Origin of the sequence: Pseudomonas sp. BNK-30 (genome assembly GCF_047456185.1) — a bacterium.
Classification (GTDB): Bacteria; Pseudomonadota; Gammaproteobacteria; order Pseudomonadales; family Pseudomonadaceae; genus Aquipseudomonas; species Aquipseudomonas putida_E.
Genome location: NZ_CP179904.1, coordinates 846225 through 902683, shown reverse-complemented (window position 1 = coordinate 902683; position 56459 = coordinate 846225). Strand labels below are relative to the sequence as shown.

Annotated in this window: 53 protein-coding genes and 1 pseudogene (2 of these 54 cut by a window edge); 15 read left to right on the top strand and 39 right to left on the bottom strand. The window is 61.9% G+C overall.

The genetic code is table 11. From position 1 onward, the window contains the following. From ACMGGN_RS04265 to flgB, 28 genes and pseudogenes are all read right to left on the bottom strand, one after another. On the bottom strand, window positions 1-868 hold the 5' portion of the coding sequence (locus ACMGGN_RS04265; RefSeq protein ID WP_125924740.1) for a motility associated factor glycosyltransferase family protein. It extends 425 nt beyond the left edge of the window; only the first 868 of its 1293 coding nucleotides appear in the window; its start codon is at window positions 866-868; the stop codon falls past the left edge of the window. Window positions 869-921: 53 nt separating this feature from the next. After that, on the bottom strand, window positions 922-1866 hold the full coding sequence (locus ACMGGN_RS04260; RefSeq protein WP_119689077.1) for a ketoacyl-ACP synthase III: 945 nt from the start codon (window positions 1864-1866) through the stop codon (window positions 922-924). A gap of 280 nt (window positions 1867-2146) precedes the next feature. Next, window positions 2147-3199 (bottom strand): pseudaminic acid synthase, encoded by a 1053-nt coding sequence (gene pseI / locus ACMGGN_RS04255; protein WP_119687546.1) that lies wholly within the window; start codon window positions 3197-3199, stop codon window positions 2147-2149. Between the two features lie 3 nt (window positions 3200-3202). Further along, window positions 3203-4681 (bottom strand): UDP-2,4-diacetamido-2,4,6-trideoxy-beta-L-altropyranose hydrolase, encoded by a 1479-nt coding sequence (gene pseG, locus ACMGGN_RS04250; RefSeq protein WP_346640622.1) that lies wholly within the window; start codon window positions 4679-4681, stop codon window positions 3203-3205. Further along, window positions 4678-5391: a pseudaminic acid cytidylyltransferase gene (gene pseF, locus ACMGGN_RS04245; protein ID WP_414156480.1), complete on the bottom strand. Its 714-nt coding sequence runs from the start codon at window positions 5389-5391 to the stop codon at window positions 4678-4680. The genes pseG and pseF overlap by 4 nt, the downstream gene beginning before the upstream one ends. 4 nt (window positions 5392-5395) lie before the next feature. Further along, complete coding sequence (pseC, locus tag ACMGGN_RS04240) at window positions 5396-6577, bottom strand: UDP-4-amino-4,6-dideoxy-N-acetyl-beta-L-altrosamine transaminase (protein ID WP_119687549.1); 1182 nt, start codon at window positions 6575-6577, stop codon at window positions 5396-5398. Continuing rightward, window positions 6574-7574: pseudogene (pseB, locus tag ACMGGN_RS04235) on the bottom strand (UDP-N-acetylglucosamine 4,6-dehydratase (inverting)). Before pseB ends, pseC begins: the two are co-directional and overlap by 4 nt. Window positions 7575-7709: 135 nt before the next feature. Further along, on the bottom strand, window positions 7710-10607 hold the full coding sequence (locus tag ACMGGN_RS04230) for a TIGR00180 family glycosyltransferase (protein ID WP_414156479.1): 2898 nt from the start codon (window positions 10605-10607) through the stop codon (window positions 7710-7712). Between the two features lie 54 nt (window positions 10608-10661). Further along, a complete protein-coding gene (locus ACMGGN_RS04225; RefSeq protein ID WP_119687552.1) occupies window positions 10662-11396 on the bottom strand; it encodes a cephalosporin hydroxylase family protein in 735 nt (244 codons plus the stop codon). Between the two features lie 6 nt (window positions 11397-11402). Continuing rightward, window positions 11403-12488 (bottom strand): class I SAM-dependent methyltransferase, encoded by a 1086-nt coding sequence (locus ACMGGN_RS04220; protein ID WP_119687553.1) that lies wholly within the window; start codon window positions 12486-12488, stop codon window positions 11403-11405. Then, a complete protein-coding gene (locus tag ACMGGN_RS04215; RefSeq protein ID WP_119687554.1) occupies window positions 12478-13335 on the bottom strand; it encodes an NAD-dependent epimerase/dehydratase family protein in 858 nt (285 codons plus the stop codon). The genes ACMGGN_RS04220 and ACMGGN_RS04215 overlap by 11 nt, the downstream gene beginning before the upstream one ends. 5 nt (window positions 13336-13340) lie before the next feature. Then, the gene (locus tag ACMGGN_RS04210) at window positions 13341-14564 is read right to left on the bottom strand and encodes a methyltransferase domain-containing protein (protein WP_414156478.1); all 1224 of its coding nucleotides are present in this window, start codon (window positions 14562-14564) and stop codon (window positions 13341-13343) included. Then, complete coding sequence (locus ACMGGN_RS04205; RefSeq protein WP_119687556.1) at window positions 14561-15121, bottom strand: dTDP-4-dehydrorhamnose 3,5-epimerase family protein; 561 nt, start codon at window positions 15119-15121, stop codon at window positions 14561-14563. The genes ACMGGN_RS04210 and ACMGGN_RS04205 overlap by 4 nt, the downstream gene beginning before the upstream one ends. Further along, the gene (gene rfbG / locus ACMGGN_RS04200; protein ID WP_174142101.1) at window positions 15118-16200 is read right to left on the bottom strand and encodes a CDP-glucose 4,6-dehydratase; all 1083 of its coding nucleotides are present in this window, start codon (window positions 16198-16200) and stop codon (window positions 15118-15120) included. The genes ACMGGN_RS04205 and rfbG overlap by 4 nt, the downstream gene beginning before the upstream one ends. Then, complete coding sequence (gene rfbF / locus ACMGGN_RS04195) at window positions 16182-16955, bottom strand: glucose-1-phosphate cytidylyltransferase (RefSeq protein ID WP_119687558.1); 774 nt, start codon at window positions 16953-16955, stop codon at window positions 16182-16184. Before rfbF ends, rfbG begins: the two co-directional genes overlap by 19 nt. A gap of 125 nt (window positions 16956-17080) precedes the next feature. Next, window positions 17081-20662: a glycosyltransferase gene (locus ACMGGN_RS04190; RefSeq protein ID WP_414156477.1), complete on the bottom strand. Its 3582-nt coding sequence runs from the start codon at window positions 20660-20662 to the stop codon at window positions 17081-17083. Window positions 20663-20780: 118 nt separating this feature from the next. Further along, entirely contained in the window at window positions 20781-22355 is a 1575-nt protein-coding gene (locus tag ACMGGN_RS04185) for a flagellar hook-associated protein 3 (RefSeq protein ID WP_119687560.1), read from the bottom strand. A gap of 13 nt (window positions 22356-22368) precedes the next feature. Then, window positions 22369-24417, bottom strand: coding sequence for a flagellar hook-associated protein FlgK (gene flgK, locus ACMGGN_RS04180; RefSeq protein ID WP_119687561.1), 2049 nt, complete (start codon window positions 24415-24417; stop codon window positions 22369-22371). A gap of 12 nt (window positions 24418-24429) precedes the next feature. Continuing rightward, a complete protein-coding gene (flgJ, locus tag ACMGGN_RS04175) occupies window positions 24430-25596 on the bottom strand; it encodes a flagellar assembly peptidoglycan hydrolase FlgJ (protein ID WP_119687562.1) in 1167 nt (388 codons plus the stop codon). 11 nt (window positions 25597-25607) lie between these two features. Further along, a complete protein-coding gene (locus ACMGGN_RS04170; protein WP_414156476.1) occupies window positions 25608-26717 on the bottom strand; it encodes a flagellar basal body P-ring protein FlgI in 1110 nt (369 codons plus the stop codon). Window positions 26718-26729: 12 nt separating this feature from the next. Continuing rightward, entirely contained in the window at window positions 26730-27425 is a 696-nt protein-coding gene (gene flgH, locus ACMGGN_RS04165) for a flagellar basal body L-ring protein FlgH (protein WP_115274174.1), read from the bottom strand. Between the two features lie 34 nt (window positions 27426-27459). After that, complete coding sequence (gene flgG, locus ACMGGN_RS04160) at window positions 27460-28245, bottom strand: flagellar basal-body rod protein FlgG (protein WP_012315556.1); 786 nt, start codon at window positions 28243-28245, stop codon at window positions 27460-27462. A gap of 47 nt (window positions 28246-28292) precedes the next feature. Beyond that, window positions 28293-29033 (bottom strand): flagellar basal-body rod protein FlgF, encoded by a 741-nt coding sequence (flgF, locus tag ACMGGN_RS04155; protein ID WP_119687563.1) that lies wholly within the window; start codon window positions 29031-29033, stop codon window positions 28293-28295. A 333-nt stretch (window positions 29034-29366) separates the two neighbouring features. Further along, a complete protein-coding gene (locus ACMGGN_RS04150) occupies window positions 29367-29552 on the bottom strand; it encodes a hypothetical protein (protein ID WP_012315558.1) in 186 nt (61 codons plus the stop codon). Window positions 29553-29625: 73 nt separating this feature from the next. Beyond that, on the bottom strand, window positions 29626-30981 hold the full coding sequence (flgE, locus tag ACMGGN_RS04145) for a flagellar hook protein FlgE (RefSeq protein WP_115274172.1): 1356 nt from the start codon (window positions 30979-30981) through the stop codon (window positions 29626-29628). Between the two features lie 30 nt (window positions 30982-31011). After that, on the bottom strand, window positions 31012-31719 hold the full coding sequence (flgD, locus tag ACMGGN_RS04140) for a flagellar hook assembly protein FlgD (RefSeq protein WP_174142103.1): 708 nt from the start codon (window positions 31717-31719) through the stop codon (window positions 31012-31014). A 15-nt stretch (window positions 31720-31734) separates the two neighbouring features. Further along, window positions 31735-32178 carry a flagellar basal body rod protein FlgC gene (gene flgC, locus ACMGGN_RS04135; RefSeq protein ID WP_012315561.1) on the bottom strand — a complete coding sequence of 148 codons (444 nt, stop codon included), beginning with the start codon at window positions 32176-32178 and terminating at the stop codon, window positions 31735-31737. Window positions 32179-32180: 2 nt separating this feature from the next. Further along, window positions 32181-32591 carry a flagellar basal body rod protein FlgB gene (gene flgB, locus ACMGGN_RS04130; protein WP_012315562.1) on the bottom strand — a complete coding sequence of 137 codons (411 nt, stop codon included), beginning with the start codon at window positions 32589-32591 and terminating at the stop codon, window positions 32181-32183. Between the two features lie 102 nt (window positions 32592-32693). Between flgB and ACMGGN_RS04125 the strand changes: the two genes are divergently transcribed. Further along, window positions 32694-32933: a hypothetical protein gene (locus tag ACMGGN_RS04125; RefSeq protein WP_281869587.1), complete on the top strand. Its 240-nt coding sequence runs from the start codon at window positions 32694-32696 to the stop codon at window positions 32931-32933. On the opposite strand, the gene cheR is transcribed toward ACMGGN_RS04125, so the two are convergent. Both cheR and ACMGGN_RS04115 read right to left on the bottom strand, forming a co-directional pair. Then, the gene (cheR, locus tag ACMGGN_RS04120; protein ID WP_012315563.1) at window positions 32918-33745 is read right to left on the bottom strand and encodes a protein-glutamate O-methyltransferase CheR; all 828 of its coding nucleotides are present in this window, start codon (window positions 33743-33745) and stop codon (window positions 32918-32920) included. The two genes, ACMGGN_RS04125 and cheR, sit on opposite strands and share 16 nt — an antisense overlap. Window positions 33746-33796: 51 nt before the next feature. Further along, on the bottom strand, window positions 33797-34726 hold the full coding sequence (locus ACMGGN_RS04115; protein WP_012315564.1) for a chemotaxis protein CheV: 930 nt from the start codon (window positions 34724-34726) through the stop codon (window positions 33797-33799). A gap of 78 nt (window positions 34727-34804) precedes the next feature. On the opposite strand from ACMGGN_RS04115, the gene flgA reads away from it, so the two are divergent. From flgA to ACMGGN_RS04095, 4 genes are all read left to right on the top strand, one after another. After that, window positions 34805-35557: a flagellar basal body P-ring formation chaperone FlgA gene (gene flgA / locus ACMGGN_RS04110; RefSeq protein WP_237860213.1), complete on the top strand. Its 753-nt coding sequence runs from the start codon at window positions 34805-34807 to the stop codon at window positions 35555-35557. Window positions 35558-35707: 150 nt separating this feature from the next. Then, the gene (flgM, locus tag ACMGGN_RS04105) at window positions 35708-36019 is read left to right on the top strand and encodes a flagellar biosynthesis anti-sigma factor FlgM (RefSeq protein ID WP_046785380.1); all 312 of its coding nucleotides are present in this window, start codon (window positions 35708-35710) and stop codon (window positions 36017-36019) included. Between the two features lie 49 nt (window positions 36020-36068). Next, window positions 36069-36536 carry a flagella synthesis protein FlgN gene (locus tag ACMGGN_RS04100; RefSeq protein ID WP_119687565.1) on the top strand — a complete coding sequence of 156 codons (468 nt, stop codon included), beginning with the start codon at window positions 36069-36071 and terminating at the stop codon, window positions 36534-36536. 80 nt (window positions 36537-36616) lie between these two features. Then, window positions 36617-37360, top strand: a complete 744-nt coding sequence (locus ACMGGN_RS04095) for a flagellar brake protein (protein ID WP_115274168.1) — start codon at window positions 36617-36619, stop codon at window positions 37358-37360. A 214-nt stretch (window positions 37361-37574) separates the two neighbouring features. On the opposite strand, the gene ACMGGN_RS04090 is transcribed toward ACMGGN_RS04095, so the two are convergent. The 3 genes from ACMGGN_RS04090 to bkdR form a co-directional block, all read right to left on the bottom strand. Then, window positions 37575-38906 carry an MFS transporter gene (locus ACMGGN_RS04090; RefSeq protein WP_046785382.1) on the bottom strand — a complete coding sequence of 444 codons (1332 nt, stop codon included), beginning with the start codon at window positions 38904-38906 and terminating at the stop codon, window positions 37575-37577. 130 nt (window positions 38907-39036) lie between these two features. Continuing rightward, window positions 39037-40278 (bottom strand): glutamine synthetase family protein, encoded by a 1242-nt coding sequence (locus ACMGGN_RS04085; protein WP_414156822.1) that lies wholly within the window; start codon window positions 40276-40278, stop codon window positions 39037-39039. Window positions 40279-40477: 199 nt separating this feature from the next. After that, window positions 40478-40963 (bottom strand): Bkd operon transcriptional regulator BkdR, encoded by a 486-nt coding sequence (gene bkdR / locus ACMGGN_RS04080; RefSeq protein WP_012315571.1) that lies wholly within the window; start codon window positions 40961-40963, stop codon window positions 40478-40480. A 197-nt stretch (window positions 40964-41160) separates the two neighbouring features. Here bkdR and ACMGGN_RS04075 point away from each other — a divergent pair, with 197 nt between their 5' ends. From ACMGGN_RS04075 to lpdA, 4 genes are read left to right on the top strand one after another with little or no spacing between them, the layout of a single operon-like run. Next, window positions 41161-42393 (top strand): 3-methyl-2-oxobutanoate dehydrogenase (2-methylpropanoyl-transferring) subunit alpha, encoded by a 1233-nt coding sequence (locus ACMGGN_RS04075; protein ID WP_012315572.1) that lies wholly within the window; start codon window positions 41161-41163, stop codon window positions 42391-42393. 1 nt (window position 42394) lies between these two features. Further along, window positions 42395-43453, top strand: a complete 1059-nt coding sequence (locus tag ACMGGN_RS04070; protein ID WP_012315573.1) for an alpha-ketoacid dehydrogenase subunit beta — start codon at window positions 42395-42397, stop codon at window positions 43451-43453. Further along, on the top strand, window positions 43454-44725 hold the full coding sequence (locus ACMGGN_RS04065; protein WP_119687567.1) for a dihydrolipoamide acetyltransferase family protein: 1272 nt from the start codon (window positions 43454-43456) through the stop codon (window positions 44723-44725). A 2-nt stretch (window positions 44726-44727) separates the two neighbouring features. Next, a complete protein-coding gene (gene lpdA, locus ACMGGN_RS04060; RefSeq protein ID WP_251961727.1) occupies window positions 44728-46107 on the top strand; it encodes a dihydrolipoyl dehydrogenase in 1380 nt (459 codons plus the stop codon). 104 nt (window positions 46108-46211) lie between these two features. Here lpdA and ACMGGN_RS04055 read toward each other — a convergent pair whose 3' ends face one another. From ACMGGN_RS04055 to ACMGGN_RS04045, 3 genes are all read right to left on the bottom strand, one after another. Continuing rightward, window positions 46212-46934 (bottom strand): TylF/MycF/NovP-related O-methyltransferase, encoded by a 723-nt coding sequence (locus ACMGGN_RS04055; protein WP_414156475.1) that lies wholly within the window; start codon window positions 46932-46934, stop codon window positions 46212-46214. Then, the gene (locus ACMGGN_RS04050) at window positions 46931-47797 is read right to left on the bottom strand and encodes a hypothetical protein (RefSeq protein ID WP_039602838.1); all 867 of its coding nucleotides are present in this window, start codon (window positions 47795-47797) and stop codon (window positions 46931-46933) included. The genes ACMGGN_RS04055 and ACMGGN_RS04050 overlap by 4 nt, the downstream gene beginning before the upstream one ends. Before the next feature lie 224 nt (window positions 47798-48021). Continuing rightward, window positions 48022-48870 carry a phytanoyl-CoA dioxygenase family protein gene (locus ACMGGN_RS04045; protein ID WP_119687568.1) on the bottom strand — a complete coding sequence of 283 codons (849 nt, stop codon included), beginning with the start codon at window positions 48868-48870 and terminating at the stop codon, window positions 48022-48024. A gap of 116 nt (window positions 48871-48986) precedes the next feature. On the opposite strand from ACMGGN_RS04045, the gene ACMGGN_RS04040 reads away from it, so the two are divergent. The 5 genes from ACMGGN_RS04040 to ACMGGN_RS04020 are packed head-to-tail and all read left to right on the top strand — an operon-like array spanning window position 48987 to window position 52864. Next, the gene (locus ACMGGN_RS04040) at window positions 48987-49643 is read left to right on the top strand and encodes an acetyltransferase (RefSeq protein WP_251961728.1); all 657 of its coding nucleotides are present in this window, start codon (window positions 48987-48989) and stop codon (window positions 49641-49643) included. Between the two features lie 7 nt (window positions 49644-49650). Further along, on the top strand, window positions 49651-50574 hold the full coding sequence (locus tag ACMGGN_RS04035; protein WP_119687570.1) for a hypothetical protein: 924 nt from the start codon (window positions 49651-49653) through the stop codon (window positions 50572-50574). Then, window positions 50567-51346 carry a class I SAM-dependent methyltransferase gene (locus ACMGGN_RS04030; RefSeq protein ID WP_119687571.1) on the top strand — a complete coding sequence of 260 codons (780 nt, stop codon included), beginning with the start codon at window positions 50567-50569 and terminating at the stop codon, window positions 51344-51346. Before ACMGGN_RS04035 ends, ACMGGN_RS04030 begins: the two co-directional genes overlap by 8 nt. 7 nt (window positions 51347-51353) lie before the next feature. Beyond that, on the top strand, window positions 51354-52133 hold the full coding sequence (locus ACMGGN_RS04025; RefSeq protein WP_125924507.1) for a phytanoyl-CoA dioxygenase family protein: 780 nt from the start codon (window positions 51354-51356) through the stop codon (window positions 52131-52133). Between the two features lie 2 nt (window positions 52134-52135). Further along, window positions 52136-52864 (top strand): class I SAM-dependent methyltransferase, encoded by a 729-nt coding sequence (locus ACMGGN_RS04020; RefSeq protein WP_119687573.1) that lies wholly within the window; start codon window positions 52136-52138, stop codon window positions 52862-52864. A gap of 3 nt (window positions 52865-52867) precedes the next feature. Here ACMGGN_RS04020 and ACMGGN_RS04015 read toward each other — a convergent pair whose 3' ends face one another. The 3 genes from ACMGGN_RS04015 to ACMGGN_RS04005 all read right to left on the bottom strand — a co-directional run bounded on the left by ACMGGN_RS04015 (window position 52868) and on the right by ACMGGN_RS04005 (window position 56071). Beyond that, on the bottom strand, window positions 52868-53551 hold the full coding sequence (locus tag ACMGGN_RS04015; protein WP_239539320.1) for a WbqC family protein: 684 nt from the start codon (window positions 53549-53551) through the stop codon (window positions 52868-52870). 14 nt (window positions 53552-53565) lie between these two features. Then, on the bottom strand, window positions 53566-54687 hold the full coding sequence (locus tag ACMGGN_RS04010) for a DegT/DnrJ/EryC1/StrS family aminotransferase (protein ID WP_414156474.1): 1122 nt from the start codon (window positions 54685-54687) through the stop codon (window positions 53566-53568). 70 nt (window positions 54688-54757) lie between these two features. Then, window positions 54758-56071 (bottom strand): glycosyltransferase, encoded by a 1314-nt coding sequence (locus ACMGGN_RS04005; protein ID WP_239539322.1) that lies wholly within the window; start codon window positions 56069-56071, stop codon window positions 54758-54760. Between the two features lie 233 nt (window positions 56072-56304). Between ACMGGN_RS04005 and ACMGGN_RS04000 the strand changes: the two genes are divergently transcribed. After that, window positions 56305-56459, top strand: partial view of an endonuclease gene (locus tag ACMGGN_RS04000; RefSeq protein ID WP_174142108.1) — the 5' end (the start) only. It continues 817 nt past the right edge of the window; 155 of the gene's 972 nt are visible here — the first part of the coding sequence; its start codon is at window positions 56305-56307; its stop codon lies beyond the right edge, outside the window.

Sequence of the window (56459 nt, the reverse complement as noted above, 5' to 3'; positions counted from 1 at the left end):
GCTCGACGTCCAGCATCGGCATGTAGACCAGGGTGGTCGCAGCCGAGTCTTGCGGCGGCAAGTGATGGAGGCGGATTTTATGGTCGACACTGACCACGATGTCAGGCTGGATTCCGGCGCGCAGCAGGGGGATATAAGCGGTGTCGACGCAGATGAACAGTGGCCGCTCGGCCTGAGCGCGCACCCTTGCCAATGCAGACAGGTGCCCGGCCAAGGTTGGCCCGGTGGCAATCACATAGCAGTCACGCCCGGCCTGGCTACCGAACAGCGCGGCCACATCAGGGTCGTGGCGCAACAACGGCAAACTGTCTTCGAGCAGCTTCTGCAAGCGCGGGTCGGCCACATCGAAAGCGCGATTGCTGTCTGCCAGGTGGGCCTCGCTGATCAGACGGTCGCGCACCTTCGCATTGAAGTCATCGGCCAGCACGCGTTCGGAAGGCAAGGCGAAGAACGGCAAGGCGATTTCCGCGCTGTCGCCGGCATAGGCCAGTTCGACGCGCGGGTCGGCAAGCCAGTCGGACTGATCCAGCAGTTGCAGCACCAGCTGGAACAGTGCGCCATTGAGCAGGTACACCTGCAACCGCACGAGCCCAGGCCGCTCCAGCAGCACGCGCTGCAAGTCACCCAGCCCACTGCCATAGAGATGAAGAGTGGAACTGTCTTCAGGCAGGCTCGCGGCCTGCAGGCGCGCCTCGGCAAGACGATCGTGACGACTTGTGAGCTGGATGCCACACACGCTCAGGGTAGACCCCAGCCCCTCCACCAGCTCGACCTCGAGCGCACTACACGCCTCGCCTTGCAGGCGCTCGTACAGTGCCGGCCAGCGGGCCTGCAGCACTTCAGCGTTACGCTGGAAAAACTCGCTCATGGGTTGAGCTTCCCTTACCTGCGAAACACCGAAGAGTACCCGACTGGCAGCGCTTATTCAGCCTTGTAGAGAACCGCCGAGCCCCACGACAGGCCGACACCGAAGCCGCTAATGGCCACGCGCTTCCAGGCACTGTCGAACATGTGCTTCTGCAACAGCAGCGGAACGCTCGATGACACGGTATTACCGGTCTCCAGCATGTCCTTGATGAACTTGTCGGCCTGGGACTTTTCCGGGTCTTCCTCGAAGCGTCGTGCCACGGCATCGACGATCGCCGCACTGCCCTGATGGATGCAGAAGGCGTCGATATCCTTGTTCTCCAGCCCTGACTCGCGCAGCAGCTCATGCAGATGCGCCGGCACCTTGATCAGAGCGAAGTTGAAGACCTGACGACCGTTCATGAAGAACTCGCCATCAGTCACCTTCAGGTGCGGCGCACCAGCACCGTCGGTACCGAACTTCGCCTTGCCCAGTTGCCAGGTAGCGCCCTCACCCATCCAGGTGGCAGTGGCCGCGTCGCCGAACAACATGGTGGTATTGCGGTCTTCTGTGTTGACGATCTTGGAGTACGGATCAGCCGTCACCAGCAGGCCATTCTTCAGGCCTGCGGCTTCCATGAAGCCTTTGAGCGCGTAAATGCCATAGACGTAGCCGGAGCAACCCAGGGAAATGTCGAAGGCCGCGACATGGGTCGGCAGACCGAGTTTGTGCTGGACGATGGCAGCGGTGTGAGGCAAGCCTTCCTCGTCACCGTTCTGGGTGACGACGATCAGCGCATCGATCGCCTCGCGCTTGAGTTGCGGGTTAGCGGCGAACAGGTTGTTGACCGCTTCGACACACAGATCGGAAGTCTCCTGCTCATCGTCCTTGCGCGGCAGGAAGCTTGCGCCGATCTTGCCGAACATGAACTCTTCGTCCTTGCCGAATTTCGCGCCTTGTACATAGTTGTCCAGGCCGGAAGCGGGCACATAGCTCGCGATGCTTTTAATGCCGATCATCATGGCTTCCCAATAAATAACAGCTCAATACCACCGCCCGGATGACTCGAGCGGCGCCTGAAGAACGGGATCTGCCGCCCAGGTGGCGTGGCGACAGGCAGGGTGGCAGGCGGCAATTGCACACCTGCCCCATTAACGGTTACAGAAGGAGATGCCCGCTCTGACCGATAGGTCACGAATATTTCAAGACAATCGCATATTTTGCCTGGCCGCGTCACGTCGTCATAGCGCTTGCGAGTTTGCCATGCAGGGCAAACCTGGCCCCGGCTGGAGCCAACTTTCAGTCGAGCAGCTGCCAGTCCAGGGGCGTACCGCGCTTGAGTGGTTGCCTGGCCTTGCGGCCAAGCACCGCATCGAGATGGCCTGGCGCCAGCCCCAAACCTGGGCGGATGGCGCGCACGTTGCTACGGTCGAAGACCTCGCCAGCAGCCATGTCACGCACTACATACAGCGAGCGGCGGAAACGCCGCGAGGCCTCCTCGGCCTGGGTCGCGCCATAGTGCACCCGCCCCAGCGACTGCCAGGCACGCTCGGTTTCCAGCACCAGCGCTGCCATTTCCTGGGGTTCCAGGGAAAATGCCGCATCCACGCCGCCATCGGCACGGTCAAGCGTGAAGTGCTTTTCCACCACCGTCGCCCCCAGGGCCACTGCCGCCACGGCAACCCCAACCCCCATGGAGTGATCCGACAGCCCGACCTGACAACCGAAGAGCTCGCGCATGTGCGGGATGGTCAGTACGTTGCTGTTCTGCGGGCTGGCCGGGTAGGTACTGGTGCACTTGAGCAGCACCAGGTCGCGACACCCTCCTTCGCGCGCCACCCGCACGGTACGTTCGAGTTCCGCGAGGCTGGCCATGCCGGTGGAAATGATCATAGGTTTACCAGTGGCCGCCACTTTGCGTATCAGCGGCAGATCGGTGTTCTCGAAGCTGGCGATCTTGTAGGCCGGCACATCCAGGCTTTCGAGGAAATCCACCGACGTTTCGTCGAACGGCGTGGAGAACACCAGCATGCCCAGCTCACGAGCGCGCTCGAAGATCGCTGGGTGCCACTCCCAGGGGGTATGGGCCTTTTCATACAGCGCATACAGCGATGAGCCAGACCAGAGGCTGTTCGGGTCGGCGATGAAAAACTCACCATGCGCCAGGTCCAGGGTCATGGTGTCGGCAGTGTAGGTCTGCAGCTTCAGCGCATGGGCGCCGGCGGCGGCGGCCGCTTCGACGATCTCCAGTGCGCGGGCCAGCGACTGGTTGTGATTGCCACTCATCTCCGCGATCACCAGCGGTGGCTGGTCCGGGCCGACACAGCGGTGCCCGATGTTGAATCTGTTCATGGGCTACTCCTGGAATACCCGCTCGAACGAGCACGGCGACTGAGCGAAGCCGGCACCCGCGAATAATTGCAATGACGCCTGATTGTCGGGCAGCACCTGGGCCTCGATCGCACGCAGGTCCGGCCAGAACTCACGCACGCAGGCCTCGCCACGGGCGAGCAACGCTCTGCCCCAACCCAGCCCGCAACGCCCCGCGAAGAGATACAACGACACCTTCGCCCGCTGCCCGGGCAAGCGGTCGTAGCGAACACAGCCCACCGGCCCGTCGCCTGTCTCGGCGATCAGCAGCAAACGCTGCCGATCAGCCAGCGTAGCAGCCAGCCAGGCCAGATGCCCCGCCCAGTCCAGCTCCCGCGACTGCTGCGAACGGCGCCGTACCTCGGGCGCGTTGCGCCCGTCGAACAACAGCCGCGCGTCTTCACTGCGAGCCGGACGTAGCGCAAGCCCTTCCCCCAGCAAGGCCACCGCCACCCGCTGCGCCCCCAGGCCATCGACCAGTGCCCGACTGCGCTCGGCGAAGCTCTGGCGCAGTGCCTGATTGCTCAGCAACAGGGCAATCGCCTGGCGCAGCGCAGGCACCTGGACCTGCCCAGCCTCCCCCAGGTAAAGGTGCATGCCCGCCCGAGCCATGGCCTGGGCATTGGCCCGCTGGTTGTCTGCCACGCTCACGCACAGGCTCGGCAAGCCCAGCGCGGCGCGCTCCCAGGTAGTACCGCCGCCGGCGCCGATGAACAAGTCTGCCGCAACCATCCGCATTGGCAGATCGTCGACATAGTCATGCAGCTCCCAACCCGCCCGCGCGTCGCACAACTGGGCCAGCAGCTCACTCTGGCGATGCCCGAGCCCAGCGATGCAGGTGACCTGCAACCCTTCCAGCCCGGACAGCGCCTGCAAGGTCTTGGGCAGCATGCCAGCCACATCGAAGCCACCGAAACTCACCAGCACCCTTCGTGCCTGCAGGGGCGGCGATATCGCCGCCCCCTGAAACGCCGGCCCCACCAGCGCATAGCGTGGCCCCAGCAAGCGCCGGCACTCCGTTGCCAGCCGCGGCGCGTAGAGCGCCTCGCTGGCACTGAAATTCTGATCCAGCAGCAGGTCGGCGGCATGATCACGATCAGCCAGGTCATCGATGACCGCGATGCGCCGGGCGAACGCCCGGGCTGCCTGCTCCCAGCGGGCGTCCAAGGCGTAATGATCGACGATTAGCCAGTCGAATCGGGCCTGTGCCGGCAGCACATCACGCAGCGCCGCGATATCCGCGGCCCAGGGTTCGATGCCCGGTTTTTTTTCCTCGCGCTGCGGCCATGCAAAGACCTCGAAACCCTCCTGCTCGATGGCGGCCCGGCGATGACCGTCAAGCAGGCAACAGGCAAAGCTCACCTGCGCACCGAGCTCTCGGAGGGCTTTGCCCAGCGTCAGGCAGCGCGCCGTGTGGCCGACGCCAATCGATGAAGAGGCATCAGCACGTACCAGCACCTTCATGGCGCCAGCTCCCCGCCAGCTTTGAGCGCTGCGTACAGGTACTGCGCGCGCAACCAGTCTTCCTCGCTGTCGATGTCCTGAACCAGATGCCGGGGGATGATCACTGGCAAACTCCGCTCGGAATGAAGGGCCTCGTTCTGCAACCAGGCCTGCACCCGCCCCCAGTAAAACTGGCCAGCATCCTGATAGGCCGGTGCAAGGTCCTGAGACCGGGTCTCACGATACTGTGGGTACAGAGGCACAAGCGCACCCTGATCGTCGAGCGACAGCGCCCGCTGTACCGGGAAACCGAAGCTGCTCACCGAAAAGGCGAAAGAGCGCTCAGGGTGTTGCCGCAACAACGCCAACCCCTGCTGCAAGTAACGCTGCTGCACGAAAGGCGCAGTGGCGTAGATGCAACAGGCATGGGTCAGGACATGGCCCTGGCTGGCCAGTGCCTGCAGGGCGTGGCTGACCACAGCCTGGGTGGTGGCATGATCGTCAGCCAGGTGCGCCGGCCGACGGAACGGCACCTGCGCACCGTATTCCCGTGCCACCGCCTCTATTTCAGGGTCGTCGGTGCTGACCACCACCTGTTCGAACAAGCCACTGGCCAGTGCCACTTGGATCGAGTGGGCAATGATCGGCAGCCCGGCGAACATCTTGAGGTTCTTGCCAGGGATCCGTTTGCTGCCTCCACGGGCCGGGATGATCGCGACGTTGGTTTCCATTCGCTCAGGCATTCACGCAGCCCACCGGCAACTTCAGCAACCCGCACAGGCTGGCGATCACTTGATCCTGCTGAGCGTCAGTCAGCTGCGGGTACATTGGCAGGCTCAGGGCTTGTGCGTAGTAACTTTCGGCCTGCGGAAAATCACCCTGTTTGAAGCCCAGGTCGCGGTAATAGGGTTGCAGGTGAATGGGAATGTAATGAAGGTTGACCCCAACTCCTGCAGCCCGCATCCCATCGAAAATCTCCCGGTGTGAACGCGGGATACGATCACACTCAAGGCGCACCACGAACAGATGCCAGGCGGACTCGGCATCCTGCTGAGGTGCCTGGACGCTCACGGGCAGGTGCGCCAGCAAGCGCTGATAGCGAGCCGCCAACTCGCGGCGACGGGCAAGGAACGCATCCAGCCGGGTCAGTTGAGACAGCCCCAGGGCAGCTTGCAGGTCGGTGATGCGATAGTTGAAGCCCAGTTCAAGTTGCTGGTAGTACCAGGCACCATGGCTTTCTTCGGTCATTTGGCCCGGGTCACGGCTGATCCCGTGACTGCGCAGCCTGCGCAAACGCGCGGCCAGATCCGCACGCGCGGTAAGCACCATGCCGCCCTCGGCCGTGGTGATGATCTTTACCGGGTGAAAGCTGAACACCGTCATGTCGGCATATTCGCCACAGCCGACCGGCTTGCCCGCGTAACGTGCGCCGACCGCGTGGGCAGCGTCCTCGATAAGGGTAAAGCCATACTGCCGGGCCAGCACCGCGATCGAACGCATGTCGGCGCTTTGCCCGGCAAAGGCCACGGCGACTACTACCTTGGGCAGGCGCCCCTCCCGGGCGGCCTGCTCGAGTTTCAGCGCAAGTGCCTGGGCGTCGATAGTCCAGGTGTGCGGGTCGATATCGACGAAATCGACACCGGCGCCGCAGTAGCGCCCACAGTTGGCTGATGCGACAAAACTGATGGGGCTGGTCCATAGCCAGTCCCCGCTCCCCAGGCCAGCGGCGAGGCAGGCAAGGTGCAGCCCCGCAGTGGCGTTGCACACAGCTACCGCGTGCGTTGCGCCACAACGCTGGGCCATAGCCTGCTCGAAGTGCTCGATCAGTGGCCCCTGAGTCAGCCAGTCGGACTGCAGCACCTCTACGACCGCGGCGATATCCGCCTGATCGATGCTCTGCCGAGCATAGGGGATCATGCTGGCAAGCCTGCGTGCAGGTCTGCCAGCTGGTCCACGGTGAGGAAGGCGGGATTGGTATCGGAACGGTACTCGAAGTCCTCGGCAACCCAGCGCCCGGTTTCACCCACGCAATCGATCGCAAAATCCACATCCGTATGGTTGAAGCGGATCGACGGAACGATGGTGAAATGATCACCAAACTCAAGGGTCATCCGCGCATCGTCCAGCGGGATCATCAGTTCGTGCAGCTTTTCCCCCGGGCGGATGCCGACCACGTTCTGCGGCAAGTGCCCGGCCATGCCGCGCGCCAGGTCGACGATGCGAATGGATGGGATCTTGGGCACGAACACTTCCCCCCGTGCATGCGGGCAAAGCTGTCGAGCACGAACTGTACGCCATGGTCGAGGGTGATCCAGAAGCGCGTCATCCGCGGGTCAGTGACGGGGAGCTCGTGGGCACCCTCCTCGATCAGGCGCTTGAAGAATGGCACCACCGAGCCCCGGGAGCCCGCCACATTGCCATAGCGCACAACCGCAAAGCGGGTGTCCTGTTGGCCGGCAAAATTGTTGGCGGCCACGAACAGCTTGTCGGACAGCAGCTTGGTCGCACCATACAGGTTGATCGGGCTGGCCGCCTTGTCGGTGGACAGTGCGACGACCTTCTGCACGCCATTCTCGATCGCCGCGGCGATGATGTTTTCGGCACCATTGACGTTGGTGCGGATGCATTCGGTGGGGTTGTATTCGGCCGCGGGCACATGCTTGAGCGCGGCGGCATGAACCACATAGTCGATACCGCGCATGGCCTGGCGCACGCGCTCGGCATCACGGACATCGCCCAGGAAATAGCGCATGCACGGCGCGTTGAAACGCTGCTGCATCTCATACTGTTTCAACTCGTCGCGGGAGAACACCACGACGCGCCGCGGGCGGTAGCGCTCAAGCAACCGCTCGATGAAGCGGCGCCCGAACGACCCGGTCCCCCCGGAGATGAAAATGGACTTGTCGTCGAACATACCTGGTTCCTAGGGGCGGCGCCGTCAGCTGACGAAGGCGCCCGATTGCACTGTAAGGCAGGGCGCACAGCGTACAGATTTCTGACTCGCGCCCCCAATGAACCAGCTCGAAGCAAGATGCAGGCCAGTGCTGCGTCAGGCGATCAGCCCGGCCCAGTCCAGCGCCGCCTTGCCGGGGGCAAGCACCTGGCTTTGGACTGTACCTTGCCACTGCGCCGACCATTTGGCGCGCAATGCCGCCAGCGCCGCCTCGTCCTTGGCGACCACGCCGGGGTGAATCACCTGCACCTGTGGCGTCCAGACTGTCAGCAGGCCGGCCGCGGCTGCTTTCAGGCACAGGTCGACATCACCATGGGCATGGGCGAACGTGGTTTCGTCGAGCCCCTCCAGAGCACGGAAGACTTCGCTACGGACCATCAGGCAGCTCGCCGAGACCGCTGGGCAGTTCTGCTCGACCGCCAGCCGATTCAGGTAACCCACGGCATTTGCGGCCTCACCGGCAAAAGCTGGCGCAACTGCGCCTTCGGCGTCCAGCAGCAAGCCCGCCTGGGCAAGCTTGCCGTCAGTATCGAGCAGCTTGGCACCGACCACGCCTACTTCCGGACGCTGCGCCTGGTTGAGCAACGCTTCGATCCAGTTGGCATTGACCACTTCGGCGTCCGCCGCCAGCAATATCAGGTATTGCCCCTTGGCCTCGGCACTGGCAGCGTTGCATAGCGCTGCCGCGCTCAGGCGCTCGGCACTTTGCAGCACGCGCACCTTGCCAACTTGCTGCTGCGCCAGCCATTCGAGCAACTGCGGTGACTGACTGGCGTTGTCGGCGATCAGTACCTCGTAGCGCGCATAGCGAGTGCGCTGCAGGATGCTCTTCAGGCAGCGCTGCAGTTCATCCAGATTGTCCTCGCTGCGCAGCACGATGCTCACCAGCGGCCGCTCGACGTGCCTGTAGTCGATACGCAAGGTGCCAGGCAGCGGCGTACTGACCTGGGCCTTGTAGCCACGGCCGGCCAAGTGTCGCATCAAGGCCTGGCGGGCATGCTCGCTGTCCTTGGCCTGCGGTGCCGGGGTGATCAGCATCGGCTCGTCGAGATGGGCCAGCCCGTTGAGGCCGCCCTGCTCGATCAGGCGCAGCAGCAGGTCGAACTCCAATGCCTCGGCAAAGTCCTTATCGAAGCCACCCGCCTCCACCAGCACCTCCCGACGCAGCAGCCAATGGCGTGCCATCAGCGCGGGATTGGCCTGCAGCAGGTCCAGGTTTACTCCCGGGCGCAGCAGCTCTCGCCAGGCACCATCGGCCTGTTGCTGGATCTCGTCTACCGCGACCGCTCGGCAATCGGGAGCGTTCAGCAGCTCGAGGCTGGCGCGCAAAAGACCGGTGGCGGTGAAACGGTCACCCGCATCAGCCAGCAACAGCCATTCGCAGGCCGTCTGCCGGGCGATCTGGTTGATCCGCTCGACGTAGTCTTCGCGGCTGACCTTGATGAAATGCAGGGTGTTCTGCAGCGAGGTGGCCACAGGCGGCTCGCCTGTGGTGAAGACCATGATCCGGAACGCCTTGCTCAGGCCGCCCAGCAGGCTGTCGAACGTGTCCTGGAGCTTGGCCATGTTGTTGTCCAGGTCCAACAGCAGGATGCCGAACTGCGGACCACCCTGATGCAGCGCCAGGTGCTCGTTGATGGTCGCTAGCGCGGCGGTGTCCGGCTTGCGCGCCTCCAGCCAGTCGAGCAGGCGACCCGAATGCATGCTCCCAAGCAGTTCGCGACCGCTTTGCTTCAATACGCCTTCAAGCCGTGCCAGCCAAGCGAACAGCGCCTCGCTCTCCTCGGCCTCATCACTGTCACGCAGGTGTCCGGCCAGGTGCCGCACCACCTCACGGTTGAACGCGTTGCACTGCAGTGCCTCCCACAAGCGGGTACGTACGGTGCCCGAAGTGTCGCTGGGCTGTGCCAGCAGCAGCTGTTCCTGGCGCAATAGCAGCGGCTCCAGTTGCTGCAACTGCAGGCGCCCGGCCGGCATGGCATGGATCAGAAACTCCAGTGCCGTAAGCTGATCGAAGAATGCCTGGTTGTAGAACGGCATTTCCACGTACTGGGACGGCTGGAAGGTACGCACCGGCGGGTTCAGCGGGTCGGTCCAGCTTGACTCCCAGATCAGCTCCAGGGTCATCGCCCGGCCTTTGAACAGCCCCTCGGCAGTGACTGCAAAGCTGTCCAGGGCCAGCTGGCGCCGCGCCTCATGGTCCAGCCCCTCGATGGCGGTCGGCAGGCCGGCAAGGAAGTCGGCAAACTGTTCGCGCTCGGCCACCGACTTGGCGTCGGTGAAGGCCAGCACATGAATGACCTCGGTCTGATGCTCGGAGACACCGTAGTTGGTTTCACGTACCGCGTAGGGGATTGGCAGGATCCGCGCTTTGGCGTTGGTCAGCAGGAAGTACGCGTGGCCGATTTCCTGCCACTCGAAGCTCGTGCCCTCGGGCAGCAGCTCAAACCACTGGCGCAGCAATGCAGTGCGGGTGACAGCGAAGAAGGGCGGGATGAACTCACCCATGTAGTCCAGCAGGCGCTGTTCAGCGCGCGGAGCGTTGTAGTCCTCACGGACCTTCTTGTTACGCCGGTAGTACTTCACCTGGGTGGCTTCGGCCAGGTAGTTCAGACAGTAGCCATGGCACAGGCCGTAATCGGGGTTGGCCTCAAGGAAGTCCAGCGACTGGTTCAGCCCGTCGTACAGCAGGAAATCGTCATCAGCGGCGAAGGCCATGAACGGCGTGTTCACCCGGCCCACGCCATAGGCCAGCTTGGCCTGGAAGCCCTGGTAGGAAAACTGTGGCAGGTGCAGGTACTCGACGCCGGGGTACTGCGCGGCCATCACCTCGGCCGATTCGCCCGAGGAATCCAGCACGAGGATCGAGCACCGATAGCCGCTGTAATACTGCAGCGTGCGCTGCAGGAACGCCGGCCGGTTGTGCGTCATCAATACCAGCGTGAACCGCTCGCGCAGTGTGGCTGCCTGGTCTGCCGAGAAATTGCCTTGCATAGTCTTACCCACCATTGGCGTTGCCGCCGAAGAAATCGAACTCTGTTGAATGTCTCAGCGAACCCGGCGCAGGTAGCCGTCCGGTGCCACGGTGACCAGCAGCTTGTTCTGCAGCTGATAGTCGATTTCGAAGCTGTCGTTACCCTTGAGGTATTCCCAAACTGCGGTCTTGGGGTTGTCGCCAGGCCCCCACGGGCGATCGGGGAAGAAGTCTGCCGGCATGTCCTCGACCACGGTGTCCATCACCACGCAGTAACTGCCCACGGCCACCAGCGGCGCATACAGCTCCAGCTCCTTGAGCACGTGCTCATGCGTGTGGTTGGAGTCGAGCACCAGGATGACCTTCTTGCCTTCGGCGAGCGCCCTGACCTGCCCGGCGATCTCGGCATCGATGCTCGAGCCTTCGATCATGCGCACGCGCTTGCTCATCGGGTGCGCCTCGATGGCCTGGCGGTTGTGCGGGCGGATGTCGATGTCGATGCCAAGCACTTCGCCATGGCCCTGCAGCTCCAGCAGGGAGGCGTAGTAGAGGATCGAACCGCCGTGAGCGATGCCGCACTCGATGATCAGGTCAGGCTTGACCTGCCAGACGATCTCCTGCATCGCCATCATGTCCTGGGGCAACTGGATGATCGGCCGGCCCATCCACGAAAAATGGTAGCTGTACTTGTGCTCGGCGGACTTGTTGAAGAAGTCGCGAGACAGTTGCTGCAGCTCCTTGTCTTCGCCCTGGGAGGCGATCTGCGCGTTGCACTCGGCTTCGAAGGCTTTGATCGGCGTGTCGGTCATGGTTCTTTACTCGGTTGGCTGGTCGGTGAAATCGGCATTGTCGACGGCGTGATAGACAAAACGGCCATCGGTCATGCGGCGGATTTCCTCGAGGTAATTGGAATTCATCACGAACAGGTGGGCGCCATCCGGCAGGCTTTGCATCGCCTCTTGCGGCGATGACACCCGCGCGCCACTTAACGGCAGGTAGCGACCCTGCTTGGCAGGATTGATGTCGATAACCTGGTCCACCGGAGCCCCGGCACGCTGCAGGAACAGCGAATAGATCACGCCCTTGGACGATGCGCCCCAGATCGCCGAACCACGTCCGGCATCGCGGCGCACCAGACGTGCGGCATGCTGCAGGCTGGCACTGAAATCTGCCGGCAACGACAGCGGCGGCACGGGCTCGAGCGTGGTGCGCAGGCTGGCAAGGTCGGCAACGATGTACAGGTACTGGCCATCGAACAGGTGACCGGCCTCGGCGACCGTACCGAACAAGCGGCGCAGGTCGGCCAGGCGGAAGTAATTGACATGCTCGTAGAACAGGTCAAACCAGGCCTTGTGCTCGATGATCCAGTCCAGGCAGGGCACTTCGATGTATATCTGCCCTGCCCCGCCGTTGGCATCGGCGATGGCGGCAAGGAACGTGACCGGGTCCTGAATGTGCTCGAGCACATGGCGCAACACGATGGCTTCGGCCTGGCGGTTCAACTCACGGGTGAAGGGCGCTTTGACCACGTCCGGGTTGTCGCCCTCGTAGGCCGGGTCGATGCCGGTGACGGCATAACCGCGCTCGCGCAGCAGTTCGAGGAACCAGCCTTTGCCACAGCCCACTTCGATCAGACGCTGGCCCTTGAAGTGGCGGGCGATGACACCTTCGACATCGTCCAGGTGGCGCTGGAAGCGCGCCGAATGCGCCTGCTCGTTCTGATAGTCGCTGTCGTAGCTGAGCTTGTCGGCATCGAAAGCGTCGTTGTAGACCAACCCGGTGCGGCTGTCCTGCACCAGACGCATCTCGGCGCAGGCAGAGGTACGGGCCGACTGGGCATCGGCGAATGTGCGGTTCTGCAGCACCGGCAGGCCGGTAGCGCGATACAACTCATGTTTCATGGCGTGCTCCCAGCAGAGCCTGCAACTTGCGGGCATCGCCCCAGAACGCCATGGGTTCGTGGGCAGGATAAGGGTAATGGCCAAGATTCAGCGCAAGGGTGGCGTTGCGCTCGGCGATGCGGGCTTCCACCAGCTTGCGTACCGATATCGGCTGGCCGCTGCAGCAATTGACCACGCCGCTGAAATCGCGCTGCCCGAGCAGGTCGGCCAGGTATGTACTGGCGCTTTCGATGGCAAGGTAGTCGCGCAGTTGCTCGCCACCTGACATGTCGAAATGCGGCTGCCCCTGGTCGATTGCGCGGTCCAAGGCTGCCAGCAGGCTGCCTGGGTTTTGCCCCTCGCCAAACAGGTAGAACAAGCGCACCCACTGCAGGTTGAACGGTTGCTGGCGGGCCAGGCTTTCGAGGAACAGGCGCAAGCTGTGCTTGGCCAGCCCATAAGGGTTGGCCGGCTGGCAGTCCAGCGCCTCGTCCAGCGCGCCATTGCGCAGGCCATATTCGAAACAGGTGCCGGCCACCTGCACCTGGCCGACACCGGCTGCGACGGCACGCTTGATGAAGGCATAGTCAGCCATCAAGTTGCGCTCCAGGTGGAACAGCCCTTGATAATTCGGCAGGCCTGGCCAGGCCAGGTGCACCAGCGCATCGATGCCGTCGCACAACTGATTGACGTCCAGCTGCGGGTCATGCAGATCGGCGCCGACGAAATCGACCTGGCCGAACCACGGCATGGCTTGAGCCGGCTCCAGACGACGTGCCAGCGCACGCACCCGGTACCCGCGCGCCAGCAAGGCGGCGACCAGATGCCGGCCAACAAAGCCTGTGGCACCGGTGACAAGCACCTTCATCGCGGTCACAGGACGGTCAGCTCAGGCACGGCGATCACAAAGCGCCCGCCCCATTTGCGGATGTGCGCCTGCTGCTCGCTGACTTCCTTGAGCAGATTCCACGGCAGTACCAGCACATAGTCCGGCCGCTCGATGGCCAGGCGCTCGGGGGCGACCACGGGAATTCGGCTGCCCGGCAGGAACTTGCCCTGCTTGTGCGGGTTGGCGTCGGCCACCCAGGCCAGCAGGTCGGGCTTCACGCCTGCGTAGTTGAACAGGGTGTTGCCCTTTGCTGCGGCGCCATAGCCAACCACTCGCTTGCCTTCGGCCTTGGCCTGCAACAGGAAGCGCAGCAGCTGGTGCTTGATCCGCTGCGCCGCCGGTGCAAGGGTGCTGTAGAACGCCGCCGTGCTGACACCGACCCGCGCCTCGATGCCAAGCAGGTCGTCGACACTGGCCTGGCGTGGGCGCGGGCCATCGGCGCGCTGCACGAAAACCCGCAACGATCCGCCATGGGTCGGCAATTCGCTGACATCGAAGATCACCAGGCCGTTGCGAGCACAGAGCGTGTTGACCGCCGTAAGCGACAGGTAGGAGTAGTGCTCATGGTAAAGGGTATCGAACTGCTGCTCGGCCATCAGGCGCAGCAGGTGCGGAAACTCGAAAGTGGCCACACCATCGGCTTTGAGCAGGGCCGCGAAACCGCGCAGAAAATCGTTGATGTCCGGCACGTGGGCGAGCACGTTGTTGGCGGCCATCAGGTCAGCCGACCAACCTTCACTCGCCAGGTCACGGGCGGCCTGTTCGCCGAAGAACACCTCACGAATCTGCAGCCCTTTCTCCCGGGCCGCCTGCGCAGTGCTTCGGGTGGGTTCGACACCTAGACACGGAATGCCGCGCTCGGCCACATACTGCAACAGATAACCGTCATTGGCGGCGATTTCCACCACCCGGCTCTCGCCGTTCAGGCCGAAACGCTCGACCATCTGCCCGACATAGTCGCGGGCATGGGCCAGCCACGAACTGGAATAGGAGCTGAAATACGCATAGTCGGCATCGAACAGCGTCTCGGCGCGGGTGTAATCCTCGGTCTGCACCAGCCAGCACTGCTCACACACCGCCACTTTAAGCGGCACCCAGGCCTCGGCCGCGGCCAGTTGGTCAGCGCGCAGGTAGGCGTTGGACGGCGGCGCAGTGCCAAGGTCGATCAGGGGCAGGCTCAGGCAGGTACCACAGCCACGGCAGTTCATGGACGCACTCCGGTAAACGACAGGTCCAGCCAGGGATGAGCGGCATCCCGGGCCGACAGATTCTTGACAGCGAGCGGCCAACAGATGGCCAATTTCGGATCGAGTACCGACAGCCCGCCTTCGCGGCCCGGCGCATAGTCGGCACTGTGCAGGTAAAGCAGCTCGGCATCCTCGCTCAGCACCTGGAAACCATGGGCAAAGCCGGCCGGTATCAACAGGCTGCGGCCATCGCCGGCCCGCAAGTGCTCGGCGTGCCAGTGCAGGAAGGTTGGCGAGCCTTCGCGAAGGTCCACTGCCACGTCCCACACCTCACCGCGCAGGCAGGTGATCAGCTTGGCCTCCGGGGTGTCGCCGGTCTGGTAGTGCAGGCCACGTACGCTACCTGAGCCCTGAGTGTGCGAGTGGTTGATCTGGCGCACATGGAACGGCGCACCCAGGGCGCCCAGGCTGGATTCGCAGAACAGCCGCGCGAACTGCCCGCGGGCATCGCCATGGCGCTTGTGCTGGACACTGAACAGGCCACCCAGTGGCAAGGCTTGCAGCAGCAGATCAGTCACGGCAACTCCGTGTACAGGTTCAGCTGGTGCAGCGTGACGGCGCGCATGTTGTCGCCACGCTGCCACGCCAGGTGCCAGTCGAGCGTGTGCTGCAGGCATTCGTGCAACGACCAGCGTGTACGCCAGCCCAGCACCTGGCGGGCGCGAGAGCTGTCCAGGCGTAGCAACCCGGCTTCATGCAACTCGCTTGGCTCGACCCGCACCCCTGGTGCCTGCGGCCATTGCCGGGCCAGGCGGTCGACCACCTCACCGACGCTGCACATGTCGCCTTCGCTCGGGCCGAAGTTCCACGCACCGGCGCAGGCCGGCCCCTGGGTATACAGGCGCTCGGCCAACTGCAGGTAGCCGGCCAGCGGTTCCAGGGCGTGCTGCCAGGGGCGCACGGCCTGCGGGTAGCGCAGGGTGACCGGCGACCCGGCCGACCAAGCCTTGAGCACATCGGGTACAAGCCGCTCTGCGGCAAAGTCTCCACCGCCCAGCACGTTGCCGGCGCGCGCGGTGGCCAGGGCCACGCCATGTTCTGCGTGCTCGGCGGCCGGGAAGAATGACGCGGCATAGGACTGCGCCAGCAGCTCGCAGCAGGCCTTGCTGCTGCTGTACGGGTCATGCCCGCCCAGGGCCTCGTTCTCGCGGTACGGCCAGGGCCATTCCTGGTTGGCATAGACCTTGTCGGTGGTGACCAGGACGCACGCACGCACCCCGCCAACCTGGCGCACCGCTTCAAGCAGGTTAAGGGTGCCCATCACGTTGCTGGAATAGGTACCTAGCGGGTCACGGTAGGCCTCGCGCACCAGTGGCTGAGCCGCCAGGTGCAGGACGATTTCCGGCTGGGCCTGGGCCACAGCTTCAAGCAGCGCGCCGAGGTCGCGCAGGTCGCCGCGCACGTCGGCAATGTCGCTGCCGACCTGGGCAAGTTCGAACAGGCTTGGTTCGGTGCCAGGGTCCAGCGCGAAGCCTGTGACCTGAGCGCCGAGCTCATGCAACCAGAGCGCCAGCCAACTGCCTTTGAAACCCGTGTGACCGGTGAGCAGAACACGCTTGCCCTGCCAGAACGCTGGACTCAGGCCCACTGCTTCCATGGAGCCTCCCCGCTTTGCCAGAGTTGTTCCAGATGGTTCTTGTCACGCAGCGTATCCATTGGATGCCAGAAGCCATCATGCTCAAAGGCGTTCAGTTGCGACTCAGCGGCCAGGCAGGCAAGCGGCTCCGACTCCCAGGAAGTCTGATCGTTGGCGATGTAGTCGAGCACCTTGGGCGAAAGCACGAAGAAGCCACCGTTGATCCAGCCACCGTCACCACGGGGCTTTTCGACGAAACCGGTGACGCTGTCGCCGTCGCGTGCCAGCGCGCCGTAGCGGCCAGGAGGCTGTACCGCAGTAACGGTGGCGAGTTTGCCGTGGGCCAGGTGGAAATCCACCAGGGCGCCGATGTTCAGGTCCGAAACACCGTCCCCGTAGGTGAAACAGAAGGCATCTTCGCCCTCAAGGTAGCGAGCGGCGCGGCGCAGGCGGCCACCGGTCATGGTTTCTTCACCGGTGTCGACCAGGGTCACGCGCCATGGCTCGCTGTAGTTCTGGTGCACGTCCATGCGGTTTTCGCGCATGTCGAAGGTGACGTCCGAGGTGTGCAGGAAGTAGTTGGCGAAGAAATCCTTGATCGCGTAGCCCTTGTAGCCCAGGCAGATCACGAAGTCGTGGATGCCGTGAGCCGAGTACTGCTTCATGATGTGCCAGAGAATTGGCTTCCCACCGATTTCGATCATGGGTTTGGGCTTGAGGTGAGACTCTTCGCTGATACGCGTGCCCAGTCCACCCGCCAGAATTACCGCCTTCATGTCGTCCCCTCGTGTTCGTCACCGGCCATAAGTCGTGTGGCTGCACGATTTATGGCGATATGACGGGGGGCTTGCAGGAAACGCGCCAGAAGGCGCTTTACTGGTGTCGTCCATACACCCCGCAGTCAGCCCGGCATCCAGCCGCTGTACCAATGCTGAACGTGCTCTTCGCGCAGCACATAGTCACGCAGCACTTCCTGCTTCAGACGGTCGCCCTGGCGGAAACTTTCGTCAGGGTCCGCCAGGTGCATGCGGATCGCCTCCAGCCACTCGGCGGTGCTGTTGGTCTTGATCCGCGTGCACGGCAAGTAGCCTTCATAGGCACGGGTATCGGTGACGATCACCGGGTACCCGCACGCGCCGTATTCCAGCAAGCGCAAGTTGCTCTTGCAGTCATTGAAGATGTGATACTCCAGTGGCGCCAAGGCCAGGTCCAGGTTCAGGCTGGCGAGCTTGGCCGGGTACAGCTCCAGCGGCACCGGCGGATGGAACTCGCTGATGTAGGGCCGCAATGCCGGCGGACACATACCGAAGAACACCCATTGGACTTCGTTCGCCAAGGTCTTGACCACCTCGGCAATCACTTCCAGGTCGCCGGTATGGCTGGTGCCACCGCCCCAACCCACCCGCGGCTTGCGCGCGCTGCGGCGCTGGCTACGCAAACCGGTCCAGAGCTGCTCGGCCAGCATGTTCGGCATTACCCGGATATCGCTATGGGTGTCATGCAGGGCATCCGCCAGCGCCTGGGTCGACACCACCAGCCGATCACAGCGTTCGATACCTCGGCGCAGGGATTTTTCCAGATCTTTTGGCGTGTGCTTGAGGTGCCCGTTCTTCTTCGGCACATCAATCACGTAGTCGTCCAGCTCGTAGATGCAAAAGCCCTTGGAGAAGGTCTTGAGGCGCTCGATCTCCTTGACGAACCCTTCGGTATAACGCCCCTGCAGAATTGCCACATCCGGCGAGCTGCGTTCCAGCTCGACGTTGCTCGGTATCTCGAAGTACTGCTGCTGGGTCACCCAGCCAGCCTTCTCCAGCTCGACCAGCGGCTGGATCACCCGGTAATGCCCGACCGCAGTCTTGTTCATTGGCAACGCCAGCACATGGGGCAGTGGACGGCTGACGAAAGGCGTCCAGGCGGCCTTGAGGCCCGGATCCAGGCAGAAGCTGGAGCCGTTCAGGGACAGGTTGATATTGTAAGCGGGGTCACGCGCTACCACCGGCATCCAGGCCTTGAAGAAGGCATCATGCTGCTGCGCCAGCCGGGCCTGGCGCTCGGCTTCAGCCTGCGCATCGATCGCCGCCGGCGCTGGCGGGTCCAGTACCAGCCGGGCATCCGGCGCCCACACCACAAGGTACCCGGCTTCGCCCAGGCGCAGGCCCAGGTCGATATCGCTGAAGGCCAGGCTGAAGACGCTTTCATTGAGCCCGCCCAACGACAGGAACAGCTCTTTGCGCACCAACAGGCAATCAGCCCCGACAGCAGAATAATTCTGCGCCACTTGCAAGCGCTGCATGTAACCGCCCGCCTCCATCGGCTCGCCCACGAACGGCGACCCCACGGCGCCACGCAGGCCCAGCACGCCGCCCGCATGCACGATCAGACCGTGGGCGTTGCAGAGCTTGGCACCCACCGCTCCGACTTCAGGGCGCTGGCCATGGCTGAGCAGTGCGTCGAGCCAGTCTGGCTCGGTGACCACAGCGAACGGGCTCAGCATCAGCAGGTATTCACCCCGGGCGTGTTGCGCGGCAAGGTTCTGCACAGCGGCGAAGCTGGCCTGCTCGCCCAGCATCAGGACCCGCAACTTGTCTTCGCCCAGCTGTTGAAGGGCGCTGAGCCAGGCGTGAGTCTCGGCACCTTGACTGGCATTGTCGACAATCAGCACTTCGTAGTGACCGTAGGCGGTCTTCTCAAGCACGCTTTCCAGGCAGCGCTCGAGGGCAGGCAACTGGTCCTGGGCACTGATCACCAGGCTTACCAGTGGCTGGGTGGCGTGCAGGTAGCGGACCTGGTTGATTGCCCCGCCACTGTTCTGCAGCCGGTAGGTCACGCCCAAGCGCTTGAGGTGGGCATCCAGCAGTTTCGGATTTTCCTCAACCACTGCCTGCGAAGACAGCCAGGCAGCGTAGCTGAACGCGCTTTCGGCCAGCACTTCCGGAATGTGCTCGATGGCATGCGGGCCGCGGCTTTCCACAAGACGCCAGAGCAGATCGTGCGGCGCCAGCTCGCGATATCCGGGCGTGAAACCGCCCAGTACCCGCAAGGCGTCAAGCGAGAACGCCAGCATGCGACCGGTATAGGGGTAGCCGCGCATCAAATCGAGGTTGAAGTCGGGCTTGAACACCGGCTCTACGGACGCCTCATCCCGCACGCCCCCCTCATCGCCATAGCAGCAGGCGATCTGCGGGCGCGATACGACCCGCTCGGCCAGGAGCATCAGGCTGAAGGCATTGAGCCGGTCGCCAGCACGCAGCAGGTAGATCCAGTCCACCTCGCCCAACTGGTCAAACGCCGTGTTCAGTTGTTCAGCCCAGTCGGCCTGCAATGGCTGGTGGACCCTGCGAACATCTGGGCCGCCTGGCAGCGGCGCGCTGGACAATACCAGCGTCATCTCTGCGCCATAGGCCTGGCGCTCAATGCTGTCCAGGGTAACCTGCAGAGCTTGTGCATCACCCTCGCTGTCGATAACCACGGGCACGATTCGCGGACGAGTTGGCCAGTGCTCGCTAAGGCGCATCAGACGCGCGAGCACCAGCGGATCCTGTCGGCAGGCCAGCCATTTGCTGTACAGCTCGGCAAAACTGTCGCTGTCGCTGCCGACATGAGATTCCTGGATCGCCTGCAAGCAGCGCAGGGTATGGATCAGGAACAGGTTCTCCCAGATACGCTGGGTATCGCTCTCGTCGCCCTGGAGGATTTGCACCCGCACCCAACCGGAGAACGGCTCACGTACTGCAGTGCGCGCGGCGAACATGTCGCGCAGGTGTTGTGATTCACTGGTAGCGGCAGCCTTCACATCGCTCTGGCGACGCAATTGGTCGGGATGAACCCGCTCGACACAGTGCACCCCGGCGGTCACGCCCAGATGGCCGCGACGCAGCAGGCACACGAACAACACGAAATCGAGCATTGCCACAAAGCCCGGCGCCAGCGCAGGCAGCAATTCACGCAGATCGCGCGTACGCACCAGCACGCTGCTCAGCCCGCCGATGAAGTTGAGCTGGCGGGTCTCGAAGAAATCCAGCAGGTCGTCACCGTTGAACAGTGTGTCGCCAAAGGTGACCGGGCTGGTTTCCAGACGCTGCGGCAAAATGTGATCTTCAGCATCGACCAGGTGGCGCCTGGCCGCGACCAGGCTGACATCGTCATGGGCCTGGAACAGTCGCACCTGGCTGGACACGCAATCGGCCATCAGGCGGTCATCGTCACAGAGGAACTTGATGTAGTCGCCCTGGCTCTGCTCCAGCCCGTGTTGCAAATTCCCGGCAAAACCCAGCGGTTGCGGGTTACGCAAGTAAATCAGTGGATGACGTGCAAGACTGCGCAGCTCATCGACCACCGCCTCGATCTGCGTACCTGGGCTGTCGTCGCAGACGATGACTTCGAGGTTTGCGTAATCCTGAGCCAGGGCGCTGACCAGAGCAGTACGGAAGTAACGGGGGTTGCAGGCGGGAATGACGAGGCTGACTAGAGGGGCTGGGTTCACGAGGAAATCTCTCGACCGATGACTGCCCGCAGGGAATTCAGAACAGTCGATACTACGGGGAAATCAATGCGCCTTCACCGCGTACCCGAGGGGTAAGCGGTGAAGGCGACGGGCGCACTTAACCGATGGCGTTGAACAGGCTCAGCTGGCTGACGCGTGCGAAAGCCGCCTGCGAAGCCTGAAGCAAGGTCTGCTGCTGGGTAAGGCGGACCAGCACGGTGGCAGGGTCCGAGTCACGGATCGACGACTGCGTGGTGCTGTTGGCAATGCTCAGACTCTCGTTGGTGTTTTGCTGGATTTCCAGCGCCTTGCCACGGGCACCGATATCGGTGACTGCCGTGTTGAGCGCGTCCTGACCGCTCTGGATATTGGCGATGGCCGAATCCAGGTCTGCACGCAGTTGCTGGTAGGCCGCGTTGTCGCCGTCGATCGGCTTGCTCAACGCCGTACGCAACTGGGCGACGGTGTCCAGAACGTTCTGGGTCTGGTGGTTGTCGACGTTCACCACGTACTGGTCACCGGACTGCTGCGCGGGCGTGCTGGTGAAGGTGAAGTCCACACCGGCAGCCGAGGCGACGTTGCCAGTCATGGCACCACTGGCCACCGGGCGGCTGTCAGCGGTCAGCGGCTGGGCATAGAGTTCGAAGTCCGTGGCGCTGGTGAACTTGATGACCGCACCGCCATTGGGAAACATGGCTTTGTACTGGGCCGGATCAGTGATGCTGATCGACGATACCTGAGCACTCGACGGGTTGCCCGGGCTACGGGTCGCAGTGATGGTATCGGGCTTGCTTTGCAGGGTGAAGGTATGACCTGCCACCGCTGCATCCGGAACGTCGCCGTCCTGAAGGTTGATGTTCAGCCGCATGTCCACACCACGGAAGCTGATCATCGATCCGCCTACGGTATCGGGATCGAATTTACCGCCCTGGGTGGCCTCGGCGGTCACATCGTTGCCCAAGCTGTCGGTGATGCTGAACTCGGTACTGCTGAGCATGGTGACTGTGTACGGCTGACCACTGCGGAAGCGATCGTTGTACGTGACGCTGCCGGACACTTGCCCATTGGACAGCTTCACGCGGCCATCATCCACCGCGGGGGCGCTCAGGCTGGTTTCGGTGCGGCTGGTGTTGAGGGCTTGCTCGAATACGCTATAGCCAGAGCTGTTGCCGGCCATCTTGAGCATGTCACCAACCTGCAGCTCCAGCTGGGTCTGGTCACCTTGATAAGAATAGGTACCATCGGCATTGCGCACGAACGGCGCGGTGTCGGTACTGGAACCGGCAAACAGGTACTGGCCGTTCTCATCACGGCTGTTCATGAGGCTCAACAGCTGGTCTTCCAACTGCCCCAGCTCGGCTGCCTTGGCCTTGCGCTCGGTGTCGGTGTAGCCGGCATTACCCGACTCGATCGCCAGCTCGTTGACCCGCGTCAGGATCGTGTTGATCGAATTGAGCGTGGTCTCGGTCTGGTTCAGCGAGTTGGTGATGTTTGTCGCGTTGGTCTTGTACTGGGCCAGCATGTCTGCCTGATTACCCAGCTGCAGCAGACGTGCAGCCCCCACCGGATCATCGGCAGCGGTATTGACCCTGACGAAGGAACTGGCCTCTTCGTTGGTCTTGATCAGGTTGGAATAGTTGCGCTGGTAGTTCGCCGCGCTGGTCTGGTAGAACTGGGCCGTGGAAATACGCATGGATCAATACTCCTTAAAGCGCAGCGATCAGGGTGTTGAAGATGTCCTGCGCCGTCTTGATGATCTGCGACGAGGCCGTGTAGTACTGCTGGTACTTGATCAGGTTGCTGGCTTCTTCATCCAGCTGCACGCCGGACAACGAATCACGGGCACCGGCAGCCTGGGTAAGGATGACGCCGGTTGCCTGGGTGTCCATCTGGCCCTGCTTGGCCTGGGCACCCACACTTTCCACCAGTTTGCCGTAGGCATCGGTAATGCTGATGCCCTTGGTCGAACCAATGTCCATCGTCTGTTTGGTCTGCAGCTCCTGCAGGGACAGTGCATTGCGGTTGTCCGAGGAGCCTGCGCCGGTCAACGATACGGTAAAGCTGTCGCCATTCTTGGGCGAGCCGGCTACATCCATCTCGAAGCTGAATGACTTCTGGACGCCGCTGGCGTCATTGATCGGGTTGCCCGAGGCATCGATCATTGGCACATCGAGCTTCAGGGTATTGCTTTGCCCCGGAATGAAGGTGCCGGTGCCAATACTGTTGCCCTTGGCATCGAAGGCTTCGTAGGTTTGCGGTGAGGTGGTTTCGTCACCGAACACCAGGCGCACCGGGGTGGAATACTTTATGCCGGTTTGCAGCTCCAGACGCTGGGCAGGGTCGGCGATGTCCAGCACCGAGGTCAGGACCGGCTGGGTGATGACACCGGTACCGGTATTGCCGCTGCCGGATGTGGCGGTCAGCGGTGCGGCCAAGGCCAGCCGCTTGGCGTCGGTAAGCACCACATCGATTTCTGCCGAGGCATTGCGGGTCGGGGTGATCTTGAAGCTGTCCCCCACTGCAGCAGTACCGCTCTTGAGGTCGATGCTGAAACCGTCGATCACCGGTGCCGGGTCGTCGTTGGTGCTGTAGGTGCCCATGTCCGTGCCGTCAGGCAGCTTCTTGACCTGGAACTTGTCCGCGGTCGGGCCAACGAACGTCACCTGATAGTCACTGGTGCTCAGCTTGCCGGTATCGCGGATGACAACGTTCAGGGCGGCGTCGCCAGCATTGCCAATCTTGGCAGTGCTGCGCGCAGACATGGCTTTGTCGCTGTTGATGTCGCCAAACAGAGCAGCGCCGAATTCACCGTTCTTGTCGATACCTTGGCCGAGCTGCGAGTTGATCTGCTGCGACACCACCAGCGCGATACGACCCAGCTCGTTCATGGCCGGCGCCAGGGTTTCACTGCGGTAGCGCAACAGCCCACCCATTTCACCACCGGTGATGCTGTTGGTGATGTCCATGGTGGTGCTGCCACGATCGAGCTTGATCGCAAACTGCGTAGGGTCGGTGGCGCTGGGTTCAGCGCTCATCTTGTTGGTGGTCTTGCCCAGTACCAGTGACTGGCCGTTCTTCAGGTAGACGTCGATATTGCCGTCACGCTCGACGGTTTGCACGCCCACCAACTCATTGAGCTGGCGCACGGCCTCGTTGCGCTGATCGAGCAGGTCGTTGGGCTGACCATTGACTGCCGAAACCTTGGAAATCTGCTCGTTGTACTGCGCGATACTGGAGGTCAGCTCGTTGATCCGGGCGGTCATCGAGCTCAAGTTGCCATTGATGTTGGTGTTCTGCTCCTTGAACTGGGCAGACAGGCTGTTGAAGCGATTGGCCAACGCATCGGCATTGCTTAACAACAGCTGGCGGGAAGCATCTTCGGTCGGCTTGTTGGCGGCGCTCTGCAAGGCGGAAAAGAAGTTGGTCAGCGCGCCAGTGATACCGGTGTTGCTGTCAGACAACAAGTTGTTGAGCGGCGTGACCTGATTCAGGTAGGCGGTGCTGTCACTGTTGAGCGAGGTGGCGGTCTGCAACTGTGCATCCAGGAAGGCGTTGTACACCCGGCGCACATCCGCCAGCGTCGTACCGGTGCCCATGAACAACTGGCCTTCCTGAAGCGAACCCTTGGCACGCTGGATGTTCTGCTGACGGGAGTACCCGGCGACATCGGCGTTGGCGATGTTGTTGCCTGTGGTATGCAGACCCGACTGGGAGGCCGACAACCCCGACATGCCAATGTTGATCAAACTCGCCATGTTTCCATACCCTTAAAGTGGTGTTGTGGTACCGAGCGATGCATAGCTCTCGTACGACTTCATCTGTCTTGCGATCTGCGAGATCTTGCTGGCGTAATTCGGGTCGGTGGCGTACCCGGCCTTTTGCAACTCTTGCACGAACTGTTCTGGCTTATCGGCCGCCTTCACCGCTTCTTGATAGCGGGAATTGTTCTGCAGCAGGCTCACCAGGTCGTGGAAGCTGTCCTGGTAGGAATCGTAGGAGCGGAACGCTGCCGTCTCCTTGACGAACTGGCCGTCACGGAACTCGCTGGTGATCGCCCGCGCCGAATCGCCTTCCCAATTGCCCGTGGCCTTGATGCCGAACAGGTTGTGGCTGCTGCTACCATCGCTGTTGCGCATGACCGACTTGCCCCAACCGGTTTCCAGGGCGGCCTGGGCCACCAGGTAACGCGGGTCGACACCGATACGCTTGGCGGCCTGTTCGGCCATCGGCAGCATGGTGGCGACGAATGCGTCGCTGTCGGCGAACGCTTTCTTCGGCGCCAAAGGAGGCTGCGCCACGGCACGGCCGGTGATGCGCAGGCCGCGTTCGGGCACGGCAAAGCTCTGGGCCACCTGCTGCCCATCGCGAGCCGGCACGGCGGCGGTATTGGTGGCTGCCGCCGGAGTGTCCGCCGAGGGCACGATACCGGCCAGCAAACGGTCGGTCAGCTTGCCCGGCAACGCCAGGCGCCGTGAATTGAGCGCGGCAACGTCGTTTCGGCTGGCAGCCGACTGCGCGGCATGTACCGGCTCGGCTACCTTGTTGCCCCACAGCGCCGGCGCACTGCCCTCGATACGCGGGAACGGGCTGGTGTTGACCGGCGCGCTCTTGTTCTTCGACAGCTGGCGCACCAGCACGTCCTGCAGGCCGATACCGCCGCCCTCGCGGGACATGCTCACAGCCAGCTGCTGGTCGTACATGTCGCGGTACTGCTTGACCGTCGCGCTGTTCATCGGGTTGTCATCGGCCAGTACATCACTGGCCTTGCGCGAGGCCTTGAGCATTTCGCTGATGAACAGCGACTCGAACTCCTGGGCCACCTTGCGCACATTGGCGTCGCTGTCGCGATCACCGTGCTTGAGCGAGCTCAGGCGATTGAGGTCGGTGTAGGCGCCGCTGTCGGCCGCGCTGGAAACCAGGCTTTTCGAGTTCATGCGTGGCGTCCTCAGATCACGATCAGGTCGGCCTGCAAGGCGCCGGCCTGTTTCAGGGCTTCGAGGATGGCCATCAGGTCGCTGGGCGCTGCGCCCACCTGGTTCACCGCACGGACGATTTCATCCAGCGTGGTGCCCGGGCCGAACTTGAACATCGGCTTGGCTTCCTGTTGCGCGTTGACCCGCGAGCGCGGCACCACGGCCGTCTCGCCATTGGAGAACGGCCCCGGCTGGCTGACGATCGGGTCTTCGGTGATGGTCACGGTCAGGCTGCCGTGGGTCACCGCGGCCGGCGAGACCTTGACGTTCTGGCCGATCACGATGGTGCCGGTACGCGAATTGATGATGACCTTGGCAACAGCCTGGCCCGGGTCGATCTCCAGGTTTTCAAGGATCGACAGGTAGTCCACACGCTGAGTCGGGTCCATCGGCGCGCTGACGCGCACCGAGCCGCCATCCATGGCCTGGGCCACGCCTGGGCCCAGCAGTTCGTTGACCTTGTCGACGATACGCTTGGCGGTGGTGAAGTCGGGCCGGTTGAGGTTCAACGTCAGACTATTGCCCTGGTTGAAACCACTCGGTACTGCACGCTCCACCGAAGCGCCACCCGGGATACGGCCAGCTGACGGAACGTTGACGGTGATCTTCGAGCCATCGCGGCCTTCGGCATCGAAGCCGCCGACCACCAGGTTGCCCTGGGCGATCGCATAGACGTTGCCGTCGATACCCTTGAGCGGCGTCATCAGCAGGCTGCCGCCGCGCAGGCTCTTGGAGTTGCCGATCGAGGACACGGTAATGTCCACCACCTGGCCCGGCTTGGCGAATGGCGGCAGGTCGGCATGCACCGACACCGCAGCGACGTTTTTCAGCTGCACGTTGCCGGAGCCGGCGGGCACTTTGATGCCGAACTGCGACAGCATGTTGTTGAACGTCTGCAGGGTGAATGGCGTCTGGGTGGTCTGGTCACCCGTGCCGTTGAGCCCCACCACCAGGCCGTAACCGATCAACTGGTTGGAACGCACGCCCGAGATACTGGCGATGTCCTTCAGGCGCTCGGCATGGGCGCCGAACGCACAGGACAGAAGCAAGGTTGCGGCAATCAGTTGCCTGACGTTGAACATGTTCATCCGTACTCAGAAGGGCCAAAGCGGGCTGAGGAAGAAACGGTCCAGCCAACCAGGCTGGCTGGCGTCGGCGAAGGAACCGGTACCCGAATAGGTGATGCGCGCATCGGCCACACGGGTGGACGGCACTGTGTTGTCGGTGGCGATGTCGTCGGCGCGGATCAGGCCGGCGATGCGCACCAGCTCTTCGCCGGTGTTCAGGGTCATCCACTTCTCACCACGCACGGCGATGATGCCGTTGGGCAGCACTTCAGCGACGGTGACAGTGACCGAACCCGTCAGCGTATTGCCTTGGGTAGCCTTGCTGTCGCCCTTGGTGGCGCGCTCACCGCTGTAGCCCGCTTCCAGCGACAGATCGCCGCTGCCGAACGGGTTGTTGGTGCTCGGCGTGGCACCGAACAGCGAGGTCAGGCCGATGTTGGCGCTGCTGTCCTTCTGGATCTGCGAACCGGCATTCTTGCTGGCCGAGGTGCGTTCGTTGAGCGTGATGGTGATGATGTCACCGACGCGGAACGCCTTGCGGTCGCTGTACAGGTTCTGCTCGAAACCGGCCTGGTAGATCGAACCGTTGTTGGCCGCTGCCGGCAACGGGGTGCGCGGCAAAACCGGCGCGTAGTACGGGTCGTTGGGCTTGGCCGTCGGCGCGACGCAACCAGCCAGCAACACCGCCCCCCCCAGGGCGAACAGGGACAACAGACGATTCATGACGCTTACCTCACGGTGTAACAGGGACTTGGGCTTACAACTGCTGGGTGACAAACGACAGCATCTGGTCGGCGGTGGAGATGACCTTGGAGTTCATCTCGTAGGCGCGCTGAGTGGTGATCATGTTCACCAGCTCTTCCACGGTGCTGACGTTGGAGTTTTCCAGGGTCTGCTGCAGGGTGGTGCCGAAGCCGTTCAGGCCTGGGGTACCGACCTGTGGGGCACCACTGGCAGCGGTTTCCAGGAACAGGTTGTCGCCGATCGCCTGCAGGCCGGCCGGGTTGATGAAGTCGGCGGTCTGGATGTTGCCGATCACCTGCGCTGCCGGGTTGCCCGCAGTGGTGATCGACACGGTGCCGTCCTGGCCGACGGTGAAGGTCTGGGCGTCGTTCGGCACGACCACCGCAGGCTCCAGCGCAAAACCATTGGCGGTGACGATCTGGCCGTCGGAGTTCAGGTGGAAGGTACCGTCACGGGTATACGAAACCGTTCCGTCCGGCTGCAGCACCTGGAAGAAACCACGGCCGTTGACCGCCATGTCCAGCGGGTTTTCGGTGGTCTGCAGGCTGCCGGTCTGGAAGTTTTTCTGAGTGCCGACGATGCGCACACCGGTACCGACCTGCAGGCCCGACGGCAGTTCGCTGTCCTGGGTGGACTGCGCGCCTGGCTGGCGTTTGATCTGGTACAGCAGGTCCTGGAACTCGGCGCGGTCACGCTTGAAGCCGGTGGTCGACACGTTGGCCAGGTTGTTGGAAATGACCGTCAGGTTGGTGTCCTGGGCGGACAGGCCGGTTTTAGCGACCCAAAGAGCCGGAAGCATCAGTATTCTCCTCGTGCGCCTGTTTTACGGCACCCGTTCAAGTGTGGTTAGCCGAGTTGCAAAACACGCGCCATGGCTTCGTCGCCTTCCTTGGCCGCGTTCATCATTTTCACGTGCAGTTCGAATTGGCGAGACAGCGCCAGCACCGACGTCATCTCTTCGACGGCATTGACGTTGCTGCCCTCCAGGAAGCCCGATACGACCTTGACGTTGACGTCGGCAGCAGCCGGCTGGCCGCTGGCGGTGTGGATCAGCCCGTCCAGGCCCTTGGTCAGGCCTTTGGTGTCCGGGTTGACCAGCTTGATCCGGTCGACTTCAGCCATCACCCGCGGGTCTTCACCCATGGAGCGGATGCTGATGGTGCCGTCAGCGCCGACTTCGACCTTCTGCTCTGGCGGAATGGCGATCGGGCCGCCGTTGCCGATCACCGGCATGCCATTGCCGGCGCGCAGCACGCCGAGGGCATCGATGTTCAGGCTACCGGTACGCACGTAGGCTTCGCTGCCATCGGGGGCCTGCACGGCAATGAAGCCCTGCCCCGCCACCGCCACGTCCAGGTCACGCCCGGTCTCGACCATGGGCCCTTCACTGAAGTCGGTGGCAGGACGCTCGGTCATGGCATACGCCCGCGACGGAAAGCTGTCACCAAACACCGGCATCGAGCGCGCCTGCTCCAGGTCACGCTGGAAACCATTGGTGGAAATGTTCGCCAGGTTGTTGGCATGGGCCTTCTGCGCCAGCGCGTTCTGGCTGGCGCCGGTCATGGCCACGTAAAGCATCTTGTCCACAGTCATCCTCCGCTGCACTGGCGATTGCTTGCCGCTCGCCGTTGCTGTGCAGGCACTCAAGCAAGTTCCGAACCAACTTTTTGAAATGATGAAAAAGCCTGTAAATACGGGCTTTGGGGGGAGCTGCCAACCATGAGAACGCCGGTTATCCGGCGCCGGGTTGCCGGTAGCGGCAAAGCAGGTGTTTGCACCGGCCTCATCGCCGGCAAGCCGGCTCCCACAGGGTTTAGCAGCGCTGCGGATATTGTGGGGGCAAATGTCTTACCCAATTTCTAGAAGTTAACGCAATTCCTGTGGGAGCCGGCTTGCCGGCGATGAGGCCGGTGCAGGCAATCACCGATCGCGGCAACCGCCATTGTTGTAGGGCCCGGCAAAACGCTTCCAGCCATCCCCCGGCGACCATTGCGAGCACACCAGGCGCCCATCCACCTGGCTTTCCCAGCGCCACCAGGGCGCAGTACCGGCCTGCGCCTGATACAGGCAGAAGGCAGCGAGCAACGCGACAAGCAACCTTTTCATGAAACACTCCTGCAAAAACGACAAACCCCTTCACGACAAAGGGGTTCGCCTTCACACCATTAACCCGCGACCATCAAGTCATCTGAATGATGGTCTGCATGATGGTGCTTTCGGTGGAGATGGTCTTGGCGTTCGCCTGGTAATTGCTCTGCGCCTTGATCAGCTCGACCAGCTCCTGGGTCAGGTTGACGTTCGAAGCCTCCAGCGCATTGGACTCGACGCTACCCAGCGTACCGGTCTTGGGCTCATCGATGCCGGGAATGCCGGAAGAGAAGGTTTCGGTCCAGCGGGTGCCACCGATCTGCTGCAGGCCCTGCTCGTTGGCGAAGCTGGCCAGTGCCACCTGGCCAATGGCGCGCGACTGCTGGTTGCTGAAGCTGGCGAACAGCACACCAGTGGAGTCGATGCTCAGGCTCGACAGGATACCGGTGGCGTAGCCATCCTGGGACTGCGACATGCGCGCGGTCTCGGTGTTGTAGGACGTGGTGCTGTTCATCGACAGTTTCATGCCGTCGGCGTTGCCGGCAGCGCCATTGGACGCCCAGTTGCCCGCCGCATCTTCCACCGCCGGCACCCAACCAGTCATGGTGAAGGTGTTGTTGGTCACGGTGAACGATGCACCCGCCGGGTGCCCTGTGTTATCGGCAGTCATGCTGCTGACAGAACCATCGCTGCTGAAACTGATGGTGCCGGTCAGCGGCGTGGTGGAAGCAGGATCGAACGGGTTACGACCGTCGACCAACGTGTACATGGTCCATTCGTTCGTACCGGTTTTGCGGTAGAACTGCTCCATGGTGTGCTCGTTACCCTGGCTGTCGTACACCTTGGTCGGGAACGACTTGGAATAGGTCGTCTCGTCGGTAGGATCGAACGGCAGGTTCGGCACCATGGCGCCCGTACCATCATCGATTTCCAACGGAATGTCGGTGGCCGACGAATTCAGGTTGATGCCTTGGTCGATCAGCGAGGTGGCCTTGGGCTGCAGCGCCGACGTATCGATCTGCAGGTCGGTCAGCACGCCCTTCTGGATCTTGCCGGTCGCATCGGCAGCGTAGCCTTGCAGGCGCAGGCCGTCCGAGGTGACCACGAAGTTGTTCTTGTCGGCCTGGAAAGCACCGGCACGGGTGTAGACACGCGAGCCGTTGTCGGAGAGGACGAAAAAGCCCTGCCCCTGGATACCCATGTCCAGCACGTTACCCGTGTTATTGACGTCGCCCTGGGAGAACTGCTGCGAGATCGCCGCCAGACGCACGCCGTTGCCGACCTGGTTCTTGCCCACACCCAGGCGATTGGCGCCAGCATAGACGTCGGCGAACTCGGCACGCGAGGATTTGAAGCCGGTGGTATTGACGTTGGCGATGTTGTTGCCGGTAACGTCCAGCTGCTTGTTGGCTGCGTACAGACCGCTAAGGCCGATATTGAAAGACATGAATTCGCTCCTGTGCCGCGCTAGCGGGCCTTAGATACCGATGGTTTGTACGTCAGAGAGGGAGACCTTGCCGACGCCCGCAAGGTTGAGCACCATTTCGCCGGTGGCATTGAAGCTGACACTGGTCACCTTCGCTGGCAGCAGCGTGCTCATCTGCACCGACTGGCCATCCACGGTGGTGCTGGCGGTGAAGGTGTAGGTACCCGGGTCGACCTTCTCGCCACTGTTGTTGGTGCCGTCCCAGATGAAATCGGCATAACCGGCTGCCTGCTCGCCCAACTCGATGGTCTTGACGGTGTTGCCGTCCTTGTCCTTGATGGTGATCTTCGCTTCACTGATTGCCTGCGGCACGACGAACTGCGCATTGAAGCTCTGGGTGGTATCGACCACCGCCTTGTCGTTCTGCACCACCACCGAACGGCCGACCAGTGACGAGGCCTGAAGGGCCTGGGACGAAGCCATGGCATTGGTGATGCTGCTGACCGATTCGTTCAGGGAGGTGATGCCTTCCAGGCTGCTAAACTGCGCCAACTGGGCCACGAACTCGCCGTTCTCCTGCGGGTCCAGCGGGTTCTGGTGCTGCATCTGGGTAACCAGCAACTGCAGGAACGCGTCCTTGCCAAGCGCGTCGGTACCGGTCTTGGACGCGGTATCGGTGGCTTTCTTGGCGGTGCCACCGACGCCCGACGCAGTCAGGACATCATTGAGGTTCACACCGCTGGTGCTATCGACTGCCATGGTCTGGATTCCTTATCACTGACCCAGGGTCAGTACTTTCTGCATCATGTTCTTGGCGGTGTTCATCAGCTCGGCGTTGGTCTGGAACGCGCGGCTGGCGGAGATCATGTCAGCCATCTCCTCGACCACATTGACGTTCGGGTAGTAGACGTAACCGTCCTTGTTCGCCGCCGGATGGTTGGGCTCGTAGCGTGCTTCGAGGTTGCTCTGGTCTTCGATGATGCCCTTGACCTGCACACCCTGCCCTGCCTCACCCTGATCTTCGAACAGCGACTGGCTGCCGCCGGCTTGCGCATTCTGGAAGGTGGTGGCAAACACCGGGTGCCGCGCGCGGTAGGTCTGGTCGATGCTCGACGAAACGGTCTCGGCGTTGGCGATGTTGGAAGCAACGGTGTTGAGGCGGGTGTTCTGCGCACTCATGCCGCTACCGGCAATGTTGAAAACACTGGACAGGGACATGGTCATTCTCCGCGCAGGGCCGATACCAGCCCTTTGAATTTACTGTTGAGCAGGGTAAAGCTGGCCTGGAAGCCAATGGCGTTTTCCGTGTAGTTCGATTGCTCGATCTGGGCGTCCACGGTGTTCTGGTCGATCGACGGCTGCGTCGGCGTGCGGTACTGCAGCGTGTCGTCGGCCATTGCCAGGCCTTCGGCCTCGATGTGGCGGCTGTTGGTACGGTCCATGGCAAAGCGGCCACCGCTCTGCTGCTTCTGGCTTTCGGCGGCGAGCACCGAAGAGAAGTCCATGTCACGCGCCTTGTAATTGGGCGTGTCAGCGTTGGCGATGTTGTTGGCCAGCACTTCGGCGCGCTGGGCGCGGAAGCCCAGGGCCTTTTCATGGATGCCAAGCGCCTTGTCGAAACTGATGCTCATGTCGGGGAAACCTTCGAAGGTTGACCGGAATATCGTTGGCCAAGCTATAGCAAGGGCTGTGCCAATGTTTTGAAAGGCCGGAAACATTGGGCTGGAGCAGGGATGGCTGATGGCGCGATGCCAGAAAAGCGGCAAAAGGCTTCCGCCTGGAGAAGGGAAAGCGGCAATTGCCGGGCGGCAAAAGCGGCAAAACAAAAAATTGACGTCAAGCGGCGTGAGTGGCGACGGGGTGCAAAAGGCCTGCTTTTAGAGTGCGGGTTTCTTGAGATCGAACGCCGCGCTGGCGGCGCTCGATATCAGGCCTTCCCAAAACAGCCCGCAGCCCATCACTTGGCCTGGTAAATGATTCCCGGGCTGCACTGCACCATCTGGTAATGGTCCGGCAAACCATTGAGCGCCTCGGACGCCCCCAGGAAAAGATACCCACCCGGCTTCAGGGTGCTGTGAATACGCAGCAAGATGTCTTTCTTCACCTGTGCCGAGAAATAGATCAACACATTCCGGCAAAACACGATGTCGAACTTGCCCAGCGCGGCATAGCTGTCGAGCAGGTTGAACGAGCGGAACTCGACCCGGCTGCGAATGGCCGGTTTCACCGCCCAGCGCCCCGGCCCCTTGGTGTCGAAGTAACGCTGCAAGCGCTCCTGGGACAGGCCACGGGCGATCGCCAGGCTGTCGTACTCGCCGGTCTTGCAGTTGTTCAGCATCGAACCGGACAGGTCGGTGGCAACGATCTGCGCACCCATCTTCAACTGGCCCAGGTTGCTGCGCTCGAACTCATCGATGGCCATCGAAATGGAGTACGGCTCCTGGCCCGACGAGCAGGCCGCCGACCACATGCGCAGGCGCTGGCCGGGGTTGTTCTTGATGAACTCGGGAATGACCTTGTTCTTCAGCACTTCGAATGGGTAGGTATCGCGAAACCACAAGGTTTCGTTGGTGGTCATCGCATCCACCACCTGCTCGCGCAAGCCGCCACGTGGCTGGGCCTGGATGCGCTGCACCAGCTCACCCAGGCTCTTGATGCCCTGCTGCTCCATCAGCTTGTTCAGTCGGCTGGAGACCAGGTACTGCTTGTTCTCACCCAGCAGGATGCCACAGGCTTTCTCCAGGAATACCCGGAACTGTTCGAAATCCAAATTACCCGTAGACACTACTGCGGCCTCTTTTCAATCACAGGTACCGGGAGTCGCCTCCCGGCTACTTCAATGCGTTGCCTTGATCCGGTCGACCACGCGCTGGGCCAGGTCGTCCGGCTTGAACTTGGCCAGGAAGTCATCGGCACCGACCTTCTTGACCATCGCCTGGTTGAACACCCCGGACAACGAAGTATGCAGGCAGATATGCAGTTTTTGCATGCGCGGGTCACTGCGGATCTCGGCCGTCAGCGTATAGCCGTCCATCTCTGGCATCTCGATGTCCGAAATCATCATCAGGAACTCTTCTTCCGGCCGCTTGCCCTCGTCCACCAGCTTGCGCAGGTAGTCCAGAGCCTGGCGCCCATCATTGAGCGCCACCACCTCGACGCCGACCGTCTGCAGGCAGCGGCTGACCTGCTTGCGCGCCACCGACGAATCATCGACGGTCAGCACACGCAGCAGTACGGCCTTGTCCTGCGTGTCGGCATCGACCACACCGGCTGACACCGACTCGGACGACGGCGCCACCTCGGCCAGCACCTTTTCCACGTCGATGATTTCAACCATGCGGTTGTCCACCCGGGTGACCGCAGTCAGGTAGTGGTCGCGGCCAGTGCCCTTGGGTGGCGGGTGGATCTCTTCCCAGTTCATGTTGACGATGCGCTCCACCGAGTGCACCAGAAAACCCTGGGTCTTGGTGTTGTACTCGGTGATGATCACGAAGCTGTTGCGAGTCTCTTCCTTCAGCCCGGGCAAACCGGTGGCCATCGACAGGTCGAGAATCGGGATGGTCGCCCCACGAATGTTGGCCACACCACGCACCACCGGGTGGGACTTGGGCAGCACGGTCAGCTCAGGGCATTGCAGCACCTCGCGGACCTTGAACACGTTGATGCCGTAAAGCTGCGCGCCGTTGAGGCGGAACAGCAGCAATTCCAGGCGATTCTGCCCAACCAGCTGTGTGCGCTGGTTGACTGAATCCATTACCCCCGCCATGCCTGACTCCTTTTTCTTTCTGCCATTTCGTAGCCACTCCTACAGCGAGTCGGCACGGGCTTTGCTTTTTTGAGCGTCATGTACACGAAAACGACAATTTTCCGACGACTGACGCACCTGCTGAGCGGCTCGCTGGCTGCGCTGTGCCTGCTGGCACCCGGCGCTCGCACGCTGGCGGACGCGGTTACCTTGCCTGAACAGCTTATCGGTGTCACCCAAGGGTTTCTTGAATTCACCGTAGAGGATTACCTGGCCACGACCCAGACAGCAGGCCGCTACGAAATACAGGTCAACTCGCTCGACCCACGGCTGCGCATGCCCCTGTGCAGCCAGCAACTGGACGCCTCGCTGGAAAGCCCGGCGCAGCCACTGGGGCGTGTAACGGTACGTGTACGCTGCAACGGCGCCGCGCCGTGGACCGTCTTCGTACCGGCAACAGTGCGGCTGTTCCGCGATGTGGTGGTGGTTACCCGCCCGCTGAAGCGCCAGAATATCGTTGCCGAAGGTGACGTGGCCCTGCGCGAACGTGACGTTGGCACCCTCACCCAAGGCTTTCTCACCGATCTCGACCAGGCGGTTGGCATGAAGATGCTGCGCCCCACAGTGATCGACCAGGTCCTGACCCCCCAGCACCTGGAGCAGGCCGAAGTGATACGCAAGGGTGATCAGGTGGTGATCATCGCCCGCAGCGGCAGCCTCGCCGTACGCATGCCCGGCGAGGCCCTAAGCAAGGGTGGCCAGGGCGAACAGATCCGGGTGCGCAACCTGAATTCGCAGCGGGTAGTGAAGGCCCGTGTCACGGCCCCCGGCCAAGTGGAGGTCGCCATGTAGATTGGGCTGGCGGTGTACAACCGCTTTTCCTAAACTGTGTCAGAACGGGTTCGCGGGCTTGCCGACAGGCGGCTAAGCATTTGTGCCTAAAGTTTCTTTCGGGATGGCCGAAAACATGGCAAGCGTCCAAATACCCAGGGGTTTCTGATCATGGTCATCGACTTCAGTCGTTTGAATAACTCTCCGTCCATCACGGGCGGCGTTCGCGGCAATGCCGCGCCCGGCAACGCCGACAAGTCCGGCGAAACCACCGCGCCGAAAAGCGCAAGCGCCAGCGGAGAAGCGGTACACCTCAGCCAAGAGGCCCAGCAGTTGCAAAAGGTCAGCGACAAGCTGCGCGACCAGCCCGTTGTCGACAATGCCCGCGTGGCACAGTTGAAACAGGCGATCGCAGATGGCAGCTACCAGGTCGATGCCGGCCGGGTCGCCAGCAAACTGCTCGATTTCGAAGCCCAGCGCTGACCGTTCGGCGCGCTGACTTCACGGACGCTAAAAAAGCCAAGAGTTAGCCATGCACGACATCACATTGCTGCAACTGATCGAAGACGACATCGCCCCTACCCAGGAGCTGCTCGACCTGCTTGAGCAGGAGGCAGTCGCCCTGCACGGGCGCGATATGGCGCCGCTGGAGGGCATCCTGGCCCGCAAGCAGTCGCTGATCGTTCTGCTCGAGCAGCAAGGCATCCGCCGCCATAACCTGCTCACCAGCCTCGGCCTCAGCGCCGACCGCGCCGGGGTGCAGGCCGTCGCTGCGCAGTCGCCAAACGGTGAAGTCATCATGCAACAACTCAACGTGCTGACCGAATTGATGGAAACCTGTCAGAAGGTCAACGAGACCAATGGCAGGATCGTTCAGGTACAACAGCACGTCACAGCCAACCAGATCAGAATCCTCATGGGCGGCGACTCTCCGTCGCTCTACGACAGCCGTGGCGCCACCTCGCCATTGGCCAAGCCCCGGGCGCTCAGCCAAGTGTGATTAGTTCTATCAAGGCACGGAACATACTGGCAAAATGCCGTTACTTGCGTGTGTCGTTTTTGCCTGGAGATTGATAACCCGTGTTCAATGAGACCGATGCTCCGCAGCCGCCAAAGGTGCTGAACACTCCTTTGGAGATTGCGGCCAACCTGCGCCAGTTGATGGAGAGCCATGATCCTTTGATCATCACCTTCCATGAGCGCAGCCAGCGCTTTCAGAGCTACGTGGTTCATGTGGACCGTGACAGCAATACCTTGGCGCTGGACGAGATGATCCCGCGCGATGGCGAAAAATTCATCGAGAACGGCGAGCCGTTCCGCGTCGAAGGTTTCCACGACGGCGTACGCATTGCGTGGGAGTGCAACCACGAACTGAGGATCACCGAGGTCGATGGCCACCGTTCATACCGCGGCGCCCTGCCGGACGAGATGACCTACCACCAGCGCCGCAATGCATTCCGCGCCGCACTGAAGCTGTCGCAGCTGGTCGATGTGATTCTCGACGGCACCCACCTCAAGGGCAATGGCGCCTTGCGCGGCAAGCTGCTGGACATCTCCGCCACGGGCTGCAAACTGCGCTTTGAAGGCAATGTCGAGGAGCGCCTGCAACTGGGCCAGGTTTACGAGCGCTTCAAGGCCAGCAGCCCGCTGGGGCTGGTGGACACCATGGTCGAGCTGCGCCACCTGCATTACGAAGAGCGGATCAACACCACCTTTGCCGGCGTGCGTTTCCATAACCTCAATGGCCAGGCGCAGCGCAAGATAGAGAGCTTCGTGTACCAGTTGCAGCGCGAAGCGCGGCGGTTCGATAAAGACGATTATTGATCGCCTGCCGAACGCGCAAACGCCACCTCAAGACTAGTGCCAGTCTTTCAAGCGATTTAGCGCCGCTTTGCGGCCCATCGCCGGCAAGCCGGCTCCCACAGGGTCTGCGCAGCTCTTGAAGTCTGCGCTGTACCTGTAGGAGCCGGCTTGCCGGCGATGGGCTGCGCAGCAGCCCTAATAAAGCTATTTTTTTTGTGCCTACCCCGGCCCCGCCTCAAACCGGCTTGCTAACCTCGCCCGGGTCAGCCGGTTCGGCCTTCTCTTCCGCCTCGGTATCTTCAGCCGCCACCGGCGCCTGCATCACCTCCTGCACGGTCTGTTCATCCACCCGCGGGTCGAGCGCCGCCGACAATGGCGAACCCGCCGCCGGCATAGCCACGTGCCCCAACGGTGCATCCTGTACCTGGTGCAGCCCGGTGACCGCCTTCGGACGAATCCGCCACACCAGCACCAGCGCGAAGAACACGAAGAAGGCATACAGCATCTGCGCGCCCAGCACCTTCATCAGCACCCCCGCCGCCAGCGGCCCGATGCACGCACCCACGCCGTAGGTGACCAGCAGCATGGCGGTCAGCGAGACACGCCGCTCGCTTTCCACGTGGTCATTGGAAAAAGCGACAGCCAGGGGATAAAGGCAGAACTGCAGCAGCGAAATCAGAAAGCCGATACCGAACAGCAACTCCAGTGGCACATTGGGCAGGATCGCCAGCGGCGCCGCCGCCAGCGCCAGGCCCACAGCCACGCTGCGGATCAGCACGGCCCGGTCATAACGGTCGGACAACCAGCCCAACGGCCACTGCACCAGCAGCCCGGCAAAGATGCAGCTACCCATGAACAAGCCGATCTGCTCGGTGGAAAGCCCCTGGCTGGACGCATACAGCGGCGCCAGGCCGTAGAAGGAGCCGACGATCAAACCCGAACCAAGCACGGTGCTCAGCGACTGCGGCACGCGCTTGATGAAAAATTTCGGCTCCATCGGTGCCGGGCGCAGCGGCGCCGGGTGAATGCGCCGGGTCATCGCCACCGGCACCAGGCACAGGGCGAAGCACATCGCGACCAGCATCAACAGCTCAGGGCCAAGCTCGGGGTGCACCACCAGAATCAGCTGACCGAGCACCAGCCCCAGGTAGGAGGCAATCATGTACCCGCCGAATACCGCGCCGCGGTGCTTGGCGTCGGCCTGCTCGTTGAGCCAGCTTTCGATGACCATGTACTGGCACATCATGCCCAGGCCAACGAGCATCCGCAGCCCGACCCAGGCCGGTAGCCAGTTGGTCATGCCATGGCCCAGCACTGCCGCGCAGACGATTCCGGCGCAGGTGGTATAGGCCCGGATGTGCCCTACCCGGCCGATCAGTCGGTGGCCAACCTTGCCACCAACAGCCAGGCCGAAATAGTTGGCCGCCATCAAGGCACCGACCCATAGGCTGTCGACATGATCGGCCGCCAGGCGCAGTGCCAGGTAAGTACTGAGCAGACCCGAGCCGATAAGCATCATCAAGGCAGCGAAATACAACGACTGAAACGGCTTCCAGATGTTTCGCATACGTCCCGTCGGGCTCCCTGGTCAGGTGGCGTTGGCTTGCTGGCAAGCATAAAAGCAAATCAGCCGCGGCGCAGTCCCCTGCCTGCGAAATAGCAGAACAGGGGCGCGTGCAGTAGCGTTCGTGTCGCGCTCAGGCTTGTGCCGCCAACACTCGCCGCTCCCACGGCGTGATCTCGTTGTAGAAATCAGTCAACTCGAGCGTCTTGGTGGCAGCGTAACCTTCGATGAACTCAGCCCCGAACAGTTCCCGGGCCAAGGCGCTGCGCTTGAGGCGCTGCAGCGCCGCGTGCAGGGTGCATGGCAGGCTCAGGTGCTCAGGCACCTCGAACTCGCCCTGGATGGCCGGTGCAGGCTCCAGGCGCTGCTCGATGCCGTGCAGGCCGGCTGCCAGGCTGGCGGCAATGGCCAGGTAGGGGTTTGCATCTGCACCCGGCAGGCGGTTCTCGACCCGCCGCGCTACGGGGGCGCTGGCCGGAATACGCAGCCCCGCAGCGCGGTTGTCCTCCGACCAACAGGCATTGTTCGGCGACGCATACGGATGGCACAGCCGCTGGTACGAGTTGACATTGGGCGCGAACAGCGCGGTGAAATCGGCCATGCACGCCTGCAGGCCGCCTATGAAATGATGGAAGGTCTGGCTCGGCCGCCCCTGGTCATCGCTGAACACGTTTCGCCCCGTGGCGATCTCCACCAGGCTCTGATGAATATGCATCGAGCTGCCCGGCGTATGCGCCAGGGGCTTGGCCATGCACACCACTGTCAGGCCATGCTTGAGCGCGACTTCCTTGAGCAGGTGCTTGAACAGGAAGGTCTGGTCGGCCAGCAACAAGGGGTCACCGTGCAGCAGGTTGATTTCGAACTGGCTGACGCCCATTTCATGCATGAAGGTGTCGCGCGGCAGGCCCAGCGCCGCCATGCACTGATAAACCTCCTGAAAGAACGGCCGCAGGCCGTTGTTGGAACTGACACTGAATGCCGAGTGGCCGAGCTCGCGGCGGCCATCCTTGCCCAACGGCGGCAAAAATGGCTGTACAGGGTCACTGTTGGGCGCAAAGACGAAGAACTCCAGCTCGGTTGCAACGACCGGCGCCAGGCCCAAAGCGGCGTAGCGGGCGATCACCGCTTTGAGCAGCCCGCGGGTGGACAGCCCTGACGGCCGGCCATCGAGCTCATTGGCATCGCAGATCGCCAGCGCCAGGCCCTCCTCGCTCCAGGGCAAGCGGTGGATCTGCGCAGGCTCCGCCACCAGGGCCAGATCGCCATCGTCGCTGCCGTAGTATTTCGCTGGCGGGTAGCCCCCCATGATGCATTGCAACAAGACGCCACGTGCCATTTGCAGGCGCCTGCCTTCGAGGAAGCCTTCGGCAGTCATGACCTTGCCACGGGGGACACCGTTAAGGTCGGGAGTGACACATTCGATCTGGTCGATGCCCTGGAGGTGCTCGGCGAGCGAGCGCGGGGCTGCGGTGGTCATGACGCTTGTCCTTGTTGTTATGGGCTGGCAACAACATAGGCTGGGGGTGTTTAAAATATCAAGCACCTGCATCCGCAACGATGCAGTTCTTGCCCCCTCACTCGCGCAGGGTCATGCCATTGGACGGCAATGGCAGCGCCGTTTTATACCGCACCTGCTTCAAGGCAAAGCTCGACCGTATGTTCGCCACCCCCGGCAGTCGTGTCAGGTAATCGAGAAACCGCTCCAGCGCCTGGATGCTCGGCAACAGCACCCGTAACAAATAATCGGGGTCGCCGGTCATCAGGTAGCACTCCATCACCTCCGGCCGCTCGGCGATTTCTTCCTCGAAGCGGTGCAGCGCCTGCTCTACCTGCTTCTCCAGGCTGACATGGATGAACACGTTGACATCCAGCCCCAGCACCTCTGGCGACAGCAAGGTCACCTGCTGGCGGATCACGCCAAGCTCTTCCATGGCCTTGACCCGGTTGAAACAGGGCGTGGGCGACAGGTTCACCGACCGCGCAAGTTCTGCGTTGGTGATGCGGGCGTTGTCCTGAAGGCTGTTGAGAATGCCGATATCGGTACGATCGAGTTTGCGCATGAGACAAAATCACCGGTTTTTTGTGTTTATGCGGAATGTTTATCTGCGCCGCTCGCTAAAGGCAATCAACTTGAGAGAAAAATTCTCCCGGCGTGTCACTACTATGTAATTGACGCTGACCTGCCAGTCACAAGCCGGTGATCAGCGGCGGCCGCTTCAGAGCTCACAAAAACAACATCCGAGCGAGCGTAAAAAGCATGAACGAGTACGCCCCCCTGCGTTTGCATGTGCCCGAGCCTACCGGCCGGCCAGGCTGCCAGACCGATTTTTCCTACCTGCGCCTGAACGACGCGGGTCAAGTCCGTAAACCGCCCATCGATGTCGATGCTGCCGACACCGCCGACCTGTCCAACAGCCTGGTCCGCGTGCTCGACGAGCACGGCGATGCGCTTGGCCCGTGGGCCGAAGACATCGATCCGCAGCTGCTGCGCCAAGGCATGCGCGCCATGCTCAAGACGCGGATATTCGACAGCCGCATGGTGGTCGCCCAGCGCCAGAAGAAGATGTCCTTCTACATGCAGAGCCTGGGCGAAGAAGCCATCGGCAGCGCCCAGGCGCTGGCGCTGAACCGCACCGACATGTGCTTCCCCACCTACCGCCAGCAGAGCATCCTGATGGCCCGCGACGTGTCGCTGGTGGAAATGATCTGCCAACTGTTGTCCAACGAACGCGACCCGCTCAAAGGCCGCCAGTTGCCGATCATGTATTCGGTGCGCGAAGCCGGCTTCTTCACCATCAGCGGCAACCTGGCGACGCAGTTCGTACAGGCGGTCGGCTGGGCCATGGCCTCGGCGATCAAGGGCGATACCAAAATCGCCTCGGCCTGGATCGGCGACGGCGCCACGGCCGAGTCGGACTTCCACACCGCGCTGACCTTCGCCCACGTATACCGCGCCCCGGTGATCCTCAACGTGGTCAACAACCAGTGGGCGATCTCCACCTTCCAGGCCATCGCCGGCGGCGAATCGACCACCTTCGCCGGCCGTGGCGTGGGTTGCGGTATCGCCTCCCTGCGTGTGGACGGCAACGATTTCGTCGCTGTATATGCCGCCTCGCGCTGGGCCGCCGAACGCGCCCGCCGTGGCCTGGGCCCGTGCCTGATCGAGTGGGTCACCTACCGCGCCGGCCCGCACTCAACCTCCGACGACCCATCCAAATACCGCCCTGCCGACGACTGGAGCCACTTCCCGCTGGGCGACCCGATCGCCCGCCTGAAGCAGCACCTGATCAAGATCGGCCACTGGTCCGAGGAAGAACACCAGGCCGTCACCGCCGAGTTCGAAGCGGCCGTCATCGCCGCGCAAAAGGAAGCCGAACAATACGGCACCCTGGCCAACGGCCACATCCCGAGTGCAGCCTCGATGTTCGAGGACGTGTACAAGGAAATGCCCGACCACCTGCGCCGTCAGCGCCAGGAACTGGGGGTTTGAGATGAACGACCACAACAACAGCATCAAACCGGAAACCGCCATGGCCACCACTACCATGACCATGATCCAGGCCCTGCGCTCGGCCATGGACGTCATGCTTGAGCGCGACGACAACGTGGTGATCTACGGCCAGGACGTGGGTTACTTCGGCGGCGTGTTCCGCTGCACCGAGGGCCTGCAGACCAAGTACGGCAAGTCGCGCGTGTTCGACGCGCCGATCTCCGAGAGCGGTATCGTCGGCACCGCCGTGGGCATGGGTGCCTATGGCCTGCGGCCGGTGGTGGAAATCCAGTTCGCCGATTACTTCTACCCCGCCTCCGACCAGATCGTCTCGGAAATGGCGCGCCTGCGCTATCGCTCGGCCGGCGAATTCATCTCGCCACTGACCCTGCGCATGCCGTGCGGTGGCGGCATCTACGGTGGCCAGACCCACAGCCAGAGCCCCGAAGCGATGTTCACTCAGGTGTGCGGCCTGCGCACGGTGATGCCCTCCAACCCGTACGACGCCAAAGGCCTGCTGATCGCCTCGATCGAATGCGATGACCCGGTGATCTTCCTGGAGCCCAAGCGCCTGTATAACGGCCCGTTCGACGGCCACCACGACCGCCCGGTGACGCCGTGGTCCAAGCACCCGCAAAGTGCCGTGCCGGACGGTTACTACACCGTGCCGCTGGACAAAGCGGCCATCACCCGCCCAGGCAACGACGTCACCGTATTGACCTACGGCACCACCGTCTACGTGGCCCAGGTGGCCGCCGAGGAAACCGGTGTGGATGCCGAAGTGATTGACCTGCGCAGCCTCTGGCCGCTGGACCTGGACACCATCGTCGCGTCGGTGAAAAAGACCGGCCGCTGCGTGGTGGTGCATGAAGCCACCCGTACCTGCGGCTTCGGCGCCGAACTGGTAGCGCTGGTGCAGGAGCATTGCTTCCATCACCTCGAAGCGCCCATCGAGCGCGTCACCGGTTGGGACACGCCCTACCCTCACGCACAGGAATGGGCGTATTTCCCAGGCCCTTCGCGGGTAGGCGCGGCATTGAAACGGGTCATGGAGGTCTGAATGGGCACGCACGTCATCAAGATGCCGGACATTGGCGAAGGCATCGCGCAAGTCGAACTGGTCGAATGGTTCGTCAAGGTCGGCGATGTAATCGCCGAAGACCAGGTGGTGGCCGATGTCATGACTGACAAGGCCACCGTGGAAATCCCTTCGCCGGTCAGCGGCAAGGTGCTGGCCCTGGGCGGCCAGCCGGGTGAAGTGATGGCGGTCGGCAGCGAGCTGATCCGCATCGAAGTGGAAGGCAGCGGCAACCATGTGGATGTGCCGCAGGCCAAACCGGTAGAAGCCCCGGCAGCCCCAGCAGCCGCCAAGGCAGAACCGCGTGTCGAACCGCAACCGGTAGCCAGCCCGGCTGTCTCGGCGCACACCGCCGCGCCGATCGTGGCGCGCCAGGCCGACGAAAAACCTCTGGCCTCGCCTGCCGTGCGCAAGCGCGCCCTGGATGCCGGCATCGAACTGCGTTACGTGCATGGCAGCGGCCCGGCCGGGCGCATCCTGCACGAAGACCTGGATGCATTCATCAGCAAGCCGCAGAGCCCTGCGGGCCAGGCGCCAGGAGGCTACGCGAAACGCACCGACAGCGAACAGGTGCAAGTGATCGGCCTGCGCCGCAAGATCGCCCAGCGCATGCAGGATGCCAAGCGCCGTGTGGCGCACTTCAGTTATGTCGAGGAAATCGACGTCACCGCACTCGAAGCCCTGCGCCAAGAGCTCAACAGCAAGTACGGCGACAGCCGCGGCAAGCTGACCCTGCTGCCATTCCTGGTCCGCGCCCTGGTCGTGGCACTGCGCGACTTCCCGCAGATCAACGCGACCTACGACGACGAAGCCCAGGTCATCACCCGCCATGGTGCGGTGCATGTGGGGGTCGCCACACAGGGCGACAACGGGCTGATGGTACCGGTGCTGCGCCACGCCGAAGCGGGCAGCCTGTGGGGCAACGCCGGCGAGATTTCCCGGCTGGCGAGCGCCGCACGCAACAACAAGGCCAGCCGCGAGGAACTGTCCGGCTCCACCATCACCCTGACCAGCCTGGGCGCCTTGGGTGGCATCGTCAGCACACCGGTGGTCAACACACCGGAAGTGGCGATCGTCGGGGTCAACCGTATCGTCGAGCGGCCGATGGTGATCGATGGCCAGATCGTTATTCGCAAGATGATGAACCTGTCCAGCTCGTTCGACCACCGTGTGGTCGATGGCATGGATGCCGCGCTGTTCATCCAGGCTGTACGTGGCCTGCTTGAACAACCCGCCTGCCTGTTCGTGGAGTGAGCATGCAACAGACTATCGACACCACCCTGCTGATCATCGGCGGCGGCCCTGGCGGCTACGTGGCCGCCATCCGCGCCGGGCAACTGGGCATCCCCACCGTGCTGGTGGAAGGCCAGGCGCTGGGCGGCACCTGCCTGAACATCGGCTGCATCCCGTCCAAGGCACTGATCCATGTGGCCGAGCAGTTCCATCAGACATCCCGCTACACCGAGCCGTCCGAACTTGGCATCAGCGTCTCCACGCCACGCCTGGACATCGGCCGCAGCGTGGCCTGGAAGGACGGCATCGTTGACCGACTGACCACTGGCGTCGCTGCACTCCTGAAAAAACACGGGGTCAAGGTCATCCATGGCTGGGCGAAGATCCTCGACGGCAAGCACGTCGACGTCGATGGCCAGCGCATCCAGTGCGAGCACCTGCTGCTGGCCACCGGCTCGAACAGCGTCGAACTGCCCATGCTGCCGCTGGGCGGGCCGATCATTTCTTCGACCGAAGCCCTGACCCCCCGAACACTGCCCCAGCATCTGGTGGTGGTTGGCGGCGGCTATATCGGCCTGGAGCTAGGCATCGCCTACCGCAAGCTGGGCGCGCAGGTGAGCGTGGTGGAGGCGCGTGAGCGCATCTTGCCGACCTACGACAGCGAGCTGACCGCGCCGGTGGCCGAATCGCTGAAGAAGCTGGGCATCGCTGTGCACCTTGGGCACAGCGTCGAAGGTTACGACAGCGGTTGCTTGCTGGCCCGCGATGCTCAAGGTGCACAGCTGCGCCTGGAGGCCGACCGGGTGCTGGTGGCCGTTGGCCGCCGCCCGCGCACGCACGGCTTCAATCTGGAAAGCCTCGAACTGAAGATGAACGGTGCGGCCATCGCCATCGACGAACGCTGCCAGACCAGCATGCGCAACGTCTGGGCCATCGGTGACGTGGCCGGCGAACCGATGCTGGCACACCGCGCAATGGCGCAAGGTGAAATGGTCGCGGAAATCATTGCCGGCAAGGCACGACGGTTCGAGCCCTGCGCAATTGCAGCGGTGTGTTTTACAGACCCGGAAGTCGTTGTGGTCGGCAAGACCCCGGAACAGGCCAGCCAGCAAGGGCTGGACTGCATCGTCGCGCAGTTCCCCTTCGCCGCCAATGGCCGCGCCATGAGCCTGGAGTCGAAAACCGGCTTCGTGCGCGTGGTGGCGCGGCGTGACAATCACGTGATCCTGGGTTGGCAGGCGGTTGGCGTGGCGGTTTCAGAGCTGTCCACAGCGTTTGCCCAGTCATTGGAAATGGGCGCGCGGCTGGAGGATATCGCGGGCACTATCCACGCTCATCCGACCCTGGGCGAAGCGGTGCAGGAAGCGGCATTGCGCGCGCTGGGCCACGCCCTGCACATCTGACACTGAAGCGGCTTCGGCCGATTTGGCCCGCAGCGACCTCGGCGCTGCGGGCTTTTTTTCATTCGGCGATGCTGCATTGGCCTGCAGACATGCTGATGATCAGTTCAAACGCGGAAGTAGCCCACCGACGAATCGAACGGCAGGCGCTTGAGTTCGATCTTGTTCAGATCCAGCACGTCACGCAGCGCGGCAGTCTCGCCAGGGAAGTTGCGGTAGGCGACTTCGTCCAGCACCACGATCGCGCCTTTAGGCATGTAAGGCAGGAAAGTCTCCAGCGCCACCTTGGTGGACGAATACAGGTCCGTGTCGAGGATCAGCATGGCCACTACCAGATCGGGGCGGGTTTTCACAAAGGCAGGCACGGTTTCCAGAATGTCGCCCTTGACGATCTCGCAGCGCGGGATCCGATTGACCGGGCGAATCAGATCGTTGGCCTCGATCATGTCCTGAATCAGGGTCTCGTCGGTGTCGGAGAACATGCTTTCGTTGATATCGGTTGGATCCTGCTCGGCATCGATGCTGGCAAAGCCGCCGAAGGTATCGAAACCGATGATCGAACGGTTGATCGCATAGGGTTCCAGAATCATCGATAGCTGCATGTACAGCATCAACGAGTTGCCTTTGTATACGCCGCACTCGACGATAGCGCCCGGAATGTCCTGCACCATCTTGAACAGTTCGATGCGCGAAAGCGCAGCGGTCACGGCGATACGGTTGGCAAACACGAACGGCGCATCAGCCACGTATTGGGCATCGACACGGCTCAGCACGCTGGCGCGCTTTTCGTTGTACTCGACCTCGGCAGCAGTCAGACGACGCTTGGTCATGGGTTAACTCCCTGGAATTGCGAAAAGTCGCTGGCATTGAAAAAGTCTTTGAAGCCGGCCTCTGCATCCGAACAACCGTTGTCGACGTTCGGTGCACCGCGCTTATGCAGCAGGTCTTGCAGGTGGATCAGGCGGAAGTCCACGCTGAACCGTACCTTGTCGGTGAAGTTGGCTACGGTGCCGTGTAGATGGGCACCAGAGAAAATCAGCATTTCGCCACTGTTGGCAGCCACACGCAGTTCGCCGCTGGTATCGATGTCTTCCAGCGGCACCGGGTGTACCCGGGTTTCTTCGGTAATGTTCTGCGAAGCCTTGTGCCGTTGCACATGGATCCAGTCATTGAGGCTCCAATCGGCGGAGCTGTTGCGCACCGGCCGCTCGAAATAGGCCGGGTTGATCATCATGGTCTGTTCGGGCTCGATGCTGTACACCGGCATCCAGGTATTCACCTGGCTTTCCACGCTGCCGTACCAGGTATCGCGGTGGGGCTTGTATGCGTAACTCACACCTGCATGCAGGTATTCGTAGTTGGGCACTACACGCACACGAGGCACGTCGAAGATATAGTCCTTGGGGTCGGCCCCAATCTCGCGAATGAAATCGCGGATCAACGCCTTGGCCTGCGGGCCATTGGTAAACTGCCGCTTGAGCGCCGTGACGCGCTCTACGAAAGTCTCCACCGGCATCATTTTGTGCAGCGACTGGTGGTCAGTTTCGCCATCAAAGGCGGCGGTGATGCTCTGCCGGGCCAATGCACACAGCTCATGTGCATTGCCAAGGCCGGTTTCCAGGAAGATATCACCCCTGAACAGCGAGCCCCGGTAGTCCGGCTTGTTCTTCACCTGATTGACATAAAAATTCATACTTGCCCCTTCAGGACCTCATTGAGACCAATGCCCACCACGAACTACGTCGACTGGCAGCGGTGCATGGATTGAAGCGGACGCAAGGCGACGCATCCAGCCGCTGAGGGCGGGAACTCCAACCACGGCGATACAGGTGCATTGCCTGTATCCAGTGCTTCAGTGATCGGCATGCCGGCAGGAAACTTTAAGCGTGCGTGCAGCCGATGCAGGCCATATGTCGGCTATTGGTGGCCTTCGCTGGCATACACGCCGCGTACCTGTTCCACGCTCGGAAAGTGCTCGGTAATCAACCCGCGCTGTATAGTCTTGTGCTGGGTGAACGGATACTCACGCTCGATGAACGTGGGCTCACTGGCATTTTCATAGCGCCCACTCACGGAAATCCGCAAACGTTCATCCCCTTCACGGGAAGACCGATGAATGGTGAAGTTCGACATCAAGCAAACGCCGCCCTTGCCGACACAGACAGGAACGAAGTCATCTTCCTTGAAGTGCTTTTCGTCGACCCTCAACACATGCTGTTCCTGGTCGCCGCTAAGCAGGCCCAGCAAATGGCTGCCGGGCATCACCTCCATGGTGAACAACTGCGGGTCGATGTCCATGAACGGGATCCAGGTGGTGATGGTATCCAGGCTGCCCTGGACTGAAGTCCAGTCCTGGTGCACGTCGAACCCCTGATAACCTCCCGGGATCACCAATTTTTTCGACATCAGATGCAACACAGGGGTGGTCTGGAACAACGGAGTGACGACGCCCAGGTCGGCAGCTGCGTCGCGCAGGCGCTCGGCGGTCATCAGCCGGTAGACGCCGTACAGCTTGGAGCACATGCGCAGCGTCGCCAGATAGAGAGGAACGCTCGCCCCCAGCAGTGCGGCCATGTTCAGGTGCAGGGCTTCAAGGGTAGGGCCACCAGCGACAGGCAGAGCCATGCGGTCCAACTGTTGGGCAAATGCCAGATTGAAGTGGGCAAGGGTTTCATCGAGATGAAGCGGGTCGAAAATGCCGTCGGCAACCAAGTAACCCTGCTCGCGATAAAAGCGGATTTGATTTCGATCAAGAATCTTTCCCATCGGCCCGGTGCCCTTTTTTGTTACGCAAGCGGAGGTGCTATCGTGGCCAGCAGTATACACAGCGTACGCTCAGCTCCGGTTGACCTGACTCATCCTCGAACACCCTGGATACCCTGATGCCAAAAGTTGTCATTTTCGGAGTGCTGGACACCGCCCAACTGGCGCACTACTACCTGAAAAAAGACCCTGCAGTGGACGTGGTCGGCTTTACCGTGCACGAACGCTACCTGCCGGAATCGAGAATGTTCGAAGGGCTGCCGGTGGTGCCTTTCGAAACCCTGCAGGACTATTTCCCAAGCACCCACTACAAGCTGTTTGCCCCCATGACCGGGCGCAAGATGAACCGCCTGCGTGAGTCGGTGTACATTCAGGGCAAGGAAAAGGGCTACGACTTCATTAGCTATGTCAGCCCCAATGCCACGGTGAACGACAACGTCATCGGTGAAAACTGCTTCATTCTCGAAGACAACACACTGCAACCTTTCACCACCATCGGCAACAATGTGGTGATGTGGAGCGGCAACCACATCGGCCACCATGGCGAGATCCGCGACCATGTGTTCTTTGCTTCCCATGTGGTCCTCTCCGGGCATTGCCTGGTTGAGCCCTACGCCTGGTTCGGCGTCAACGCGACCATCACCAACAATTGCACCATCGGCGCAGGTACCTGCGTTGCCATGGGTGCGCTGATTTCAAAAGACACTCAACCCTGGCAGCTCTACATCGGCGCACCCGCGCGCGCGGTAAAGAGCAGTCAGGAACTGGATTTTTAGGTAGAGCATGGCCTGGAAAAAACTCGGTAGAACTTTCGACCCCGATAAAGACTGGGTCGGCTCCCACGCCCAAGTGCCCACCGCGCTGGTGCTGGACGATGTGATTCGGGTATTCATCTCCACCCGCAACAGCGCAGGCAAAAGCCTGTGTTACGCGGTAGACCTGGACAAGCAGGACCCGCGCACCGTCGTTGCCCGCCACCGGGAACCTTGCCTGGGTTTCGGCGCTCCCGGCACCTTCGATGACGAAGGCGTGATGCCCAGCTACGCCCTGAAGAAAGATGGCCGTACCTACCTGTACTACAGCGGATGGAACCAGCGCCTGACCGTGCCCTACCACAATGCCATGGGCGTCGCGGTTTCTGATGACGACGGGCTGCACTTCGAAAAACTGTTCGAAGGCCCGATCATGGATCGCACTGCAACCGAGCCCTACCTGGCCGTGACGCCCACCGTGCTGTTCGACCAAGGCCTGTGGAAGATGTGGTACGTGTCCGGTACACGCTGGCTGGAGGTGGACGGCAAATACGAGCCGTTGTACGTGATCAAGTACGCCGAATCCAAGGACGGATTCGAGTTCACCCGCTTCGCGCCGCAATGCCTGGAATCGCGCTTTGAGACCGAAGCCTTTTCCCGCCCCTGCGTCATCAAGGAAAACGGGATTTACAAGATGTGGTACTGCTCCCGCGCATCGCAGGACTACCGCAACGGCGCAGGCTCGTACCGCATCCGCTACGCAGAGTCGCCCGACGGCAGGACCTGGACCCGCCATGACGATGCGGGTATCGCACCGTCAGCCGAAGGCTGGGACTCGCTGATGACCTGCTACCCGTTCATCTTCCAGAGCGGCGAGCGCACCTACATGCTGTACAACGGCAACCGTTTCGGGACCAGCGGCTTCGGCCTGGCCCAGTGGAGTGATGATGAATAACGAACAGCTTCAAAACGAAGTCTACAAACTCGAATCCACCGCATCGGATTTGCAGTACGCCTTTCGTGACAAGTTGCGCGACATGTACCTGAACAGCCCGCTCTCTGACGACGACGTGCTTTTCAATATCGGCCTGTATACCCGCAGCTCAGTATTGGTGAAGTTCATCGTCTTGAGCGACCTGTACAAACGCTTCAAGCATATCCCGGGGATGATCTGCGAGTTTGGCACCTGGTACGGCCACAACCTGGTGCTGCTGGAAAACCTGAGGGCCATGTACGAACCGTTCAACAAACAGCGGCAGATCGTCGGCTTCGACACCTTTGAAGGCTATTGCGCACCGGGTGAAAAAGACTGCAAGGAAAGCGGTGTGTGGGTTGAGAACTCCTACTCCACCAAAGCCAGCTACAAGGATTACCTGAGCGAACTGCTGCAGGTGCACGAAGGCAACAACGTGCTGGGACACAAGCGCGGAGTACATCAACTGGTTGCGGGGGACGTCTGTCAGACCGCGCCCGAATTCTTCAAGAACAACGGCTCGGCCATCGTCGCCTTCGCCTACTTCGACATGGGTCTGTACGAGCCGACACTGGCAGCGCTCAAGGCGATCAAGCCACACCTGGTTTCCGGCAGCATGCTACTGATGGACGAGCTGACATGGGCTCAAGCACCCGGCGAAGCACTGGCCTTCAAAGAAGTCTTCACCCCTTCCGAATACACCCTGGAGAAGTGCGAGCTGTACCCCTCCAAATGCATCGTCACGATCAGGTGAAGCGCCCATGATTTCCAGCGAGGTATTCGACCGGCGCATGGCGGAGCAAGGCTGGGTTATCTTCGAGAGCGCCATCCCGATCGCTATCGTCGAGCAGATGCGTGAAGACATCCACAAGGCCTATGCAATCTGCCGCGACTACCAGATCAAGAACGGCATCGATCAGGACACCAGTTACACCGTGCACCACCTGATCGGCCAGTTTGGCAGTTTTCTCGACTGCCTGAAGGCCTACCCTATCTATGCCTTCATCGAGCGCTATTTCGGTGGGCAGTTCATCCTCAACTCCTATGGCGGGGCCATCAACACCCGCGACAGCCAGTCTTACGCCCAGCGCGTTCACCGGGATATCCGTTCTTTTTCCGGTGATATGCCGTTGCTGCTGAACACACTGGTGATGCTCGACGACTTCACCGCCGCCAATGGCGCGACCTGGATGCTCTCCGGTTCGCACAAGGCCGAAGCCAAGCCGACTGACGACTATTTCATGGCCCACGCCGAACAGGCTATCGCACCGGCCGGCAGCATCCTGATGTTCAATTCCAATGTCTGGCACGCCGGCGGCAGCAACGTTACCGACCGTGTGCGCCGCTCGGTCACGCCGATGTTTTCCAAGCCGTTCATCAAGCAGCAATTCGACTACCCGCGGGCCCTGGGTTATGACCTGGGGCCAAACCTCGACCCGATGATGCGCCAGGTCATCGGCTATAACGCGCGGGTACCCGCAACGCTGGACGAGTGGTATCAGCCACCGGCCAGGCGCATGTATCACTCCAACCAGGGTTAACCATGTCACGCGACCTGAACACCGAGTACCAGGACACGGAAAACCGCCTGTACGCCTACGATTTCGACTACATCCACCGCGACTACATGCTCAAGGCGCTCAACGGGCAGTTTCGCCCTGGAAATGCGCTGGAAATGGGATGCTATCACGGCGAGTTCACCAAAAAGTTGCTGCAGGTCTTCGATGACGTGACCGTGCTTGAAGGGGCCACCGACCTGATCGAAGTCGCCCGCAAGAACGTTGGCGATGCGCGCGCAACATTCATCCTGGGTCGGTTCGAAGACACTACCCTGGAGCGTCGGTTCGACAACATCTTCCTGATCCATACCCTCGAACATCTCACCGAGCCACAGCCGGTACTCAAGAAGATACGCGAGTGGCTGGCGCCGGGCGGCCGGCTGTTCATCGTCGTGCCTAATGCCAATGCGGCGTCGCGGCAGATCGCGGTGGGCATGGGGCTGATCGATTTCAATGCGGCTGTTACCGATGGCGAGCGCAAGCACGGCCACCGTTGCACCTACAGCCTCGACACCCTGGAGCACGAGGCGTTACAGGCCGGTTTCCAGGTGACCCAGCGCGGCGGCATCCTGTTCAAGCCGATGGCCAACTTTCAGTTCGATGCAGCCTTGCGTGCCGGCATCATCGACCAGGCGTTCTTCGAAGGCTGTTACAAGATGGGCATGAAATACCCGGACCTCACTGCGAGTATCTATGTAGTCTGCCAGGCTTGAACCTCAGAGGTAATCGTAGGCCGCCAAGTGCGGCCCGATGCCCTCGGCGCCGACCTCCATCAGGGCATCGATGATCGACAGGTACGGTGTGAAACCCTCGCAGCGTTGGCGATAGGCCAGTACCCGCATACCGATGAAACGCAGATCTATATTGGCGTCGGCGAACCTCTCCGGCTCATAGAGCGAGCGCCCGCCCTGGGCATTGATATAGCAGGTTGCACCTTCATGGCGGCAGATATCCAGAATCCGCGCCTGCGCCGTAAGTTGAGCGTTGCCGTAGACCTGGCTGCTGGTAACGAGCCGCGTCGTTTGGCCCATGAAGTTGGCCAACACCTGAATTTGATGACTCAGAAAACCCGCGAGGTTGTTGTCTTCGTGCGCCAGAATACGCTCGACCACTGGAAATACCTGATCGAAACAGGGTGCCTTGCGATAGGCCATTTCCACGCTGCGTAGCATGCGTCGTTGCCACTGAGCAGCAGGTGCAATTTCTATTTCGTTGATCTTGCGGTTTTGCGAGGCCTGCAACAACGGCAGCGTGATCATCCCTGGCGCCCCGTTGATCAGGATGCGATTGCGGTTGATCCACCCCCGCGTGATGAAGTTCACGTCATCGTAGACCACGAAGCAGTCTGCGGCCTTCAATAGTTGCCAGTAGCCAATGTAGGGAAACAGGTACGGCTGCATGATCGCCACCCTGGTCATGCACCGGCCCCGGCGATCAAACCGACAATGAAGTCCACGGTGCCGAAATCGAGGTCAGGATAGATCGGTAGGCAGATCACCTGCTCCACCGCCTGATGCGCTACCGGCAGGTTGTCGGCGCTGGACGATGGATACCCACGGTACATCGGCAGGCCACTGATCAGGGGCTGGAAATAACGCCGCCCATGAATGTCGTGAGCGGCGAGGTGCGAGAACAGCGCATCACGGCCAAGAGCAAACTCAGGCCCTACCAGTATCGGGAAGTACGCATGATTGGCGACTGCCTCGCCCCTGCCCTCGATACAGCGAATACCCGCAATCCCCGCAAGCCCTTCGCGATAATGCTGGTCGATCAGCCGCCGCTTCCCCAGCGCTTCATCCAGGCCCTCCAGTTGCAACAGGCCAAAGGCTGCGTGAATTTCGCTGAGCTTGCCGTTGGTGCCGGTCAGTTCTACGGTGCTTCCGTCGGCAGACAGACCAAAGTTCTTCAACTGGTCGATGCGCCGCTTGGTCGCCTCGTCGCGACAGATGACAGCGCCGCCCTCGAAGGTACTGAACACCTTGGTAGCGTGGAAGCTCAGGGTCACGAGGTCGCCGTGGCGCAGCAGGCTGCCGTTTGTATCCTGAACACCAAAAGCATGTGCCGCGTCATAGATCACCTGCAGGCCATGGCGCTCGGCAATCGCGCGTATCGCCTCCACATCGCAGGGATGGCCATAGCAGTGTACCGGCAGGATGCCTGTGGTCTGGTCGGTGATGGCCGCCTCGATGCGTGCCGGGTCTAGGTTCAGGGTGTGCGGGTCGATATCGACGAACACCGGCGTCAGATTGTTCCATAGCAGCGAATGGGCAGTGGCAACAAAGGAGTACGGCGTGGTGATCACCTCACCGCTGAGCCCGGCCGCCTGCAACGCCGTTATCAGCGCCTGGGTACCGTTGCAGAATAGCGAAATGTGTTCCACGCCCAGGTAAGCGCACAGCGCCGCTTCCAGTCGCTGGTGCATGGCTGCGCCATTGGTCAGCATGCGGCTGTCCCAAATTTCCCGCAGGTATGGCAAGAAAGCCTCCAGCTCGGGCAATGCGGGCTGGGTCACGAAAACGGGGGGCCGACCATTCATGAGCGGTGTTCCTGCGGCTGGCGGCGTTGGCCGGCCTTGTGTTGTTCAGGCGTGGGCATACTGCGCAATGTCAGAGCGCCTTGTCGAATTCATGCCGCGCCCAGAAGTCGCGCATGATTGCCCAGCAGCGTCGGGATTCACCTTGTGCGGCGGCGCCGTAGAGCACCTGGCATTGCTCGCCGTGAATGCGGAAGCTACTCAGTGGCTGGACCAGATAAACGGTGTTGCCGCGCAGTGCGAGGTTGAGAAAAATCGCCACGTCGGAGGCCCAGGCGATGGGTTGTTCGTCTACCGACATGAAGTCCGGAGTGATTTCCAGCATATCGGCGCGGCGAAACATGACCGTGCTCGGCTCGCCAACGAAATTGATCTGCGACTGCATGAGTGCGGTACCCAGCGACAGGCCTTCGATCATCGCATCGTCTGCCACGGGGGCTTGGGTTGCGGCGATATCGGCCAGCGGCTCGCCGTACTGGTCGATGCGCTGGCGCTTAGAGGTTACCAGCGTAACGTCTGGATAGCAGCGGAAGCTGTCGAGCATCCGCTCCACGCATTCGAGTTGCAGCAGGTCGTCGTCGTTGAGAAACTTGATGAATTCGCCGCGCGCCTCTTTCAGGCAAAGGACATGGTTAAGACGGCCAATGTCCTTTCCAGCATCTGGGTTGCGCACATAACGCACGCGCGGGTCGTCCTGGCTCAGGTCGGCGCAGATCCTTTCGATCTCATCAGTCGGGCAGTCGTCGCACACCAGGATTTCCAGGTTGCGGTAGGTCTGGTTCAGCGCGCTGCCCAAGGCGTCGTAGAGGTGTTCGGTCTTGTAGGTCGGCATGACGATGCTGACCAGCGGCTGGGCATCGGCCGCCAATTGGCGCTGCGGCTTGCAAAACTCAAGCACCAACTGGCCCGGCACCGTAGCGTCCAGCCCACTCAGGTGCGGATCGCTGCTGTTGCCTTCTGCGGTGATAGCTACCGGTTCCAGGCCGACCATCTTGCAGATCCGCGTCAGCTCCTCGGCGTCGAAGGTCCAGGCATGCTGGCGCAGGGCCCTGTTCAGCCATTCGGCGCGACCGATGCCTGGCGCCTCAGGGCGTGTGCGGTTATTCAGATAATCTTCCACCAACGCCTTCAGGTCGGAGCAGACGAGACGGATCACCCCGCCGGGCTGCAGGACTCGACGGCATTCGTGCAGCAAGCGAATACCTTGGTTACGCCCGAGTCGCTCCAGAAGATGAGCACTGTAGATCCCAGGCACCGTGCCTTGTTCCCACGGCAAAGCCTGGCCCGGCGTCCATTGCAGATCGGCCCCTGTGGGCTCCACATCGATATTGATAAAGCCTTGGCGAGGATGATCGGCGCAACCTAGGTTCAAATAGATGGGGAGCATGGTATTCGCTTCGAAGGGGTCAACAAGGGCGTAGTGCAGCAACCCCGTTATCGGCCGCGCGCTTCAAATCATGACCGTTGGTTTCGGGACATTATGCAACAGGCGTAGACCCAAATCGAGAAACCCCATCAGCGTCGCGCAATAGGCACACTACGGCGATGCGATAGGACATTTCTTCAATTGACGTCAGCACACCGTATAATTCTGCCCCCGAAATCCGATGATGCTTTCTCATGAAGAAACTGCTGTACGTCGTTACCCTCGCCCTCTCTGTCATCCCTGCCGCCTTCGCCAATCCCCCCGCAACGTTTACCGAAGCCAAGGTTGTCGCCAAGCAGAAAATCTTCCTCGACCAGGCAAACAGCCCAATGGGCGAACTGTACTGTGG

What these genes read in the sequence shown, in the direction of transcription:
- ACMGGN_RS04090 (WP_046785382.1), bottom strand. Translation starts at nt 38,906, where the DNA reads ATGCGAAACATCTGGAAGCCGTTTCAGTCGTTGTATTTCGCTGCCTTG.
- ACMGGN_RS04040 (WP_251961728.1), top strand. Translation starts at nt 48,987, where the DNA reads ATGCCAAAAGTTGTCATTTTCGGAGTGCTGGACACCGCCCAACTGGCG.
- bkdR (WP_012315571.1), bottom strand. Translation starts at nt 40,963, where the DNA reads ATGCGCAAACTCGATCGTACCGATATCGGCATTCTCAACAGCCTTCAG.
- flgC (WP_012315561.1), bottom strand. Translation starts at nt 32,178, where the DNA reads ATGTCCCTGTCCAGTGTTTTCAACATTGCCGGTAGCGGCATGAGTGCG.
- ACMGGN_RS04150 (WP_012315558.1), bottom strand. Translation starts at nt 29,552, where the DNA reads ATGAAAAGGTTGCTTGTCGCGTTGCTCGCTGCCTTCTGCCTGTATCAG.
- ACMGGN_RS04035 (WP_119687570.1), top strand. Translation starts at nt 49,651, where the DNA reads ATGGCCTGGAAAAAACTCGGTAGAACTTTCGACCCCGATAAAGACTGG.
- rfbG (WP_174142101.1), bottom strand. Translation starts at nt 16,200, where the DNA reads ATGGAAGCAGTGGGCCTGAGTCCAGCGTTCTGGCAGGGCAAGCGTGTT.
- ACMGGN_RS04215 (WP_119687554.1), bottom strand. Translation starts at nt 13,335, where the DNA reads ATGAAGGTGCTTGTCACCGGTGCCACAGGCTTTGTTGGCCGGCATCTG.
- ACMGGN_RS04055 (WP_414156475.1), bottom strand. Translation starts at nt 46,934, where the DNA reads ATGACCAAGCGTCGTCTGACTGCTGCCGAGGTCGAGTACAACGAAAAG.
- ACMGGN_RS04015 (WP_239539320.1), bottom strand. Translation starts at nt 53,551, where the DNA reads ATGCAGCCGTACCTGTTTCCCTACATTGGCTACTGGCAACTATTGAAG.
- flgK (WP_119687561.1), bottom strand. Translation starts at nt 24,417, where the DNA reads ATGGCGAGTTTGATCAACATTGGCATGTCGGGGTTGTCGGCCTCCCAG.
- ACMGGN_RS04260 (WP_119689077.1), bottom strand. Translation starts at nt 1,866, where the DNA reads ATGATCGGCATTAAAAGCATCGCGAGCTATGTGCCCGCTTCCGGCCTG.
- ACMGGN_RS04030 (WP_119687571.1), top strand. Translation starts at nt 50,567, where the DNA reads ATGAATAACGAACAGCTTCAAAACGAAGTCTACAAACTCGAATCCACC.
- ACMGGN_RS04170 (WP_414156476.1), bottom strand. Translation starts at nt 26,717, where the DNA reads ATGTTCAACGTCAGGCAACTGATTGCCGCAACCTTGCTTCTGTCCTGT.
- ACMGGN_RS04225 (WP_119687552.1), bottom strand. Translation starts at nt 11,396, where the DNA reads ATGACCGACACGCCGATCAAAGCCTTCGAAGCCGAGTGCAACGCGCAG.
- flgE (WP_115274172.1), bottom strand. Translation starts at nt 30,981, where the DNA reads ATGTCTTTCAATATCGGCCTTAGCGGTCTGTACGCAGCCAACAAGCAG.
- pseI (WP_119687546.1), bottom strand. Translation starts at nt 3,199, where the DNA reads ATGAACAGATTCAACATCGGGCACCGCTGTGTCGGCCCGGACCAGCCA.
- ACMGGN_RS04050 (WP_039602838.1), bottom strand. Translation starts at nt 47,797, where the DNA reads ATGAATTTTTATGTCAATCAGGTGAAGAACAAGCCGGACTACCGGGGC.
- ACMGGN_RS04220 (WP_119687553.1), bottom strand. Translation starts at nt 12,488, where the DNA reads ATGAAACATGAGTTGTATCGCGCTACCGGCCTGCCGGTGCTGCAGAAC.
- pseC (WP_119687549.1), bottom strand. Translation starts at nt 6,577, where the DNA reads ATGATCCCCTATGCTCGGCAGAGCATCGATCAGGCGGATATCGCCGCG.
- ACMGGN_RS04230 (WP_414156479.1), bottom strand. Translation starts at nt 10,607, where the DNA reads ATGCAAGGCAATTTCTCGGCAGACCAGGCAGCCACACTGCGCGAGCGG.
- ACMGGN_RS04185 (WP_119687560.1), bottom strand. Translation starts at nt 22,355, where the DNA reads ATGCGTATTTCCACGGCCCAGTTCTACCAGACCAGCGCGGCGAACTAC.
- rfbF (WP_119687558.1), bottom strand. Translation starts at nt 16,955, where the DNA reads ATGAAGGCGGTAATTCTGGCGGGTGGACTGGGCACGCGTATCAGCGAA.
- flgM (WP_046785380.1), top strand. Translation starts at nt 35,708, where the DNA reads ATGGTCATCGACTTCAGTCGTTTGAATAACTCTCCGTCCATCACGGGC.
- ACMGGN_RS04065 (WP_119687567.1), top strand. Translation starts at nt 43,454, where the DNA reads ATGGGCACGCACGTCATCAAGATGCCGGACATTGGCGAAGGCATCGCG.
- ACMGGN_RS04125 (WP_281869587.1), top strand. Translation starts at nt 32,694, where the DNA reads ATGGCTGATGGCGCGATGCCAGAAAAGCGGCAAAAGGCTTCCGCCTGG.
- ACMGGN_RS04045 (WP_119687568.1), bottom strand. Translation starts at nt 48,870, where the DNA reads ATGGGAAAGATTCTTGATCGAAATCAAATCCGCTTTTATCGCGAGCAG.
- flgB (WP_012315562.1), bottom strand. Translation starts at nt 32,591, where the DNA reads ATGAGCATCAGTTTCGACAAGGCGCTTGGCATCCATGAAAAGGCCCTG.
- ACMGGN_RS04210 (WP_414156478.1), bottom strand. Translation starts at nt 14,564, where the DNA reads ATGAACTGCCGTGGCTGTGGTACCTGCCTGAGCCTGCCCCTGATCGAC.
- lpdA (WP_251961727.1), top strand. Translation starts at nt 44,728, where the DNA reads ATGCAACAGACTATCGACACCACCCTGCTGATCATCGGCGGCGGCCCT.
- pseF (WP_414156480.1), bottom strand. Translation starts at nt 5,391, where the DNA reads ATGGAAACCAACGTCGCGATCATCCCGGCCCGTGGAGGCAGCAAACGG.
- ACMGGN_RS04025 (WP_125924507.1), top strand. Translation starts at nt 51,354, where the DNA reads ATGATTTCCAGCGAGGTATTCGACCGGCGCATGGCGGAGCAAGGCTGG.
- flgA (WP_237860213.1), top strand. Translation starts at nt 34,805, where the DNA reads ATGTACACGAAAACGACAATTTTCCGACGACTGACGCACCTGCTGAGC.
- ACMGGN_RS04085 (WP_414156822.1), bottom strand. Translation starts at nt 40,278, where the DNA reads ATGACTGCCGAAGGCTTCCTCGAAGGCAGGCGCCTGCAAATGGCACGT.
- ACMGGN_RS04005 (WP_239539322.1), bottom strand. Translation starts at nt 56,071, where the DNA reads ATGCTCCCCATCTATTTGAACCTAGGTTGCGCCGATCATCCTCGCCAA.
- pseG (WP_346640622.1), bottom strand. Translation starts at nt 4,681, where the DNA reads ATGAAGGTGCTGGTACGTGCTGATGCCTCTTCATCGATTGGCGTCGGC.
- flgH (WP_115274174.1), bottom strand. Translation starts at nt 27,425, where the DNA reads ATGAATCGTCTGTTGTCCCTGTTCGCCCTGGGGGGGGCGGTGTTGCTG.
- flgD (WP_174142103.1), bottom strand. Translation starts at nt 31,719, where the DNA reads ATGGCAGTCGATAGCACCAGCGGTGTGAACCTCAATGATGTCCTGACT.
- ACMGGN_RS04020 (WP_119687573.1), top strand. Translation starts at nt 52,136, where the DNA reads ATGTCACGCGACCTGAACACCGAGTACCAGGACACGGAAAACCGCCTG.
- ACMGGN_RS04100 (WP_119687565.1), top strand. Translation starts at nt 36,069, where the DNA reads ATGCACGACATCACATTGCTGCAACTGATCGAAGACGACATCGCCCCT.
- ACMGGN_RS04070 (WP_012315573.1), top strand. Translation starts at nt 42,395, where the DNA reads ATGAACGACCACAACAACAGCATCAAACCGGAAACCGCCATGGCCACC.
- ACMGGN_RS04115 (WP_012315564.1), bottom strand. Translation starts at nt 34,726, where the DNA reads ATGGCGGGGGTAATGGATTCAGTCAACCAGCGCACACAGCTGGTTGGG.
- ACMGGN_RS04075 (WP_012315572.1), top strand. Translation starts at nt 41,161, where the DNA reads ATGAACGAGTACGCCCCCCTGCGTTTGCATGTGCCCGAGCCTACCGGC.
- flgG (WP_012315556.1), bottom strand. Translation starts at nt 28,245, where the DNA reads ATGCTTCCGGCTCTTTGGGTCGCTAAAACCGGCCTGTCCGCCCAGGAC.
- flgJ (WP_119687562.1), bottom strand. Translation starts at nt 25,596, where the DNA reads ATGAACTCGAAAAGCCTGGTTTCCAGCGCGGCCGACAGCGGCGCCTAC.
- ACMGGN_RS04010 (WP_414156474.1), bottom strand. Translation starts at nt 54,687, where the DNA reads ATGAATGGTCGGCCCCCCGTTTTCGTGACCCAGCCCGCATTGCCCGAG.